50 protein-coding genes and 2 pseudogenes (1 of these 52 only partly in view) are annotated in these 57309 nt (G+C 64.5%); 27 read left to right on the forward strand and 25 right to left on the reverse strand.

The features are described from left to right. Nucleotides 1–222: 222 nt before the first annotated feature. The 3 genes from TX80_RS12055 to TX80_RS12065 all read left to right on the forward strand — a co-directional run bounded on the left by TX80_RS12055 (nucleotide 223) and on the right by TX80_RS12065 (nucleotide 4209). Nucleotides 223–1428, forward strand: a complete 1206-nt coding sequence (locus tag TX80_RS12055; protein WP_049923386.1) for a methionine adenosyltransferase — start codon at nucleotides 223–225, stop codon at nucleotides 1426–1428. A 265-nt stretch (nucleotides 1429–1693) separates the two neighbouring features. Beyond that, nucleotides 1694–2935 (forward strand): MFS transporter, encoded by a 1242-nt coding sequence (locus TX80_RS12060; protein ID WP_049923387.1) that lies wholly within the window; start codon nucleotides 1694–1696, stop codon nucleotides 2933–2935. A gap of 95 nt (nucleotides 2936–3030) precedes the next feature. Further along, a complete protein-coding gene (locus TX80_RS12065; RefSeq protein WP_049923388.1) occupies nucleotides 3031–4209 on the forward strand; it encodes a tRNA sulfurtransferase in 1179 nt (392 codons plus the stop codon). A 15-nt stretch (nucleotides 4210–4224) separates the two neighbouring features. On the opposite strand, the gene TX80_RS12070 is transcribed toward TX80_RS12065, so the two are convergent. Further along, complete coding sequence (locus tag TX80_RS12070) at nucleotides 4225–4725, reverse strand: hypothetical protein (protein WP_049923389.1); 501 nt, start codon at nucleotides 4723–4725, stop codon at nucleotides 4225–4227. A 131-nt stretch (nucleotides 4726–4856) separates the two neighbouring features. On the opposite strand from TX80_RS12070, the gene TX80_RS12075 reads away from it, so the two are divergent. Further along, entirely contained in the window at nucleotides 4857–5417 is a 561-nt protein-coding gene (locus TX80_RS12075) for a DUF5804 family protein (protein ID WP_049923390.1), read from the forward strand. A 36-nt stretch (nucleotides 5418–5453) separates the two neighbouring features. Here the strand turns inward: TX80_RS12075 and TX80_RS12080 are convergent, their stop codons facing one another. The 3 genes from TX80_RS12080 to TX80_RS12090 form a co-directional block, all read right to left on the reverse strand. After that, nucleotides 5454–6128, reverse strand: a complete 675-nt coding sequence (locus TX80_RS12080; RefSeq protein ID WP_049923391.1) for a hypothetical protein — start codon at nucleotides 6126–6128, stop codon at nucleotides 5454–5456. A gap of 124 nt (nucleotides 6129–6252) precedes the next feature. Then, complete coding sequence (locus TX80_RS12085) at nucleotides 6253–7233, reverse strand: PLP-dependent cysteine synthase family protein (RefSeq protein ID WP_049923392.1); 981 nt, start codon at nucleotides 7231–7233, stop codon at nucleotides 6253–6255. 94 nt (nucleotides 7234–7327) lie between these two features. Then, nucleotides 7328–8383: a Leu/Phe/Val dehydrogenase gene (locus tag TX80_RS12090; RefSeq protein ID WP_049923393.1), complete on the reverse strand. Its 1056-nt coding sequence runs from the start codon at nucleotides 8381–8383 to the stop codon at nucleotides 7328–7330. Between the two features lie 88 nt (nucleotides 8384–8471). Here TX80_RS12090 and TX80_RS20060 point away from each other — a divergent pair. Both TX80_RS20060 and TX80_RS12095 read left to right on the forward strand, forming a co-directional pair. Continuing rightward, nucleotides 8472–8801: pseudogene (locus TX80_RS20060) on the forward strand (VOC family protein); the annotation flags it as partial. A gap of 81 nt (nucleotides 8802–8882) precedes the next feature. After that, the gene (locus TX80_RS12095; protein ID WP_049924063.1) at nucleotides 8883–9257 is read left to right on the forward strand and encodes a TlpA family protein disulfide reductase; all 375 of its coding nucleotides are present in this window, start codon (nucleotides 8883–8885) and stop codon (nucleotides 9255–9257) included. A gap of 76 nt (nucleotides 9258–9333) precedes the next feature. Here the strand turns inward: TX80_RS12095 and TX80_RS12100 are convergent, their stop codons facing one another. The 3 genes from TX80_RS12100 to TX80_RS12110 form a co-directional block, all read right to left on the reverse strand. After that, the gene (locus TX80_RS12100) at nucleotides 9334–11529 is read right to left on the reverse strand and encodes a thioredoxin domain-containing protein (protein ID WP_049923394.1); all 2196 of its coding nucleotides are present in this window, start codon (nucleotides 11527–11529) and stop codon (nucleotides 9334–9336) included. A 103-nt stretch (nucleotides 11530–11632) separates the two neighbouring features. Beyond that, nucleotides 11633–14116, reverse strand: a complete 2484-nt coding sequence (locus TX80_RS12105; RefSeq protein ID WP_049923395.1) for an efflux RND transporter permease subunit — start codon at nucleotides 14114–14116, stop codon at nucleotides 11633–11635. Then, nucleotides 14117–15835: a COG1361 S-layer family protein gene (locus TX80_RS12110; RefSeq protein WP_049923396.1), complete on the reverse strand. Its 1719-nt coding sequence runs from the start codon at nucleotides 15833–15835 to the stop codon at nucleotides 14117–14119. A gap of 545 nt (nucleotides 15836–16380) precedes the next feature. Here TX80_RS12110 and TX80_RS12115 point away from each other — a divergent pair. After that, nucleotides 16381–16992: a TetR/AcrR family transcriptional regulator gene (locus tag TX80_RS12115; protein WP_049923397.1), complete on the forward strand. Its 612-nt coding sequence runs from the start codon at nucleotides 16381–16383 to the stop codon at nucleotides 16990–16992. Between the two features lie 103 nt (nucleotides 16993–17095). Here the strand turns inward: TX80_RS12115 and acnA are convergent, their stop codons facing one another. From acnA to TX80_RS12140, 5 genes and pseudogenes are all read right to left on the reverse strand, one after another. Continuing rightward, nucleotides 17096–19852, reverse strand: coding sequence for an aconitate hydratase AcnA (acnA, locus tag TX80_RS12120; protein WP_049923398.1), 2757 nt, complete (start codon nucleotides 19850–19852; stop codon nucleotides 17096–17098). Between the two features lie 174 nt (nucleotides 19853–20026). Then, nucleotides 20027–20875: a fructosamine kinase family protein gene (locus TX80_RS12125; protein WP_049923399.1), complete on the reverse strand. Its 849-nt coding sequence runs from the start codon at nucleotides 20873–20875 to the stop codon at nucleotides 20027–20029. A 6-nt stretch (nucleotides 20876–20881) separates the two neighbouring features. Beyond that, nucleotides 20882–21412 carry a dihydrofolate reductase gene (locus tag TX80_RS12130; protein WP_049923400.1) on the reverse strand — a complete coding sequence of 177 codons (531 nt, stop codon included), beginning with the start codon at nucleotides 21410–21412 and terminating at the stop codon, nucleotides 20882–20884. Next, nucleotides 21409–22425, reverse strand: coding sequence for a thymidylate synthase (thyA, locus tag TX80_RS12135; protein WP_049923401.1), 1017 nt, complete (start codon nucleotides 22423–22425; stop codon nucleotides 21409–21411). The genes TX80_RS12130 and thyA overlap by 4 nt, the downstream gene beginning before the upstream one ends. Before the next feature lie 84 nt (nucleotides 22426–22509). Beyond that, a pseudogene (locus TX80_RS12140) lies at nucleotides 22510–22680 on the reverse strand (type II toxin-antitoxin system VapC family toxin); the annotation flags it as partial. 52 nt (nucleotides 22681–22732) lie between these two features. Between TX80_RS12140 and TX80_RS12145 the strand changes: the two are divergent. Further along, complete coding sequence (locus TX80_RS12145; RefSeq protein ID WP_049923402.1) at nucleotides 22733–24319, forward strand: ribonuclease H-like domain-containing protein; 1587 nt, start codon at nucleotides 22733–22735, stop codon at nucleotides 24317–24319. Beyond that, nucleotides 24316–27045 (forward strand): DEAD/DEAH box helicase, encoded by a 2730-nt coding sequence (locus tag TX80_RS12150; protein ID WP_049923403.1) that lies wholly within the window; start codon nucleotides 24316–24318, stop codon nucleotides 27043–27045. Before TX80_RS12145 ends, TX80_RS12150 begins: the two co-directional genes overlap by 4 nt. Before the next feature lie 69 nt (nucleotides 27046–27114). Here TX80_RS12150 and TX80_RS12155 read toward each other — a convergent pair whose 3' ends face one another. After that, complete coding sequence (locus TX80_RS12155; RefSeq protein ID WP_049923404.1) at nucleotides 27115–29148, reverse strand: prolyl oligopeptidase family serine peptidase; 2034 nt, start codon at nucleotides 29146–29148, stop codon at nucleotides 27115–27117. A gap of 129 nt (nucleotides 29149–29277) precedes the next feature. Here TX80_RS12155 and purD point away from each other — a divergent pair, with 129 nt between their 5' ends. Then, entirely contained in the window at nucleotides 29278–30615 is a 1338-nt protein-coding gene (gene purD, locus TX80_RS12160; RefSeq protein WP_049923405.1) for a phosphoribosylamine--glycine ligase, read from the forward strand. Between the two features lie 60 nt (nucleotides 30616–30675). Here purD and TX80_RS12165 read toward each other — a convergent pair whose 3' ends face one another. From TX80_RS12165 to TX80_RS12175, 4 genes are all read right to left on the reverse strand, one after another. Then, nucleotides 30676–31968 carry an MgtC/SapB family protein gene (locus TX80_RS12165; protein WP_049923406.1) on the reverse strand — a complete coding sequence of 431 codons (1293 nt, stop codon included), beginning with the start codon at nucleotides 31966–31968 and terminating at the stop codon, nucleotides 30676–30678. 161 nt (nucleotides 31969–32129) lie between these two features. Next, nucleotides 32130–32405 (reverse strand): PadR family transcriptional regulator, encoded by a 276-nt coding sequence (locus tag TX80_RS12170; protein WP_049923407.1) that lies wholly within the window; start codon nucleotides 32403–32405, stop codon nucleotides 32130–32132. A 457-nt stretch (nucleotides 32406–32862) separates the two neighbouring features. Then, nucleotides 32863–33009 carry a hypothetical protein gene (locus TX80_RS19460; protein WP_195893073.1) on the reverse strand — a complete coding sequence of 49 codons (147 nt, stop codon included), beginning with the start codon at nucleotides 33007–33009 and terminating at the stop codon, nucleotides 32863–32865. A 284-nt stretch (nucleotides 33010–33293) separates the two neighbouring features. After that, on the reverse strand, nucleotides 33294–33938 hold the full coding sequence (locus TX80_RS12175) for a carboxypeptidase-like regulatory domain-containing protein (protein ID WP_049923408.1): 645 nt from the start codon (nucleotides 33936–33938) through the stop codon (nucleotides 33294–33296). Between the two features lie 232 nt (nucleotides 33939–34170). Here TX80_RS12175 and TX80_RS12180 point away from each other — a divergent pair, with 232 nt between their 5' ends. The 3 genes from TX80_RS12180 (at nucleotide 34171) to TX80_RS12190 (ending at nucleotide 37493) form a co-directional block, all read left to right on the forward strand. After that, nucleotides 34171–34887 (forward strand): DUF7117 family protein, encoded by a 717-nt coding sequence (locus TX80_RS12180; RefSeq protein ID WP_049923409.1) that lies wholly within the window; start codon nucleotides 34171–34173, stop codon nucleotides 34885–34887. A gap of 282 nt (nucleotides 34888–35169) precedes the next feature. Further along, nucleotides 35170–37146 (forward strand): OPT family oligopeptide transporter, encoded by a 1977-nt coding sequence (locus TX80_RS12185; RefSeq protein ID WP_049924064.1) that lies wholly within the window; start codon nucleotides 35170–35172, stop codon nucleotides 37144–37146. Further along, the gene (locus tag TX80_RS12190; RefSeq protein WP_049923410.1) at nucleotides 37143–37493 is read left to right on the forward strand and encodes a PqqD family protein; all 351 of its coding nucleotides are present in this window, start codon (nucleotides 37143–37145) and stop codon (nucleotides 37491–37493) included. The genes TX80_RS12185 and TX80_RS12190 overlap by 4 nt, the downstream gene beginning before the upstream one ends. Before the next feature lie 15 nt (nucleotides 37494–37508). On the opposite strand, the gene TX80_RS12195 is transcribed toward TX80_RS12190, so the two are convergent. The 4 genes from TX80_RS12195 to glyA form a co-directional block, all read right to left on the reverse strand. After that, complete coding sequence (locus tag TX80_RS12195; RefSeq protein ID WP_049923411.1) at nucleotides 37509–38402, reverse strand: bifunctional methylenetetrahydrofolate dehydrogenase/methenyltetrahydrofolate cyclohydrolase; 894 nt, start codon at nucleotides 38400–38402, stop codon at nucleotides 37509–37511. 146 nt (nucleotides 38403–38548) lie between these two features. Further along, nucleotides 38549–39508, reverse strand: a complete 960-nt coding sequence (locus tag TX80_RS12200; RefSeq protein ID WP_049923412.1) for a hypothetical protein — start codon at nucleotides 39506–39508, stop codon at nucleotides 38549–38551. 114 nt (nucleotides 39509–39622) lie between these two features. Then, complete coding sequence (locus TX80_RS19990; protein WP_268258145.1) at nucleotides 39623–39748, reverse strand: hypothetical protein; 126 nt, start codon at nucleotides 39746–39748, stop codon at nucleotides 39623–39625. 127 nt (nucleotides 39749–39875) lie between these two features. Further along, nucleotides 39876–41123 carry a serine hydroxymethyltransferase gene (gene glyA / locus TX80_RS12205; RefSeq protein ID WP_049923413.1) on the reverse strand — a complete coding sequence of 416 codons (1248 nt, stop codon included), beginning with the start codon at nucleotides 41121–41123 and terminating at the stop codon, nucleotides 39876–39878. A gap of 263 nt (nucleotides 41124–41386) precedes the next feature. Between glyA and TX80_RS12210 the strand changes: the two genes are divergently transcribed. Then, nucleotides 41387–43561, forward strand: a complete 2175-nt coding sequence (locus TX80_RS12210; protein ID WP_049923414.1) for a hypothetical protein — start codon at nucleotides 41387–41389, stop codon at nucleotides 43559–43561. Nucleotides 43562–43563: 2 nt separating this feature from the next. Here the strand turns inward: TX80_RS12210 and TX80_RS19020 are convergent, their stop codons facing one another. After that, entirely contained in the window at nucleotides 43564–43701 is a 138-nt protein-coding gene (locus TX80_RS19020) for a hypothetical protein (protein ID WP_154658639.1), read from the reverse strand. A 268-nt stretch (nucleotides 43702–43969) separates the two neighbouring features. Here TX80_RS19020 and tbsP point away from each other — a divergent pair, with 268 nt between their 5' ends. The 10 genes from tbsP (at nucleotide 43970) to TX80_RS12260 (ending at nucleotide 52504) form a co-directional block, all read left to right on the forward strand. Further along, complete coding sequence (gene tbsP, locus TX80_RS12215) at nucleotides 43970–44788, forward strand: transcriptional regulator TbsP (RefSeq protein ID WP_049923415.1); 819 nt, start codon at nucleotides 43970–43972, stop codon at nucleotides 44786–44788. Nucleotides 44789–45205: 417 nt separating this feature from the next. Then, the gene (locus tag TX80_RS12220) at nucleotides 45206–45490 is read left to right on the forward strand and encodes a cytidine deaminase (protein WP_049923416.1); all 285 of its coding nucleotides are present in this window, start codon (nucleotides 45206–45208) and stop codon (nucleotides 45488–45490) included. Nucleotides 45491–45557: 67 nt separating this feature from the next. Further along, nucleotides 45558–46262, forward strand: coding sequence for an RNase P subunit p30 family protein (locus TX80_RS12225; RefSeq protein WP_049923417.1), 705 nt, complete (start codon nucleotides 45558–45560; stop codon nucleotides 46260–46262). Next, on the forward strand, nucleotides 46246–46890 hold the full coding sequence (locus TX80_RS12230; protein WP_049923418.1) for a class I SAM-dependent methyltransferase: 645 nt from the start codon (nucleotides 46246–46248) through the stop codon (nucleotides 46888–46890). The genes TX80_RS12225 and TX80_RS12230 overlap by 17 nt, the downstream gene beginning before the upstream one ends. Further along, nucleotides 46887–47372 (forward strand): Rpp14/Pop5 family protein, encoded by a 486-nt coding sequence (locus tag TX80_RS12235; RefSeq protein WP_049923419.1) that lies wholly within the window; start codon nucleotides 46887–46889, stop codon nucleotides 47370–47372. Before TX80_RS12230 ends, TX80_RS12235 begins: the two co-directional genes overlap by 4 nt. A 4-nt stretch (nucleotides 47373–47376) precedes the next feature. Continuing rightward, entirely contained in the window at nucleotides 47377–48132 is a 756-nt protein-coding gene (gene psmA / locus TX80_RS12240; RefSeq protein WP_049923420.1) for an archaeal proteasome endopeptidase complex subunit alpha, read from the forward strand. Nucleotides 48133–48364: 232 nt separating this feature from the next. Further along, the gene (locus TX80_RS12245) at nucleotides 48365–49090 is read left to right on the forward strand and encodes a ribosome assembly factor SBDS (RefSeq protein WP_049923421.1); all 726 of its coding nucleotides are present in this window, start codon (nucleotides 48365–48367) and stop codon (nucleotides 49088–49090) included. Between the two features lie 524 nt (nucleotides 49091–49614). Continuing rightward, complete coding sequence (gene hflX / locus TX80_RS12250; protein WP_049923422.1) at nucleotides 49615–50916, forward strand: GTPase HflX; 1302 nt, start codon at nucleotides 49615–49617, stop codon at nucleotides 50914–50916. 77 nt (nucleotides 50917–50993) lie between these two features. Next, the gene (locus TX80_RS12255) at nucleotides 50994–52148 is read left to right on the forward strand and encodes a thiolase family protein (protein WP_049923423.1); all 1155 of its coding nucleotides are present in this window, start codon (nucleotides 50994–50996) and stop codon (nucleotides 52146–52148) included. Beyond that, on the forward strand, nucleotides 52145–52504 hold the full coding sequence (locus TX80_RS12260; protein ID WP_049923424.1) for a nucleic acid-binding protein: 360 nt from the start codon (nucleotides 52145–52147) through the stop codon (nucleotides 52502–52504). The genes TX80_RS12255 and TX80_RS12260 overlap by 4 nt, the downstream gene beginning before the upstream one ends. Here TX80_RS12260 and TX80_RS12265 read toward each other — a convergent pair. Further along, nucleotides 52483–53280: a DUF7547 family protein gene (locus tag TX80_RS12265; protein ID WP_049923425.1), complete on the reverse strand. Its 798-nt coding sequence runs from the start codon at nucleotides 53278–53280 to the stop codon at nucleotides 52483–52485. The two genes, TX80_RS12260 and TX80_RS12265, sit on opposite strands and share 22 nt — an antisense overlap. A gap of 133 nt (nucleotides 53281–53413) precedes the next feature. Between TX80_RS12265 and TX80_RS12270 the strand changes: the two genes are divergently transcribed. From TX80_RS12270 to TX80_RS12280, 3 genes are all read left to right on the forward strand, one after another. After that, nucleotides 53414–54085: a DUF7504 family protein gene (locus TX80_RS12270; protein WP_049923426.1), complete on the forward strand. Its 672-nt coding sequence runs from the start codon at nucleotides 53414–53416 to the stop codon at nucleotides 54083–54085. A gap of 69 nt (nucleotides 54086–54154) precedes the next feature. After that, nucleotides 54155–54907: a ribonuclease H-like domain-containing protein gene (locus TX80_RS12275; protein WP_049923427.1), complete on the forward strand. Its 753-nt coding sequence runs from the start codon at nucleotides 54155–54157 to the stop codon at nucleotides 54905–54907. Nucleotides 54908–55003: 96 nt separating this feature from the next. Next, nucleotides 55004–55405 carry an acyl-CoA thioesterase gene (locus TX80_RS12280; RefSeq protein WP_049923428.1) on the forward strand — a complete coding sequence of 134 codons (402 nt, stop codon included), beginning with the start codon at nucleotides 55004–55006 and terminating at the stop codon, nucleotides 55403–55405. A 26-nt stretch (nucleotides 55406–55431) separates the two neighbouring features. On the opposite strand, the gene TX80_RS12285 is transcribed toward TX80_RS12280, so the two are convergent. Both TX80_RS12285 and TX80_RS12290 read right to left on the reverse strand, forming a co-directional pair. Further along, nucleotides 55432–55725 carry a HalOD1 output domain-containing protein gene (locus TX80_RS12285; protein ID WP_049923429.1) on the reverse strand — a complete coding sequence of 98 codons (294 nt, stop codon included), beginning with the start codon at nucleotides 55723–55725 and terminating at the stop codon, nucleotides 55432–55434. Between the two features lie 529 nt (nucleotides 55726–56254). Next, nucleotides 56255–57309, reverse strand: partial view of a hypothetical protein gene (locus TX80_RS12290; protein ID WP_154658640.1) — the 3' portion only. It continues 7 nt past the right edge of the window; 1055 of the gene's 1062 nt are visible here — the last part of the coding sequence; its start codon lies off the right edge, out of view — the gene reads right to left on this strand; its stop codon occupies nucleotides 56255–56257.

Raw genomic sequence — 57309 nt, forward strand, 5'->3', positions numbered from 1 at the left:
AACCGTCTCCGTCTCCGAGACGAGCGACGGCGACGACGGCCTTCCCGGCTTCGGGCCTGCGGTCGCACTCGTCGCACTCGCGCTCGTCGCCACGGCAGTTGCGACGCGGCGGCGCTGAACCGCGCGCGGATCGCTCGATCCCGGTCCCGGATAACCCGGGAATATATTCTGGGTGGATTTGTTTCCGCAAGTTATAGAACCTCGCTCCGTCTAACGCCGGCAATGAGCGAGCGGAACATCCGGGTCGAGCCGATCGACCGTCAGGCAGTCGAAGATCAGGAAGTCGAAATCGTCGAGCGAAAGGGGATCGGCCACCCAGACTCCATCTGTGACGGGGTCGCAGAGAGCGTCGCCAGCGCGCTCGCGAGCGAGTACCTCGAGCGCGTCGGCGAAGTCCTGCACTTCAACACCGACGAGACGCAACTCGTCGCGGGCGAGGCCGCGCCCGCGTTCGGCGGCGGCGAGGTCGTCGATCCGATCTACCTGCTGATCGTCGGCCGGGCGACCAAACACTACGAGGGGCAGACGATCCCCACCGAAACGATCGCGCTGCGGGCCGCGCGCGACTATCTCGAGGAGACGATCCCGCAACTCGAGTACGGCGAGGATATCGTCGTCGACGTCAAACTCGGCGAGGGAAGCGGCGACCTGCAGGACGTCTTCGGGGAGGACGAAGTCAGCGTTCCAATGGCCAACGACACGAGTTTCGGCGTCGGCCACGCCCCGCTGACCGAGACCGAGCGGATCGTCCACGAGGCCGAACGGCGGCTCAACGGCGAGTACGCCGACGAGCATCCGGAACTGGGACCGGACGTGAAACTCATGGGGAAACGCGAGGGTGACACGATCGACGTCACCGTCGCGGCGGCGATGGTCGACGAGTACGTCGCCGATCTGGACGAGTACGTCGACGCCGTCGAGTCCGTCCGCGAGTTCGTCGAGAGCGTCGCGAGCGAACACACGGACCGCGAGGTGGCCGTCCACGTCAACACTGCCGACGACTACGAGGAGGGTTCGATCTACCTGACCGTCACCGGTACCTCCGCGGAACAGGGCGACGACGGCTCGGTCGGCCGCGGAAACCGTGCCAACGGGCTCATCACGCCGAACCGCTCGATGTCGATGGAGGCCACGAGCGGCAAGAACCCGGTCAACCACATCGGCAAGATCTACAACCTGCTGTCGACCGAAATCGCCGAGGCGGTCGTCAGCGAAGTCGACGGGATCCGCGACCTGCGCGTCCGACTGCTCTCCCAGATCGGTCGGCCGATCGACCAGCCACACGTCGCCGACGTCCACGTCGTCACCGCCGACGGCGTCTCGGTGGCGGACGTCGAGGGCGACGTCGAAGCGATCGTCGACCGCGAACTCGCGGACGTCACGGAGGTTACCCGCCGCGTGATCGACGGCGAACTCTCGACGTTCTAACTGGCGCTCTCTTTCCGTTTCAGTTCACTCTCCGATCCCCTCGAATTACGCTTCGATATTGCGGCGGGGAACGGCACCGTTCGATATATCGTTAGCCCCCGTATTCAGACGGCGTAGCCTCGGTTTCCCATCGCGCGCAGCCCTTCTCGAGTCGGTCACAGTAGCCGGTTCCGACAGGCCCTTTAGTCGCCTTGCTGTGGAAGTCGGATAGCGAGTTACGAATCGAAATCAGCTCGAGGAGCGATCGCCAGTGTCGGGTCCGTCCATGCGTTCGAATCGGATCGTGCTCGCCGTCGTCGCCAGTACCTTCTTCGTCGGGTTCGGTGGCGGCGTCGTCTTTCCGATCCTGCCGAATCTCGGCGACGTGCTCGGTATTTCGGCGTTCATGGTTGGAATCATTCTGAGCGCGAACCGGTTTACCAGACTGGTGAGCAACGCTCCGGCCGGGGCGCTCGTCGATCGGGTCGGCACCCGGACACCGTTTATCGCGGGGCTGGCGATCGAAGGCGTGGCGACGTTCGGCTACGTCGTCGCGATCGTCTCGAGTCGGCCGTCGGTGTGGTTTCTCCCGGACGCTCCGGCGGCGTGGTTTCTGCTCGCGAGAGTGTGCTGGGGCATCGGAAGCGCGCTGGTTTTTGCGACCGCCTACACGATCACCGCCGATGTCAGCGAGGCCGACTCGCGGGGGACGAGCATGGGGATCGTCCGCGCTGGCATCACGTTCGGGTTTCCGGCCGGCCTCGTCCTCGGTGGCGTCGTCAGCGACGTCTACGGCGAGACGACTGCGTTCGTCCTCGCAGCCGGATTCGCCGGCCTCGCGAGCGTCGTCGCGTTCCTGATCGTCCCCGAAACCCACGTCGAGGGGGACCGCGAGACAGTCGCTCCGTGGGATGTCGAGACGACCCTCCCGGCGCTGACGATCGGCGCGGTCAACTTCGGCCTGTATTTCGCGTACATCGGGGTGTTGTTCTCGACGCTCGTTCTCCTGCTTGGCGACCGCGGCGTCTCGATTTTCGGACTCGACGCACAGGGGTCCTCGGGGATGCTGATGGCCGTGACCGTCCTCTCGGGGTCGGTGTTTACGCTCGGCGGCGGGGTCCTGAGCGATTCGGTCGGCGCTCGCGTTCCCGTCATGCTCGCCTTTCTCGTGACGACCTGCCTCGGATTCGTCGTGTTGGCCTTCGGGCGGCGGTTCGAGGTGCTGGTCTGTGCCTGTCTGTTGATCGGTGCCGGACAGGGCGGGGTCGGCGGTCCGTTGACGGCGTTGCTCGCGGATCTCACACCCGAGGATCGAATGGGACGGGCGATGGGGACGAACAACGTCCTCGGCGACGTCGGCGGCGGCCTCGGCCCGCTGGTGTCGCTCCCGCTCGTCGATGTCGTCGGATTCGAATTCATCTACGCCGTCAGCGCCGTCGTTCCGATGCTCGCCGGGATCGTCCTCGTCGCCGGCGTGTACGCCCATACCGGACGCCTGAACCCGACCGTCGAAGAATCGGTCGCCTAGCTCGAGTCCGTCGCGGCCGCCCGAGCGTCCACGGAGGCTCACGCCTGCGCGTCGCCTCGTAATGCCCTTATAACTACGATCGTCTACTGTCGTCCATGCACCCGCCGGGAGCCGACACCGTCCTCGTCCGTCACGGGGACGTCAACACGAAGAGCAACACCGTCAAGCGGTACATGGAGGGGATTCTCGTCGAGAACATCGAGGCGCTCCTGGCCGACCGTTCGATCCCCGGCGAGGTCGAACGTCGCTGGAACCGCCCGCTGATCCACACGACCGAGGCGGCCGTCGAAGACGCGACCGCGGCCGCGACCGACGCCTTCGGCGTCGTCTCCGCGAGCCCTTCGCTGACCGTCAGTACCGAAAAGGCAGCCATCCTCGAGGCGCTCGCGGAAACCGCCCGCGAGTGCTACGACGGCGGAACGTTCGCCGTCGACGCACGCCGGGCCGACAAGAGCCTTCCGTACGGCAGCGAGGAGCTGGCCCGCGAGGGCGGCACGGCCATCTGGGAGGCCGTCGAGGACGAGTTCGAACCCGCGGTCGACCTCGACGACCCCGATCTCACGTTCGGCGTCGAGGTACGCGAGGACAGCGCGTTCGTCTATCTCGAGAACGCACCCGGGCCGGGCGGGCTTCCGCTCGGCGCACAGGAGCCGGTGATCGCGTTGATAAGCGGCGGAATCGACTCGCCGGTCGCCGCCTACGAGATCATGAAACGCGGGAGTCCGATCGTCCCCGTGTACGTCGATCTCGGGGCGTACGGCGGCATCGACCACGAGGCACGTGCCATGGAGACGGTCCGGACGCTCGCACAGTACGCGCCGAACTTCGATACGCGAGTCTATCGGATTCCGGGCGGCGAGATCGTCGACCTGCTGGTCGGGGAGATGGAACAGGGACGGATGCTCTCGTTGCGGCGCTTTTTCTACCGGGCCGCCGAAACCCTCGCCGAACGGGTCGACGCCCACGGGATCGTCACCGGCGAAGCAGTCGGCCAGAAATCCAGCCAGACCGTCCAGAACCTCGGCGTTACCAGCCGCGTCACCGACCTTCCGATCCACCGGCCCCTGCTCAGCCGGGACAAACACGACATCGTCGCGCAGGCCCGCGAGATCGGGACCTTCTCCCAGTCGACGATCGACGCCGGCTGTAACCGCGTGGCACCCGATCGCGTCGAAACCAACGCCCGCCTCGAGCCGTTGCTCGAGCACGAACCCGACGATCTGCTCGAGCGTGCGGAGGAGACGGCGAAGAAAGCGGAACTGATCGAGCCGTAGCTGCCGCCGGACGCGCTAGGAGCTCCGCTGCCGTTTGTGGATTATCGACCGGAGTCCGCGGCAGCCGGCGATCGCGAGGAAAAAGTATCCGAGGAGAAGCCGACAGAGCTGAACGGCCCATATTGCGAGTGACTCCGATGTGAACAGCGGTGTCGTATTGCGCGTCGTCAGTTCGTAGTGTGTCCCCTGATACGCCACGATGTATCGCCCGGAGCCGAGTTCCCCCCGTTCCGTCGTGAACGTAAACTCGGGGGCACGCATCGACTCGTTGGTAACGACGTACGTTCCGTCGTCCGCGGCGAGGGCTCGTTCGATGCCCGCCCGTGCTTCCGGTGAAAGGGTAGCGAACGCGTACACGTCAGTTTCGGTATAGTTGGACCGGTTCTCTTCGACTGGCTGGACGCTGTAGGTATACTGGGACCCGGGCTCATCTAGCGGCACGACCGACAGCACCCACGGCCCGGCAACGAGCAGCCCGATTCCGAGCAGCGCGTACAGGGCCACGCGCCAGTCCATACTGCACCGGATGACCGATCACTGAATAAGTGTTATTACTTCCCCAACAGATATGGGAGTTCGACCCGGGTACCGTGGTCGGCCGGCAGGACCCGAAACCGACATTACGGAACCACCCGCACCATCGAACAGTGACCCGCGTCTGTCTCATCGGGGCGGCTGATTGCACTCTCCAGTACGAACTCCTCTCCCGCGAGACGGCCCGCGAGGCCCTCGCCACGTACGACCTCGAGCGTCCGTTCGAGAACTCGATCGCCCTCCGGACGGTCAGCGTCGGGGCCGCCGTATCGCTGTTGAACGACCTGAACTGGTATCTCTCCCGGTTCGTCGACGAGGCGCTCGTTCAGGAACCGAGCGTCAGTGAGGACGAGTGGCTCTCCCGCCCCCTCGCCAGACAGCTCAGGAACGGCGATCTCGAGCCCGAATCGACGGCCGAGTTCTGCAAGATCTACGGGCTCGAACGGCCCGATCCCGGTCCTGATTTCGACGCCGATGTCGACGACTCGGCCGGGCGATCCGGATCGTCGGACGAGGACGCGGACGAACCCGACGGCTCGAGCGATGGCGGACCTCGACGACTCGTCGAACCGCTGTACGTGCGCCGAACGGACGGCGAGTTGCCCGAGTACGACCTGCGGGACGTCGAGGATACGCTCGTCGTTCGACTGACCGAATCGGAGTACGCGCCGTGACGTGGCGTTTCGCTCCGACTCGGTACCGTCCCCGGGCTACTCGTCCGCGTCGGACTCCGTCCCCGAATCCGACGCTGAATCCTCCGAATCGGTCGCGGACCCGGACGTAAAGCTCTCGCTCCGTTCGGTGCCGTCCTGATCGACGATCGTCGCGTTGAGATCCGTCACGGGTTCGTCGTCGAAGGTTGCGCGAACGAGTACGCCGACGGTCACGACCTGTTGTGCGCAGTACTCGCCCTCGCCGGCTTCGTCGCTGACCGCCGCTTCGAGTGAGAGCACCTCGTCCTCGAGGTCGGACGTCTCGAGCACCATCTCGTAACAGAGGTTCGGTGCCTCGGCCTCGAGCGCGACCAGAACCGATTCGTCGAAGGACGTCTCGTCGACGAAGGTCTCCGCCTCTTCGGAGAGGTCGCGGTCGGCGAGCCAGTCGTCGACGTCGGACGACGTCGTGAGCCGAGCAACGTCGACCTCGGAACGCGTATCGCGCTGGTACTGATGTGTTTCGATCGTGAACTCCTCGCCGTCGCCCGTTTCGCCGTCGTTGCCCGTTTCGCTGTCGTCCGAATCGGTTTCGTCGTTGTCGCCGTCGGGACTCTCGTCGGGGTCGGAGCCGGACGCCTGATCGTCCGTGAACTGGTCGATACAACCGGCGGTAGCCCCAAGCAGGGCAGCAGTACTACCGAGCACCGTTCGTCTCGAGGGTGAGGTCATTTCTATTGTACCGTAGACGGCCCCGAATAAAGACCATTGCCCTAGGTGAAAGAACGCTTTTCGCTAGGGGAGTCAGGAATCCGAACGGAAACGCCGGAGCGACCCACGGCGGAGTCGGCTCCGGTCAGTCGAACAGGCCAGTCGAGAGGTACCGCTCGCCGCTATCCCAGAAGACCGTGACGACCAGCGGACAGTCCTCGTTCGTCCGGCCGCCGTCCGGCTCGGGTGAGACCGGCTGATGGCGATCGAAACTGTCCGGAACCTCCGGGCACTCGAGGGTCGGATCGGCGATATCGTTCGCGACGCGCTGGGCGACGAGACTCGTCGCACCGCTTGACTGCCCGACGAGGATCCCCTCCTCGCGGGCGAGTCGACGGCATTCGTCCTCCGCGTGTTCGAGTTTCACCGTCTCGACGCGATCGATCAGGTCCCGGTCGAGGTTGTCGCTGACGAAGCCGGGACCCATCCCTTGGAAGCCGTCGTCGCCGGACTCGCCGGTCGAGAGGACGGCGTTCCGGGCCGGTTCGACGGCGATGATCTCCATCTCGGGAAACTCCTCGCGGAGCCGACGCCCGGTTCCCGAGAGCGTGCCGCCGGTTCCGACGCCGGCCACGAAGGCGTCGATCTCGCGATCCCCGATCTGCTCGAGGATCTCCTCGCCGGTCGTCCGGTAGTGTGCGGCGGGGTTTGCCGGGTTCTCGAACTGTCCGAGCTGGACGGCCCCCGCCTCCTCGAGTTCGGCGGCGCGAGCGCGAGCGGTTTCCATATCGCCGTCGACGAGTTCGAGTTCGGCTCCGTACGCCGCCATCACCTGTCGCCGCTCCGTGGATTTGTCGGACGGCATGACGATCGTCAGGTCGTAATCGCGGGCGGCACAGACCATCGCAAGTCCGATTCCCGTATTGCCGCTCGTCGGTTCGACGAGCCAGTCGCCGGGTTCGATCCGTCCCTCCCGTTCGGCCGCCCGGATCATCTCGCGAGCCGGGCGATCCTTGGCCGAGCCGCCGGGATTGAACGTTTCGATTTTGGCGGCGACGGTCGCCCCCTCGGGCGAGTCGACCTGGACCAGCGGCGAGCCGATCGCGTCCAGGATACTTCCCTTCATTGGCCGGTCCTAGGGGACCAAAACGTAAATCGGTGCTGGACGGCGGCAGGACGTGCCGGTGTGTCTATTTTCGGACCGCCGACCGATCGCGCGGTTACGTGGGTCGTGCCGGCGTCACGGTCTCGGCCGCGTCGATCCGTTCCCGGGCGTACGCGTCGGCCGCTTCGAGGACCGTCGTGTCCCGGTCGTCGGCACGCTCGATCATCTCGAGCAGTCGGTCGCCGATCGCGGCCGCTTCCTCGGAGGCTTCCTCGCGTGTTCCACCGAGATACTCCTTTGCGACCGTGATCAGGCCGCCGCCGTTGATGACGTAGTCCGGCGCGTACAGGACCCCCTGTTCCCGGAGGACGTCCGCGTGGCGTCGTTCCGCGAGGACGTTGTTCGCGCCGCCGGCGACGATGTCACAGTCGAGCCGTGGGATCGTATCGTCGTTGATCACGCCGCCGATCGCACACGGGGCGAAGACGTCACAGGATTGATCGTAGACCGCGTCCGGCGCGACGGTGTCGACACCGTGCTCCCGTGCGAACGCCTCGACGGCCGACTCGTCGACGTCGGAAACGGTCACCGACGCCCCGTGCTCGAGCAGTTTCTCGGCGAGCGACTGACCGACCTTGCCGAGTCCCTGAATCACGACCTCGCGGTCCGTGACGGACGCCGTTCCGTAGACCGATTCGACGCAGGCCCGAATCCCGTGAAACACGCCGTGTGCCGTGATCGGCGAGGGGTTCCCCAGTCCGTCGCTGGTCCCGACAACGTGGTCGGTTTCCCGGGCGACGACGTCCATGTCCTCGACGCCGGAGTTGACGTCGACGGAGGTGATGTATCGGCCCGCCAGACAGTCGACGGCCCGTCCGTAGGCCTCGAACAACGCGTCCCCCTTGAGGTCGTCCGGGTTACCCAGGATGACCGCTTTGCCGCCGCCTAACGGGAGGTCGGCCGCGGCAGCCTTGTACGTCATCGCCTTCGAGAGGCGCAACACGTCCTCGAGCGCGGCGTCTTCCGTTTCGTAATCGAGAATACGCGTTCCGCCGAGGCTCGGGCCGAGCGTCGTGTCGTGGATCGCCACGATCGCCTGCAGCCCCGTCTCTGGGTCGGAAAAGTACGATACCTGTTCGTGTCCCCCATCGCTGATCGGACCGAATACCATGATATATAACGCTTTTGCTTAGCGTAAAAATTCTACCGACTTGACGCACGCGGGCGGACGTTTTGCCGCTGCGTCACGACCGGCCGACATGGACGACGGCATCGTCTTCTTTCGGACGGAGCGCCACGACGACGTGATCGAGTTCTACCGCGACCTCGGGGCCGACGTCTGGCTCGAGCAACCCGATTGTACCGTTCTCGAGGCCGGCGGGTTCCGGTTCGGGTTCTGCGACCGCGACGGTGCGGAAACCGACGGGATCGTCACGTTCGTCTTCGACGACCGTGCGGGTGTCGACGAGGCGTACGAACGACTGCGCGACCGAGCGGACGACGAACCGCGGTTCAACGAGCGGTACGACATCTATCAGTTCTTCGCCTCGGACCCCGAGGATCGGACGGTCGAATTCCAGACGTTCGAGTACGGGCTCGAGCGCTCGGCGTCACAAGCAGGGAGTGTCGGAAGCGCGACGATTAAACCGTCCGCCGGCCAATCGGCGGGTATGAGTCTCGAGACCATGCGGCCGAACCCGACGTGGGACGCCGCGTCCTACGAGTCGGCCGTCGACACGCTCGAAGCGCACAACGACGAACTGGTGTACAAGGTCTGGGGCGGCGACTGGTGCAAGGACTGTCGCGCCCTGCTGCCGGACTTCGGCGCGGCGCTCGAGGCCGCCGACGTCCCCGCGGATCGCATCGAGGAGTTCGCCCTCGACCGGGACAAACAGGGGCCGGGCGTCGAGGAGTACGACATCGAGTACATCCCGACGATCGTCGTCGAAACCGACGAAGGCGAGGAGGTGACGCGGTTCGTCGAGGACGCGGACCGTCCGCCCGCGATCTGGTTGGCCGATCGGCTCGAGGCGGCGCTATCCTAAGCGGTCGAGACGGCCGATCCCGCGGACTGCGTTCGGTTCGTACCGGCGTCTGCTGGGAGACGGAACGCCGAACGAGCTAGAACGGAGTCCTCTCGGCGTTCGATCCGCCGCTCGAATCGCCGACGTCGACCTCCCCGCGCAGCCACTCCAGCGCGTCGGAGACGTCGTGGGTCGGCGGCGAACAGGTTCGGTTCCGGCAGACGTACAGCGTTGGGTCGCCGTTGCGGGCCTCGCGGCCGGCCCAGATCGGCGGCGCGTCCTCGAGTCCGAGTTCGCCGAGCCACGCCGCGAGTCCGTCCGCGGTCGGTGGTCGAGGGGCGAACAGTCGGTCGGGGAAGTACTGCGAGGCGAACGCCTCGCGCCACTCCTCGGGGACGTTCTCGGCGGCCACCGTGACCTCGAGCGCGCCGGACTCGAGGCGATCCGCGGCGAGACACAGCGACGCGTGTTCGAGGGCGTTGGCCTCGATGCGGTTGGCGTGGGTCTCGAGGACCGTTTCGGCGATGGTCGCGAACCCGTGACCGCCGGCTTCATCGGCAGTGAAGCCGTCGAGCGCGAGCAGCGTCTCGACCGCGACGCCCGTTGCCGAGGGCGTCGACTGGTCGTCGAGTTCCTGTGGCCGGGTCACGAGCGACTCGCCGCTTTCGGGAGTGAAATACAGCGTCCCCCGATCGGCGTCCGAGAACTCGGTCTCGATCGTCCGCGCGAGATCGAGCGCGAACGCGAGGTGGTCGATCTCGCCGGTGGCCTCGTAACACCCCAGCGCACCGCGGGCGAGGAAGGCGTAGTCCTCGAGATAGCCGTCGACGGCGACGTCGCCGTCTTTGTATCGCCGGGAGAGTCGCCGCTCGTCTTCGTTCCAGAGCCGATCGCGGACGAACGTGAGGGCGTCGACGGCCTGTCGTGCGTACGCGTCGTCGCCCAGCACGAGCGCGGCCTCTGCGCAGGTCGCGATCATCAGGCCGTTCCAGCCTGCGAGCACCTTCTCGTCGCGGTTGGGCCGCGGCCGCTCCTCGCGGGCCTCGAAAAGAGTCTCCCGGGCGGCCTCGAGCCGCTCCCGGATCTCGTCTTCCTCGAGGTCGTACTCGTCGGCGAGGTCGGGGATCGACGCGACGCGATTTGGCTGGTTCCGTCCCTCGAAGTTGCCCGACTCGGTGACGTCGTAGCGCTCGCAAAACAGCGCGGCGGTGGTTTCGTCCGCGAGTACCTCGTGAATCTCCTCGGGCGTCCAGACGTAGAAGGCCCCCTCCTCGCGCTCGCCGGTCTCGGGGGCCTCGCTCTGGGCGTCGAGGGTGCTAAAGAACCCTCCCTCCTCGTGAGTCAGTTCCCGGTCGACGAACGAAAGCGTCTCCGCGACGACCTCGGCGTAGCGCTCGTCGCCGGTCAACTGGTAGCCGGCCAAGAACGCGCGGGGAATCTCGGCGTTGTCGTACAGCATCTTCTCGAAGTGGGGCACCGTCCAGTCCCGGTCGACGCAGTACCGGTGGAACCCGCCGCCGACGTGGTCGTACAGCCCGCCCGCGGCCATCGCGTCGAGGGACTCCGCGAGTACCTCGCGGTACTCCTCTCGCCCAGTTCGGTCGTACGAACGCGCGAGGACGCGCAACCGCGAGGGCTGGGGGAACTTCGGGCCGCCGGAACCGAAACCGCCGTACTGGCGGTCGGCGCTCCGGAGCGCCGCGTCGGCCGCCGTCTCGAGGACCTCGCTCGAGGGCGGCTCCGCCCCGGCGACGGCGTCGGGCGTCTCCTCGAGTCGGTCCGTCGCGGCCGCGGTCCACTTCTCGGCGCGGTCTTCCATCTCCGAGCGGTCCTCTTCGCTCTCCCACGAGTCGCTGATCCGCTCGAGGAGGTCGAGAAAGCCCGGCTGGCCGCGCTGGCCCTCCTTCGGGAAGTAGGTCCCGATAAAGAAGGGTTTGCCCTCGGGCGTCAGCCACGCCGAGAGGGGCCAGCCGCCGCGGCCGGAGACGAGCTGGGCGACGGTCATGTAGATGCTGTCGATGTCCGGGCGCTCCTCGCGGTCGACCTTGATCGGGACGAAGTTCTCGTTGAGGACGTCGGCGACCGCTTCGTCGGCGAAGCTCTCCTCCTCCATGACGTGACACCAGTGACACGCCGAGTAGCCGATCGAGAGGAAGATCGGCACGTCGTGCTCTCGGGCGGCCTCGAGCGCCCGTTCGTCCCACGGCTGCCAGTTGACGGGGTTGTCCGCGTGCTGGCGCAGATAGGGACTTTCCTCCTCCTCGAGCCGGTTTCGCTCGGTCGGTTGAGTCATAGCATCGGATACGTGTGGCCGCTGTAAAAGCCCGGCGTACGGCCCGCTTTCTTTCGAGGGAGCGTGCCAGAATAGTTCGGGCCCGGTCCCGGCGACGGGCGTATCAGGCCCGGAGTTTCGACTTGACGCGCTCGAGACCGGTTCCCGATTCCGCAAACTGTGCCCAGAGGAACAGCGCGGGTGGCAACGCGACGATCGAAGCGACGAACGAGTAGAACACGCTGAGGGCCATCAACAGCCCGAAGTCGCCGAGGATCGGGGTGATCGCGAACGCGAGGGCACCCGTTCCAAGCGACGTCGTCAGCATACTCCCGGCGAGTGCGCCACCGGTCCCCGACAGCGTCGTCGTAAGCGCAGGGAGCGTGTCTTCGGTCCGGTCGAACTCGTCGATGAACCGTGCCGTCGTGTGCACGGAGTAAGCGATCCCCAGCCCGATCGAAATCGAGAGGATGGTCGCCGTCAGTGCGTTGAGTGACATCCCGAGGGCGCGCATCGTCCCGATGAGAAACGCGACGGCGATCGCGATCGGGAACACGTTGACGACGCCGAGTAGGGGCTTCCCTTCTAGGATCGCGTACACGATCACCAGGAAGACCGCCGTGAGCCCGATCGCGAGGATAAGGCCCTGAATCGCCGATTCGAAGATGATGGTACTGACGGCATCGAAGATGATCACTTCGCCGGTTGCGGTCGAGCGATACCGGAACTCGTCGGCAAACTCCCCGGCGTCAGCCGCGACTTTGCTCTGGGTGGCGTCGGAATCGACCGAATACTCGATCTTTGCACCCCGTCGGTCTTCGGTCAGGTACTGTTCGGCCTGTGACCCCGCGGGCGAGGCGAACAGCTCGTCGTAGATCCGGTCGAGGTTCCGGTCGGGGATACCGTTATCGTTCCGGTCGTTACGAGCGACGAGCGCGGCGAATTCGGGATCCTCGCTCGCGTACGACTGGATAACCGTATTGATGCTTCGCGCGTTTGCCCCGCCGTTTTCCCCAACGGCGAGACTCTCCGTCGGATTGTCGTTGGGTTCGGCGAGCGCTTCGAGCGCGTGATCGTCCTCGAGCGGCCCTTCGACGTAGATCATGACCGACTCGTCTTGGCTCGTCTCGAATCGATCCTCGAGCAGGTTGATCGTCCCGGTGATCGTGTACTCTCCCGGAGCGAACGGTTCCGGAACGTAGTCGACGTATCCCGGGTTCTCCTCCGGCGGCAGGAAGTCGTTGGTTTCGAACGTGGTGTCGACGCCCGCACCGTAGCCTGCCATTCCGACGCCGGCAACGAGAAGAACGACGACGAACACGGTCGGTGCGTGCTGGCTTGCGGTCGCGGGCAACGAGAGGACGCGCCCCAGCGATGACTCCTCCGAGGCGATCGGCGTGCTATTGAACTCGGGGACGTCGTACCGCTCCCGGAGTCGGTCGACCTGCAGTTTCGCCGCCGGCAGGAACAGCCCGAAGATGAGGAACGTAAACACGATGCCGACGCTGGATGCGATCCCCATGTTTCGAATCGGCGGGAGGTCGGAAACGATGTTCGCGCCGAAACCGAAGACGGTCGTCACGGTCACGATAACGAACGCGATCATCAGCTGGTTGTTCGCCGTTCGCATCGCGGCCACCGGTTTGATACCCTCGACGGTTTCTTCGCGGTATCGGTTGACGATGTGGATCCCGAAGTCGACCCCGACAGCGAGCAACAACACGGGAACGGCGATCATCAACTGTCCGAACGGTATGCCCGAGTAGCCGAGGAATCCGAACGTCCAGATGACCGTCATCACCAGCGCGATCAGTCCCAGTACGAGATCGATCGGGTCCTGGTAGGCCACCACGAGGAACGCCAACAGTAACAGAACGACGATGGGCATGACGATGGCTATCGAATCGCCGATGACGTTGTCTAACTCCTCGTCGGTGAGGCCCTGGCCGAACGCCCGCAGATCCGTCGGCTCGTCGTCGGCGATCGACTGGATGGCCAGCTGAGTTTCGGTCAGATCGTCGTCGGTAAACTCCTGTGGGACGTCGTGTTCGATCACGATGATCGAAGCCGATGCCGACGCTTCGTTCGGATTGAAGTCATCCGAGACGATCCGCGAAAATCCGGGTTCGTCGGCGGCTGCCCGTATCGCCCGACGAAGCTCCGAATCCGTAGCCCCTTCTATGGCTCGTCGCTGCTCGCCGATCGTCTCGGCATCCGGATCGATCGCCTGTGCGACGATCGTTGCCGGCCCCTTGGCCGATTCCATCCGGAGATCGTCCCGCTGTTCGACACGCTCGAGAACGGAGAGGACGTGGAGCAACTCCTGTCGGCTCAACACGTCGTTCCCGGTGTGAACGAGCTGTGTCGTCTGCTCGTCGGTCGTAAACGGTCCCTCGAACTCCGCGTTGATCGTATCGAGCGCCTCCTGTTCGGGCAGATCGTCGGTGAACGCATCGGTCATGTCCTCCTCGGACTCGACGGCCGGTATGCCGCCAGCCCAGACGGCAGTGAGGACGAGGAAGACGACGATGACCGTCTTCGGTCGGGAGACGATCGCCTCGTTGAGTCGAACTGTCGCCCGCTCGATTCGCTCTCCTGCGTCAGTCATTTATCTCCTCTGGAATACGTATGCGCCGGCTCCGAGGCCGGTCAACACGAGGACGCTGATCATCCCGATCGGGAGCCCTCCCTCGTCCGCTTCGACGTCGATCGCGACGCGGGTCGTATCGGAGAGCTGGCTGGTTCCCCGCTCGTCGTCGTACCGGAAGTCGAACGATACCGGGTACGTCTTCGCGGCTGCTGAATCGTCAGCGCTCAACTCGAACGTCATCGTCGTCGTCTCTCCGGGCTCGAGCGCCTCGACGAATCCCTCGTCGTCGTTGCTATCGAGCGGATCGTCGGCGAACAACCGCGCTTCGACATCGGTTACCGTCTGATCGAGGTTGTTCGTGACGGCCACGTCGATGTGGGTCCCGTCACCGGCGGTGATTTCTCGGTCGCGCACTTCCACGGTGAACTGGTCACGCTGTGGACGGATGTCCGCGACGGCCTCGATGTTCGTGTACTGGCGCTTCTCGAAATCGTCGTTTCGGTACTGGACGGCGAGATCCAGCGTTCGGTCTACCGCTTCGGCTTCCTCACTGATCTCGAGGGGAAGGCGGAACGATTCGGAGTCGCCGGCGGCCAGCGTTCCGACGGCAACGCTTCGTTCGATCGGAATGACGTTCGGTGACTTGTCCGCGTACCGGACAACGACGTTTTGCGCGTCGTTCGGTCCCTCGTTGGTGATGACGCCGTGGAGGTCGCCCTCTTCCCCGACGTAGAGCTCGGAATCGATGTCGGTGAGGGTAAACTGCTGTTCCGTCTTCGGGGTGACGCCGGCCGAGGGACTCGTATCGACGCGCTGTAACCCGGTCTCGGTCTTGAACTGCACCGTGCCATCGAGCGTATACTGGCGGACGGACGTATCCGGTGCGACGCGAACGTCGTAGGTCACAGTTGCCGTGTCCCCGGGCTCCAGTTCGTCGATCCACGCCGAATCCTGCGCACTTTCGCCGAACACGAAGCTCGCGCTCGCGGATTCCAGTGCGACGGAGATGTCGGTCGCTGTTTCGCTTCCAGTGTTCTCGATCACCGCTTCTACCGTCCCGGTGTCGCCGATCTGTGCGTCGGTTGTCGCCTCGACGATCGAAAACCGGGCCTTGTCGTCGACGGTCACGTCGACCGACGTCGACCACGTCCGCGTGTGGTCGTAGGTGACACCGCTTCCGAACTGCTGCGACGTGTACGCGTAGGTGACCTCGACGTCGATACTGTACGTTCCCGACTCGATGTCGTCCGGAACGCTTACGGCGATCGGTGCCTCCCTCGGCTTGTTCTCCGTGACTGTTCCGATCGCCGTCTCACCGCTTTCGACAGTAAGCGGCGTCCTGTCTGCCTCGGCTTCGATGCGGACGTCGCGGGCAGCCGTGACGACGTCACGGCCTTCCGCGGTTCCGACATCGAGCGACCCGTCGTTCGAGACTTGCAGCGTTACCTCGTTCGTCTTTCCGGGTTGTACTTTCGGCTCCGGAACGTGCAGCTCGAGGTCGGGTTTCCCCCGAAGATAGGGGCGCTCCCGCGACTGTAGCTGTGGTGTCTGTTGGGTTCGGACCGTTTTGTGAACGGTTTCGACGTCCGAATCGGTAGTGTCGTCGACCTCGAGTCCACCGTCGTCGTCCTGTTGGCTCGTGGCATCGGGGGACTGAGCCGCTGGCGTGACGGCGACGGTTCCGGCCGTCAGTAACAACACGGCAGCCACGACAGTGAACGCCGTTCGTCCCTTCATCGGGCCACCTCCGTCCACCGATCGGTTCGGATGCTATCCGGGATATCCGGCAGTACGACCCCTCTCCGAGGGTCGCTGGCAGTCGGTTGCGTAACGGCTGTGATTCGTCCCATACTGGATAGTAGAATAGAGAAATCAAAAATGCTTTGATTCATGAATTCCTATATTCGGGTAGCCGATCACGACCAGTAGCCAATGACCAGCCGCTTTCGAACCGGCAGTTGCCGGCGTAGTGCCGTGCTCGAACGTCTTCCAGCCGACAGTGAATCGTGGGGACCGTCCCCGCTTTCACCGGCACGTTTCCTCGAGCCAACCGATAGATCGATGCTTCTCGGGTGTCGTGGCGCGGCTCGACGCGAGGAGACGGTCCCGGTTTCGCGCCCGTTCGAAACTGTAATCGGGCGTCCGGTATTCAATCGGGACGATGACCAGCGGACCACGAACGGGATGGGCCGCCCGTGTTATCGCCGGGCTCCCTTCAGTGTCACCGTGACGGCGGAAGCGAAATACAAACACCATCGACCCACGACGATACCACCAACGAAATGAAAGGATTCAGTAACGACGACCGCGAGCGTATCAGAGAAGAGTTGATCGAAGAGGGCCAAGAACTGTTCGCACGGTTTGGCCTGGAACGAACACGGATCAAAGACATCACCGAAGCAGTCGAGATCGGAACCAGCACGTTTTACCAATTCTTTGACTCGAAAGAGGAGTTGTACGCTGCAGTGTTGCTTCGAGAACGTGATCGATTGGATGAAAAAATAATCGAAGCGATCGAACCCACCGACTCCCCTCGCGAACAGGCGCGAGTAACTCTCGAAACCACGTTCGAGGAGATCGAGTCGAATCCGCTTATCTATCGACTCATCGTGGAAGGCGAACTTCACTCCGTGCAACAACATCTATCGGCGGAAGAACAGCAAGCACTCGTGAAAAACATCGAAACCACAAAGGGCAGCTATGTCGAGGAGTGGACTGCCCATCCGGAGTTCAGGTACGACGATCCGGAAATCGTCCATGCACTGCTAAAAACGCTCGTGTTCGTCAGTCGGAGCAAAAACGTCCTCTGGACGAACGACGCACGACCACAGTACGAGGAGATCCGTGATTCTCTCATCGACATCGTCGTCGACGGACTCTTCGTCTCCGAGTGACTCCCGATCGATCTCCCCGAATCGAGGAGAGTCCGGAACCAGTGAAGGCAGCGATTATACGCGGAGCAGGCGCAATACAACGGCTTTCTGGCCGTGGAGGATGTCACTCCGTGAGCAGTCGTCGCAACACGAGATGTAAGACGCCGCCGTGTTCGACGTACTCGACGGCTGCGGGGGTATCGACCTGCGCAGTCACTGGGAACTCGACGGTCTCGCCGCCTTCCGTCTCGGCGGTAACGGTCAGTTCGGCGTTCGGTTCGAGGCCGTCCTCGAGCCCTTCGATGGTGAAGTACTCGGAGCCGTCGAGTCCCAGTTCCTCCCAGCCGTCGCCGTCGGCGAACTGCAGCGGGAGCACGCCCATCCCGATCAGGTTGTCGCGGTAGATCCGCTCGTAGCTCTCGGCGATGGTCGCGCGGATCCCGAGCAGGTCGGTCCCCTTGGCGGCCCAATCGCGGCTCGAGCCGGTGCCGAACTCCTCGCCGGCCATCACGACCAGCGGGGTGTCGTCCTCGCGGTAGCGCTCGCTGGCCTCGAAGACGGTCGTTTCCTCGTCGGTCGGATGATGGATGGTGTACCCACCTTCCTTGCCGTCCAGCATCCGGTTCTCGATGCGGACGTTGGCGAAGGTGCCCCGCATCATGACCTCGTGGTTGCCCCGTCTCGAGCCGTAGGTGTTGAACTCGTGGGGTTCGACGCCGCGTTCTTTGAGCCACTGACCCGCGGGCAGGTCCGCGCCGAACTGGCCGGCGGGGCTGATGTGGTCGGTCGTCACCGTATCGCCCAGTGTCATGAGACAGCGGGCGTCCTCGACGTTCTCGACGCCGGGTTTCTCGAGCGGGAAGTCCGTGAAAAAGGGCGGCTCGCGGATGTACGTCGACTCGTCGTCCCACTCGTAGACCTCACCCGTCGGCGCGTCCAGCGCCGCCCAGCGCTCGTCGCCCTCGTAGACGCTCGCGTACTTCTCCTCGAACAGGTCCGGCGAAACGCTGTCGTGGATCGCCGCGTGGATCTCGTCGGCGTCGGGCCAGAGGTCCTCGAGGAAGACCGCTTCGCCCTCGTCGTTCGTGCCGATCGGTTCGGTCTCGAGGTCGACGTCCATCCGCCCGGCGAGGCCGTAGGCGACGACCAGCGGCGGGCTGGAGAGGTAGTTGGCCGCGATCTTGGGGTGGATGCGGGCCTCGAAGTTGCGGTTGCCCGAGAGGACGCTGGTCGTCCAGAGGTCGTACTCGTCGATGGCGTCCTCGATCGGTCCCGGAAGCGGCCCGGAGTTGCCGATACAGGTCGTACAGCCGTAGCCGACGACGTGGTAACCGAGTTCTTCGAGATACGGCAGCAGGTCGGCCTCCTTCAGGTACTCCGTGACGACGCGGCTGCCGGGTGCGAGCGAGGTCTTGACGTATTCGGGCACTTCGAGCCCTTCCTCGACCGCGTTTTTCGCGAGCAATCCGGCCGCGAGCATCACCGACGGGTTCGAGGTGTTCGTACAGGAGGTGATCGCGCTGACGAGGACGTCGCCGTGACCGATCTCGATCTCCGTGCCGTCCTCGAGTTCGACGGGGACCGTCCCGTCGAGATCGAGCCCCCGATCGGCGACGACTGCGCCGTCGCCGGCATCGACCTCTCCCGTCGCGGACCCGTCGGCGTCGACGACGCCCTGTTCTTCGAGCAGCGTCGGGAAGTGGTCGTCCAGATCGCCCATCGGGATCCGGGAGTGGGGCTTCTTGTGGCCCGCGAGGCTGGGCTCGACGTCGCCGAGATCGAACTCCACGACCTCCGTATACTCCGGTTCCTGCTCGCCGAACAGCCCCTGCGCCTCGAGGTACTCGCGAACGAGGTCGACGTGGTCGGGATCGCGGCCCGTCAGCTCGAGGTAGTCGAGCGTCTTCTCGTCGACGGGGAACATGCTGATGGTCGACCCCTGTTCGGGGGCCATGTTCGAGATGGTCGCCCGGTCGGCCACCGAAAGCTGGGAGACGCCGGGACCGAAGAACTCGACGAACTTGTCGACGACGCCGACCTCGCGCAGCCGCTCGGTGATGTGGAGCACGAGATCCGTCGCGGTCGCCCCGTCCGGGAGTTCGCCCGTCAGGCGGACGCCGACGACCTCGGGGAGGCTCATGGTGATCGGTTGGCCGAGCAGGGCGGCCTCCGCTTCGATGCCGCCGACGCCCCAGCCGACGACGCCGATGCCGCCGATCATCGGGGTGTGGCTGTCGGTGCCGACGAGCGTGTCGGGGAGCAGCCACTGGTGGCCGTCGTCGCCGTCCGCTCGAGCGTGGACGACGCGTCCGAGGTGTTCCAGATTGACTTGGTGGACGATCCCCGTTCCCGGCGGCACGACGTTGAACTCGTCGAACGCCTGCTGGGCCCACTTGATCGCGCGGTATCGCTCCTCGTTTCGTTCGTACTCGATCTCGACGTTCTTCTCGTAGGCGTCCTCGCTGCCGAAGTGGTCGACCTGCACGCTGTGGTCGATCACGAGGTCACAGGGCACTTCGGGCTCGACGACGGTCGGATCGACGCCCTTGCGGTCGGCCGCCGAGCGCAAGGCCGCGAGGTCGACGACCGCGGGGACGCCGGTCAGGTCCTGCAACACGACGCGCGAGGGCTGGAACGGCATCTCGGCGTCCGGAACGTCGGGCTGCCACGACGCCGCCGCTCGAACGTGATCCGCCGTGATGGCGTCCCCCTCCTGTGTCGCGTTTCGGAGCACCGATTCGAGCAGAATCCGGACGCTCACTGGGAGGCTCTCGAGCTCACAGAGTCCCTGCTCCTCGAGTACCGTGAGATCGGCTATCCTGTACGTCTCGCCGTCGTGTTCGAACTCCTGGATCGCCTCCGAGAACTCCGTCGATGACATGGGGTGGCCTAGGCACCCGCCACATTTGAAACTGCCGAGAACGGCCCGTAGAGGTGCTGTAAACCCGTCATATGTCGGGTAGCGGTGCAGGTTATATAGGCGGTGTCGGTCGCCTGCCGTTCGACCCATACCGCACCGACCCCGTTTCGACCGCCCCGACCACGGCGGCGATCCTCAGTAACCGAGGCGATCGAGCGTCGCCTCGAGTTCCTCGACGTACCGTCCACCGAACAGGTAGACGTGGACGAGAAGCGGATAGAGCCGGTAGACGTACCGCCGCCGATCGAAGAACTCCGGATCGATTTCCCGATGGCTCCGATAGCGCTCGAAGAACGGGTCCCCGAAGGTGTCCGTCCAGTCGACGTACGCCAACTCGATTTCGGGATGGGCGTAGTACGTCGCCGGATCGAGAAACGCCGTCACCCTCCCCGCACGCGAGAGCACGTTCGTGGTCCAGACATCCCCGTGGATCAGCGCCGGGGCGTCGGGTTCGTCCAGCAGCGTCCCGAGGTCGGCCCGGAGTTCGGCGACGCGTTCCGCCAGCGTCTCCGGAAGCGACCCGGCCTCGACCGCCAGCTCCGTGACGTACTCGAGGCGGTGGTCGCGGTAGAACGCGATCCAGGAGTCGGTCCAGGGGTTCGGCTGACGAATCGGGCCGGTCAGCGTGTCGCGGTCGAATCCGAACGCGTCCGCAGTGGTTCCGTGCAGCGATGCGAGCCGATCCGCCGCGTCCCGAGCGACGGCGGGATCGTGGTCGGTCGTCCCGTCGGCGGCCTCGAGAATCAGGAGGTCGGACTCGGCGTGATACACGTCCGGGACGGGCAACTCGCTTCTCGCGGCGAGCGTCCGAAGCATGAACGCCTCGACCTCGAGGGGTGTCTCGCCGACCTTCGCGACGACCGTCCGGCCGTCGGCACACTCGATGCGGTATACCGATCCGATCTGCCCGCCCTCGAGTTCGGTGACCGCCGTCGGTTCGACGCCGAGTGCGCGTTCGACCTCGGTTGCGATCGTCCCAGTCATCGATCGCTACTCCGGGCGGACGTACTCGACGAACGCGAACCCGTCGCGGTCGTCGCGTTCGCGTTCCGCCCATTCCTCGCGATCCCACTCGAAGTACGTGTCCCCGTCGGGATCGTCGTGCACTTCGGTGACGAGCAGCCGATCGAGCGCGGGCAGGAACGCCTCGTAGACGGTCGCGCCGCCGGCGACGAAGATCCGGTCGGCGTCGTCGTGGCGTTCGCGCGCAGCCGTCGTTGCCGCCTCGAGCGCCTCCTCGAGACCCGCCGCCGTGACGGCGTTCTCGGGCGTCTCGAGATCCCGGCTCGTCAGCACGATCGTCGTCCGTCCGGGGAGCGGTTCCCCGAGCGATTCGAGAATCCCCTCGTAGGTGACCCGGCCCATGATAATCGGGTGGTCCATCGTCGCCTCCTTGAAGTGCTGGAGGTCCTCGGGGATGTGCCAGGGCATCTCGCCGTGTCTGCCGATGACCCCGTTCTCGGCGACGGCGACGATCCCGACGAGTTTCCGGTCGGGCTCCGAACGCGTCTCGGCAGTCATTCGGCCACCGCGAACTCGATCCCCTCGTGGGACTCGTAGCCCCGCAGTTCGACGTCCTCGTAACTGAGGTCGTCGATCGACGCGTCCGCGATCTCGAGCGTCGGTCGCTCGAGAGGCTCTCGCGCCAGTTGCTCGAGCAGGCCGGGCACGTGATCGAGCCGTTCGTCGCCCTCGGCTTCGGCGGGGGCCTCGGACTCGAGCCACTCGCGAACCGCGCGGTACTCCTCGCGATCGTCGACCGCGGCCACGCGGGACTGCAGTTCGGCGAGGTTGTCGGCGTACCACGCCCCGCGGTCGCCGCGGCCACAGTAGACGTGGGCGTCGACGACGGTGTGTGCGAACGTGCCGGGTTCGAAGCCGGTCTGGCGGGCAACGACTTTCGTCAGGAGCGCGTACGCGGCGATGTTGAAGGGGATACCGAGCGCGATGTCGCCCGAACGCTGGGTGAGATGGCAGTTCAGCCGATCGCCCTGCACGTTGAAGACGAACGAGTAGTGACAGGGCGGCAGCGTCGAGACGGCCGCGTTGGCCGGGTGCCACGCGTTGACGACGAGCCGGCGCGAGTTGGGACGCTCCGAGAGCGTGTCGATCACGTACTGGAGCTGGTCGAACGTCCGCCGGCCGTCGTCCTCGACGGTGACCCACCGGTGGGCGTCGTCGGGCCAGGACTCGCCCTCGAGTTGCGCCTCGTCCTCCGGAATCGGGTAGCGCCGCCAGAAGCGACCGTAGGCGGTGTCGAGGCGGCCCTCATCGTCGGCCCACGCGTCCCAGATCTTGGTCTCCTCGCGGAGGCTCCGGATGTGCTCCTCGCCCGAGAGATACCAGCAGACCTCGTGGAGCATCGAGTTCCACCGGTAGCCGTCCATCTTCTTGGTCGTGAGCAGCGGATATCCCTCCCGAAGGTCGACCTCGTAGTGCTCGCTGAACGACGAAATCGTGTCGACGCCGGTCCGGTTGGGCTTGTACGTCCCCTCCGACAGCGCCGCGTCGACTAGCTCGAGGTACTGTTGCATTGTCGCCCCGTTTCGCGTACTCTCCCTTTAGCGTTGAGTTCTGCGGCCAGCGGCGAGCGACGTATTCTCGACAACCGATTCGTCTCAGTACGATTCGACGTCGAGTCCGTCGATACGTCGGAAGTGTTCGACGTTCCTCGTGAGCACCGGTTCCTCGTGAACGAGCGCCGTCGCAGCGATGATCGTCTCGCCCGTCCCGATCGCTCGTCCCGCCGAAGCGAGTCGCCCGTCGATCCGTCCGGCTTTTTTCATTACTTCCACCGTGCCGTCCAAACCCTCTTTGTCCCCCCGCGTCTCACGACGAGCAATGACCGCTCGAGACGGTCCGTCCCTCCTTGCCCTCCCGCCGTCCGCGATCCGCGACCGGCCAGTCGCGACGCTCGAGGACGTCGACGAAACGCTCGAGCCGGATGCGGTCTGGGTGCTCGGTCCCTCGCGCGAGCCCCGGGCCTTCGCGAGGGCGCGCAACGCGTTCGACGCGCCGGCGTTTCACCCGCCGGTCGAGACCGGCTCCAGCGACGGTCCGCTCCGGCGACGAGCGATCGGCGACTACGAGGTTGCGATCTCGAGCGCGCGGACAATCCGGGCAGCACCGGGTGTGGTCTCGAGCGCGCTCGGCGGTTCCGCCGCCGACGTCGTCGCGTTCGTCTGCGACGACGTCGCGACGACCACGCGGCCGACGGCCCTCGAGACGACTCTCGAGGGAGCCGACGCACTCGCCGCGGCGCTGCCGACCGGTCGCGTCACGACCGTCCTGACAGGCGGCGAGCCGGCCGGCTACGACGAACTGTGGCACCTCGAGACCGATACCGGCGCGGTTCGACGCGTCGATCACGAGCCGGCGATCTCCTGCGAGCCGGCCGGCGACGACTGCGTCTCGGTCCGCGTGCAGGGAACCGGTCCCGTCGAGGGCTACGGGAGCGAGCAGTCGATCGCACTCCTCGTGATCGACGACGACGGGATCGGCGCGGAGACGTACGACGTGACCGACTTCGGTCTCGAAGCGGTTTCGGGTATCGGCCCGAAGACGACACGGCGACTCGCCGAACGCGGCGTGACGACCCGCGAGGAACTGCTCGAGACGCCGGTCGGGACGCTCGCCGACCTGCCGAACGTGGGCCGCGCTCGCGCCCGCGAGATGCACCGGCACGCGAGGGTGCTCGAGACCGGCGACCCGCGGCGACTCACCGACGAGTCGCTGCCCGGCGGGGACTGGTCGACGCCCCCGCTGTGTCTCGACGTCGAGACCGACGGACTCTCGCCGACGATCATCTGGCAGATCGGCGTCTACGATCCCGCGACCGACGAGTACCGCGCGTTCGTCGAGCGCGACGATCCCGACGACCCGGCGTCGGTGCTCGAAGCGTTCTGTGACTGGTTGCTCGGCATCCACCCGGACAGGGCCTTGCTGACGTGGAACGGCTGGCGGTTCGACTACCGGCATCTGGGAGCGTTCATCGCCAAGCACGTCCCCTACTACGTCGGCGAGTGGGAGTCGATCCCCAAGTTCGACCTCTACCTGTGGGCCGTCCGGGACGGGAACGCCGTTCTGCCCGGACGGACGAACGAACTCGACTCGGTCGCCGAGGCGCTCGGCTACGAGGACGCAGCAACGGGGCTGGACGGGGCGCGGACCGCGGCGGCCTACCAGCGGTTCATGCGGACGGGCGAGCAACTCGAGTGGGGCCGCCACGAGGCCTATTGCGAGGACGACTGCCGGGCGCTGTGGCACGTTTACGAGCGGTTGCGGGACGCACCGCGGGCCGAGGGCGGGGACGAACCGACGGGCGACTCGAGTCACACAGCCGCGACCGCGTCGGGTTCGAACGGCCGGGACGCGAGCGATGCGAGCACGACCGACGGCGAACAGACCGGACTGGGTGATTTCCGATGAGCGAGGAAAACGCGGACGACAGCGCAGCGATTCCGATTACCGGCGACGAACTGACCGAGACGGTTCCCGGTTACCGCGCGGCCGACGACGTCTCCGTCCTCGAGTTGCCGGGCCGCGACGCCTCGACGGTTCCCAACGAGGAGGTTCTCCGGCCGAAACTCGCGAAACCGCTCGAGAACGACCTGTACTCCCATCAAGCCGACGCCCTCGAGGCGCTCGCTCGAGACGAAAACGTCTGCGTCGCGACGAGCACGTCGTCGGGGAAGACGCGGATCTACGCGCTCCAGATCGCACGGAACTACCTCGAGGCACAGGCTCGCGGCGAGGACGCCACCGCGTACGTCCTCTACCCGACGAAAGCACTCTCGCGCGATCAGGAACGGGAGCTGAACGATCTGTTCGACAGACTGGGCCTCGAGATCACGGTCCGGGTCTACGACGGCGATACCGAACGCGGAACGAACCGCAGACGGATCCGCGAGGAGGCCGACGTCATCATCTCGAACTTCGCGGGCGTGAACACCTACCTGCACGACCACGACCGCTGGGCGCGCTTTCTCTCGGCCTGTGAACTGGTCGTGATCGACGAGTCCCACACCTACACTGGCGTTCACGGAATGCACGTCGCCTGGATCGTCCGGCGGCTGAAACGGGTCCTCGAGTACTACGACGCCGCTCCGGGGTTCGTCCTGACGAGCGCGACGATCGGCAACCCCGGCGAACACTCGCAGGCGCTGATCGAGGAACCCGTGACCGTCGTCGACGATGACGGGTCGCCGGCGGGACCGCGGGATCTGGTGCTGTGGAACCCGCCGCCGCGGGCTCGAGAGGAGACGGCGAACGAACGCGATGACGGGAGCGAGACGGCCAGCGAGAGTGAGCGCGACGGAGGGGACGCGAACGTCGCGGGCGACGACGCCGCGAACGAAACCGGCGACTCCATCGCCGAACGCGTCCCCGCCACCGTCGAGGCTCCACGGGTACTTTCGCACCTGACCTACCACGACGCCCAGACCCTGCTGTTTACGCCCTCGCGAAAGCTCGCCGAACTCTCTGTCAAGCGGGCGTCGAAACACCGCCACGACAACCGGCGCTACTACACGAATCCGGATCGCGGCAGCGCGATCGAGCCCTACCACGCGGGTCACTCCCGCAAGCAGCGTCACGGCACCGAACACCGGCTCAAGACGGGAGGTTTGGACGGGGTCGCCTCGACTAACGCCCTCGAGTTGGGGATCAACGTCGGCGAGATGGACGCGACGGTCCAACTGGGCTATCCCGGTCAACGCCAGTCGTTCTGGCAACAGCTCGGCCGCGCGGGTCGAGGCACGAAACGCGCGCTCTCGGTTCTCGTCGCCGAACACCGGACGCTGGACCAGTACGTCGTGAACAACCCCGGCTACCTCCTCGAGAACGACGTCGAGGACGCGGTCGTCGACGTGGACAACGACGCGGTCTTCGCCCAGCACCTGCGCTGTGCGGCCGACGAACTGGCGATCGACGGGACCGACGTGGGGACGCTCGCCGACCGCGAGCGCCTCGAGCGGGCCGTCGAGATGTGGCGTCGCGCGGGGCAGTTGCGAGGCTCGCTCGAGACGGGAGTCTCCTACGCGGGTCCACCGCGGCCCCAGCGGACGATTTCGCTGTACGCGACGACTGGCGAGGAGTACGAGATCGAACTCGCCCCCGGCGTCGACGAACGGTACGACCCCGAAATGGAACCGGTCGCGAAAGAGCGCGTCCTGCGGGACTTCCACGAGGGCGCGGTCCGGTTGCATCAGGGCCAGCAGTACAAGGTCGTCGGCGTCGATCACGGTTCACCGCGACCTTCGGTCACGCTTCGGCCGACCGACGTCGACTACTACACGCGGACCCGGACGGACGTGACGGTGCTGGACGCCGTTTCCGAGGAGTCCCGCGGGATCGGCGACTTTACCTTGCACTTCGGTCGCGGCCGCGTGCTGGTCTACCACGGCACCTACGACAAGGTCGCCGTCCACGGCGGCAAGAAGAAGGAGCAGGCCATCCCGACCGACAACCCGCCGCTGTCGATGGAGACGCAACTCTGCTGGCTCGAGGTGCCCCAGGACGTCGAGGACGCGCTCGTCGAGAAGTATCGGAACTTCACCGTGCCCGAGATGGACGGCGAACTGGCCCAGACGGCCCACCTCGGGTACGCCGGCGGCCTCCACGCCGCCGAGCACGCCACCATCGGCGTCGCGCCGCTCGAGTTGATGGTCGACAAGCGCGATCTGGGCGGGATCGCGACGCTTTCGATCGACTCGCATCTCGATCAGTCGTCGGACACAGCCACACGGCGCGGTCCCGCAGCGAGCGACGAAACCGCGCCGCAGAACATCGCCGCCGCCGAGGCCGCCGTCAGGGAGATCGCGAACGGTCTCGAGCACGAGCCCGCGAGCGGCTGGTTCATCTACGACGGCATCGACGGCGGGCTGGGATTCGCGCGGGCGATCTACGAGAACTTCGAGGCCGTCGCGCGACGGGCGCGGGAGTTGATCGCGGACTGCGACTGCGGGAACGTCGACGGCTGTCCCGCCTGCGTGATGGACGACCAGTGTGGCAACGACAACCAGCCGCTCCACCGGGACGCGGCCGTGGACGTGCTGAATCAACTGCTCGGGGACGCCGGGGACGGGGCGCTCGAGGCGTCCCACCCCGACGAGGAGTACGGCGGGGATCGACGGCCGCCGCTGTTTTACGCCTGATCGAGTCACCTTCCGGTTTCCCGACGGGATCGCCGGCCGATCTCGGCCTAGCGTCGTGACGGTCCGTAACTACGGTTCGACGTACTCGAGGTCGAGCTGGTCGAAGAGGAACGACCAGACGTCGAGTTGCTCCTCGACGATCATCCACGTGGGTTTACCCGTGCCGTGGCCGGTGTCGCGGTTCGTCTTGCAGTAGAACGGACCGCCCTCGGCGACCGACTGCATGCGAGCGGCCATCTTCCAGGCGTGGACCGGATGGACGCGGGTATCGCCCTCGGCGGTTTTGAAGAGGACGGGCGGATACTCGCGGTCTTCTACGTTGTGATACGGCGAGTATTCCTTGAGCCACTCGTAGGCCTCCGGATCGTCGGGGTCGCCGTACTCGGTCGTCCAGGATTCCCCGAGCAGGAAGGTGTGGAACTGGAGCATATCGAGCAGCGGGACGTGACAACAGACCGCCCCAAGCAGGTCCGGACGCTGGGTCAGTACCGCACCGACGGTCAACCCGCCGTTCGATCCACCCTGAATCGCCAGCCGGTCGCTCGAGGTGTACCCCTCGTCGATCAGGTACTCCGCGGCGGCGATCATGTCGTCGAACGTACGCTGTTTGTTCCCGTGGCGGGCCGCCTCGTGCCATTCCTTGCCGAACTCGCCGCCGCCACGGAGGTTCGCCTGAGCGTAGACGCCGCCGGAACGGAGGAACTCGCCGCCAAACTTCTGGAAGATCGGCGTCAGACTGTTCTCGAAACCGCCGTAGCCGTGCAGCAGCGTCGGGTTGTCGCCGTCGAGATCGATATCGGCCCGACGGACGACGAACATAGGAACCTCGGTCCCGTCGGCCGACTCGTACCGGACCTGTTCGACGCTTATGTCGAACTCCAGCTCGACGGCCGGTCGATCCAGGGGCTCGGTCTCGTCCGTTTCGAGGTCATAGCGGACCACCGCGGGCGGATGGTCGAACGACTGATAGCTGAAAAACGCCTCGGCAGCGTCGCGGTTGCCGCGCAGTCCGGTGACGGTGCCCATGCCCGGCAGGTCGACCGACTGGCAGTGGTCGCCATCGAGATCGAAGACCTCGAGTTCGGAGACGGCTTCGCGCTCGTACTGGACCAGCAGTCGGTCGTCGGCGATCGTTGCCCCCGTGACGATCCCGTCGCGTTCGGGGACCACCTCGGGCAGTTCGTCGGGGTCGATCTCGCCGACGTCACCGGACAGGTCGAGCTCGAGGAACCGGTAGTAGGGGGCGTCCCTGTTCGTCCGAATGAACGCCGTATCGCCGTGAATCAGTGGACTGTACAGGTGTTCGGCGTCGGTGATGACCGGCGTCAGATCCGTCTCGCCGACCGCGGCGTACAGGAGGTCGCTTCGCTCCCAGCCGACCACGAGCGAGACGAGCAGGTGGGTTCCGTCCCGGTCCGTCGAGAGCACCGGCCACATCGACGGCTCCTCGATCTCGTAGACCAGTTCGTCCGCCGACGGACCGTCGCCGTGTTCGTGGTAGTGGATCGTTTTCTCGAGTTGCGCCGTGCCGTCCTCGCCGGTTCGGCCGTAGTAGAACCCGTCCGGCGTCCACGCGAACATGCCCGGCGTGATCCGGCCGAGATCGGTCAGCTCTTCGAGTTCCTCACCGGAGGGGACCTCCATGACCGTCACGTCGTACAGTTCGGTCCCGCCGTCGTCGACGCCGTAGGCGAGGCGGTCGCCGTCCGGCGAGACGGTCCACCATCCCATCGACGCCGTCGCGTCCTCGCTGAACTCGTTGGGATCGACAAGCGCGTCGCGGTCGTCCTCGAGCGTCTCCCGGAAGTAGAGGACGGGCTGGTCGTCGTCGGCGGTTTCGACCTCCTGAAAGTAACCCGTCGGTGCGGCCGTGATCGTGCCGTAATCCGTCGTCCGTGCGAGCGACTCGAACCGGGGGCGCAACTGTTCGCGGACGCCGACCGACTCGAGGTAGTCGTCCGCGTACGCGTTCTGGCGGTCGACCCACTCGTCGACCGCTTCGCCGCCGTTTTCGAGCCAGCGGTACGAATCGTCGATCAGGTCGCCGTGTCGTTCGTAGCTCGTGTTCTCGCGTTTCGTCGCCGGAGGGCCGTTCGTCCCCATATGGCATTCGTTCGAATATGATGGCCTTGAAACGATCGGTCGCGGAACCGATCGAATATCCACGACCGTGGGTATGAACCGGGGACGAAAAGAGCAACGCTTACAGGTTCGTGCGTTCCGCTAGCGACCATGACGGAGAACGTGCTCCTGATCGGCGGCGGCGGCCGCGAACACGCCATCGCCCGTGCGCTCGAGGACGGCGAAGCGCGACACGCCTCGAGCAGTGGGACGGGGTCCGACGACAGCGGCGTCGACCTCTACGCCTGCGCGGGCAACCGCAACCCTGGAATCGCCCGAATCGCGACCGAATTCGAGACGCTCGAGACGACGAACCCGGAAGCGGTCGTCGACTACGCCGAGTCGGTCGACGCGACGATCGCCGTCATCGGTCCCGAGGCACCGCTCGAGGCCGGTCTCGCGGACGAACTCGAGGATGCGGGGATCTACGCCTTCGGCCCGAAAGCATCCGACGCCCGTATCGAGACGGACAAGGCGTTCCAGCGGCGGTTCATGCGGGAGAACGACATCCCCGGCTGCCCGGAGTTCGAGACCTTCGACGACATGGACGCGGCCTGTGAGTTCATCGACGAGTACGACGGTGATCTGGCGATCAAGCCCGCCGGCCTCACCGGCGGCAAGGGCGTGAAGGTCATCGGGGATCAGGTCACCGTCGAGGAGGGCAAAGCATACGTTCGGGAGTCCGAGTACGACCGGCTCGTCCTCGAGGAACGACTCGTCGGCGAGGAGTTTACGATCCAGGCGTTCGTCGCCAACGGCGAGTTTCGGACCGCACCCGCGGTCCAAGACCACAAACGCGCCTACGAGGGCGACGAAGGACCGAACACCGGCGGTATGGGCAGTTACTCCGACGCAACGGCCCATCTGCCGTTTATGACCGAGGATGACTACGCGGAGGCCGTTTCGATCATCGAGGCGACCGTCGACGCCCTCGAGGACTATCGCGGGGTCCTCTACGGACAGTTCATGCTCACCGCCGAAGGACCCAAGGTCGTCGAGTTCAACGCCCGCTTTGGCGATCCCGAGGCGATGAACACGCTGCCGGTCCTCGAGACGGACTTCCTCGACGTCCTGACGGCCGCTCGGGACGGCGACCCGATACCGGAACTCGACTTCGCCGAACAGGCGACCGTCTGCAAGTACGCCGTCCCGGAGGGCTACCCGACCGATCCAGAGGCCGGGGCGAAGGTCCAGGTCGACGAGGAAAGCGCCGGTGACGCCCGGCTCTATTACGCCAGCGTCGACGAACGCGACGACGGGATCTATACGACGACCTCGCGTTCGTTCGCGGTCGTCGGGATCGCCGATTCCATCGCCGAAGCCGAGAGCATCGCCGAGGACGCCCTCGAAGTCGCGGGCGAGGAGGGGCTGCACGTGCGCCACGACATCGGTACATCCGATCTCGTCCAACAGCGGATCGATCACGTTCGCGACCTTCGCAGCGACTGAGCGGTCGCCGCCGGCTTGAGACTGCAGCAACGCGGCGGTACCGACGTCTCGAAACCGACTTCAGATGACGATCAGCACGGACGCCGCCGCACCGCCGAGCAGCAACACCGCACTATAGGCGGCGACCTGATTGCGGAACTCGTGATCCGTCGCTGTCGCCGCCAGCATCGCCTTGACCACGATACTCGAGACGGTCGCGAGCAGAATGGCGATCGTCGCCTCGGCCGGCCCGAGCTGGCCGCCGCGATAGAGGACGACCGCGGAGGTCGTCGCACCGGCGCTCGAGACGAAGCCGCTGGCGACGGCGGTCGCGTAAAAGCCGAGCGTTCCGAACCACGTCTCGGCGAGGGACCCGAACACGAGGACGACCAGAAAGACCGCGCCGAACGCGAGCGCGTTCTTCAGCGAGAACGGGCTCTCGAGTTCCATCGGTCCCGATTCGCGCCAGTCTGCGGTGAAGCCGGCGACGACGAACGCGATCAGGATGACCGCGCCGAGCGGAACGATGGCCTCGACGAGGATCGCCGTTCCGCCGCCGATCGTGAAGCCGAGCGCGATCGCGAGGTTGCGCGCTGCCATCGCCGCGTTCGCGAGCAAGATCGCCGCGACCGCGTAGGAAGCCGCCTCCGGGCGCTGGCGGACGTGATCGAGCATCGTCCCGACGACGGCCGTCGACGATGCGAGTCCCCCGAAAAACCCCGTGACGGCGATCCCACGCCCGCCGTACGTCGATACGATCGCGTAGTTGACGATCCCGATCCCCGCGACGGCGACGACCATCAGCCAGATCACCTGTGGCTCGAGCGGAATGGTGATGCCGGCGATCTCTGGTTCGTATTTCGACGGCAACAGCGGGTAGATGACGAACGCGAGGATGGCAAACTCCGTCGTCGAGCGCATCTCTTCGCGGGAAAGTCCCCACGCGAACTCGTGGAGCTCTCGTTTCAACACGAGAAGCAGCGACGACAGCACGGCGACGGTCACGCCTTCGATGATGAAACCGGCCGCCACGAGCGCGCCGACGCCGTAGGTGACGAGCATCGACACCGATGTCGTCAGGGAAAGACCGGCGTCCTCGTCGCTGAGTAACCCCTGAACGGCGAGGAGAACCCCCTGAACGATCACGAGCAGTCCGCCGAGTAACAACAGGCTCTCGCCCACGTCGGATTCGATGACGAGAATCGTAAATACGGCAGCGAGCAGACTGATCAGCGAAAAGGTCCGAATGCCGGCCGACTTCTGGGACCACTCCCGTTCGAGCCCCAGAAACATCCCGAGCGCACCCGCAAGAGCGATCCGCACGACTGTGTCATCGAGCGGCGCGTCGGCGAACTGCAGCGGAACCTCGTTCACTCTGTGTGCTTCTCCGTGGCGACACATAAACAACGTGCTGGCCGTACTGTACGGGCAACGATACGGCAAGCCGTTCCCAGAACGGTAAAGCGGGGTTCGGACCCGATTCCATCTCGTTGCCGGCTCGGGCGGCTCACGAGAGGTCGATCCCGAAGTAGGGACTATAGATCGACGTACTGCGATTCCCAGTCCCGGCGGGCCTCGAGTTCCCGACGGCCGCGCCGGGTAAGGGTATAGAAGTTCGTCCGTCGGTCGCGGCGCCCTTTCTCGATGAGTCCTTTGTCGACGAGGGTATCGAGGTTCGGATAGAGGCGGCCGTGATGGATCTCCTTTTCGTAGTACGCTTCCAGTTCCTCCTTGATCGCCAGTCCGTGGGGCTCCTCCTCACCAGCGATAACATACAGCAGGTCACGCTGGAATCCTGTCAGGTCGTACATTGGGAAAGTACCACTCGTACTTACTGTCGAATTTTAATAAGGCTATCGGGTCGTTTCGATCTAAACTGGGTTATTACCGGCGAACGGGAGTTGTTTAGACCTGTTTCGAATGATAACTCCGATGACTGATTCGAGAGTGGAATACACATAATGGCCGACTCATGTTTACAGTCAGTTAAATTACTGTAGGGACGATTATACCAGTGGCGAGCGTCGCCGCTGACGATCTGGCATCGAACTCGAAGCTATCGCTCAGAAGTGTTGAAACAGGAAAGCAAATCGCGTGACGAGAAAAACGTCACGCGATCGCTTGCCGCCCTGAATTGGTCCCCGCTGACGCTTCGGCCCTCCAAGCGAAGCGTCACCTGAAAGATTCCGCTGGGTGCACTTAAAGGTAACGACACAGGCCGGATTCGTGATACGTTCGCTGCAGGGAGTCGGTCCTCGTCGAAGCCGGTCAGATGTGCTCCTCTTCGAGTACCCAGCCGATCGCCCGCTTGTAGTAGGTGAACATCTCTTCGACGCCGTCGTGGCGCATTTCGTCGCTCTCGAGTTGCTCTTTGAGGAACTCGTACTGCTCGCGGATTTCTTCTTCCTCGCGCATAGGCGTGACTACCGAGACGAGGGACAAAAAAGATCGTCGAGTTGCTAACGGGACGTTGGGACGGATACTCGAGGCTTCCGCCGGTCGGCTCATGCCGTTTCGATCGTAAGTCGATCTTTTCGGGCCAGTAATACCGTTCTCGAGCCACAGTCCGCCGTCCCGGACGCTCAGCGATCGCGAGACCTCATCCGACCCGATACGAGCGTGTGGGCGAAACGCGGCTGTCGCGCCCGGTACCGGCGACCGTTCCCCCAAAGGGAGTCGAGGGGCAAGCTGTCGAGCGATTAGTTGTCGGTCTCGTTGTCGGTCTCGTTGTCAGTCTCGTTGTCAGTCTCGTTGTCGGTCTCGTTGCCTTCCCCATCGCCCATTCCGTTTCCGCCGAGCGTCAGGGTGACTTCCTCGTCGGAGCCGGCGATCTCGACGTTATCTTCGGCCTCTTGGCCTTCGTGTTCGGCGGTCACGGTGTACTCGCCGTCCTCGAGATCCTCGAACTCGACCTCGCCGTTTTCGTCGGTTTCGTCCTCCTGTGTCGTCCCGCCGTCTTCGGCCATCCCCTCGTCTTCGGTCTCGTTGTCTTCGGTCTCGTTGTCTTCCGTCTCGTTGTCTTCCGTCTCGTTGCCCATCCCCTCGTCTTCCATGCCGGTCCCGTCCGCTTCCTCGAGCGTGACCGTCGCTCCCTCGACGGGTTCACCCGCATCGTCTTCGACGGTGACGGTCAGTGTGTACGTCTCGCCGTCGGCACCGGCCTCTTCGTCGGTCTCGTTGTCTTCGGTTTCGTTGTCTTCGGTTTCGTTGTCTTCGGTTGTGGGTTCTTCTTCTTCCTCCTCACCGTCGCCGGGACCACCGTCGGCACAGCCGGCCAGAACGAGTGCACTCGCTGTTCCCGCCGCAGCAACGAACGTTCGTCGGTTGAGTCGTGGGTGGGACATATCTCCAGAAAGGACGTTTCGGCTGGTTGCAGTGTGGCCTGCAACTGCCGTACGTTAATGACCCATTGAACGTCGCTCAGCGCCTCGAGACGGTCATCTCCGATGAACTATCGGAGTCCGGCTCCGAACGCGACCGTCGATTCCGGTAGCCGGCCCAGCGAACAGTCGGTATTCCGGCCCGGTTCGGGGCGTCTCCGTGCAAACTTTTTGTCTCCCGCGCGTACGACCGCGCATGAAGATCCGGGGCGAGCGCGAATGCACGGCGTGTGGGACCCGTTGGTCGTACTACGAAACCGGGAGCGTCGGCTGTCCGGCCTGCGGGAGTCTCCGCAGCGTCGGCATCGACGACCGAACGGAACACACCGATCTACAGGTCGCGTTCGATCTGACATCGGTGCGGAACGACATCGACGATGTCTCGACTGCCGACCTCGCCGACCGGGCACGGGACCGCTGCCGGGAGTACGTCCGCCGACGGGGGTTCGTCAACGCCGGCGAACTCCGCGACCTCGACGATACCTATCTCGCCGCCAGCGAACTCCTCCACGTCGCCGACATCGTTTCCCGCGACATCGCCCTCGAGGAGCGCGAAGAGCTGTACTTCCTCTCGCTGCTCGGCGACGCCGACACGGGTGAGCGCCCGCCGGTCGACGACGTTCCCGAAACGCTGCGGGCCGCCCGCGGACTCGCGTACGCAAACGCCGTGCGCGAGTACCGCCGCGACGTCCGGACCTGGACCGACGACCGCGACCTGACCGCGAACGAACGAAGCGCGATCGAGACGCTCGGCGAGCACGTCACACGGATCCGGATGCTCGATGGCGATGTCGACCCGCGGATCGCCGAGCGACTCGTCGAGACAACCCGGGATCTGGCGAACGGCTTGCGCGGCGACGAGCGTGCCTTCTCGAAGGCTCGGGAGCGACTGGGGCGAGACTGGGACGCGTAGTTTCGGAGTCGACCGGACCAGTGGGTTGTTTCCCCATAACATGATTTCCCGAAAGATACTTTTTCCCGCCACTTCCGTGTTAAATGATATCATATAGTGAACGCTCGTTCCAAACATTATCATCTTTATAGTATCGGGGGGCTATCGTCGGAGCAGACACGGCGGACTCCCTCGGGCGGACTCGACGTCGAACGGACCGACGAGACCGATGCCGACGATGCCCGGGACTGTGCGGACCGGTCGACGGAAGCGAACTCCGAAGGGCGTCCGCTGTACTCGACTATGTCACACGGACCATCGGAAGAACAGACGGAGCCGATCGACAGCGGCACAGCACGTGAACAGGTACCGGACGACGGACCGAGTCCGTACGTTCCCGCGGGGAAAAGCGTCGCGGAGCTCACGATCAAAGCGGTCGTGATCGGACTCGCGCTCAACGTCGTGATGCTGACCGCGAACATGTACCTCGGGATGCGCTCCGGGATGACGATCAGCGCGTCCATCCCGGCCGCGGTCATCAGTATGGGCGTCTTCTACGGCCTTCGGCAGGTCGGCGTCGGCGGAACGATCCTCGAGAACAACATCGTCCAGACGATGACCTCCGCCGGCGAAGCGCTTGCGGCCGGCGTGATCTTTACGATCGCCGGCATCACGTACCTCGATCAGCCGATCGATATCGCCGGAACCGCATCGGTCGGGATTCTGGGCGGACTGCTCGGAGTCCTGTTTATGATTCCGATGCGGCGTTACCTCATCGTCGACAAACACGAGGAGCTTCCCTATCCGGAGGGGACCGCGTGTGCCGACGTTCTCGAGGCCGGAAACCGCGGCGAGGAAGGGGTGAAACTCATTTCGGTCGGATTCCTCGTGAGCTTCCTCTATATGTGGTTGGCAAACGGGATGGCCGCCTTCAAGACGACCATCCAGACGGCGTTTTCGGCCGGCGAGACGGAAGGGTTCGCCATCGGCGGTGACTTCACCCCCGCGCTCGTCGGCGTCGGCTACATCATCGGCCCCCGGATCGCCGGCTACGTGTTCGGCGGCGGGCTGATCGCCTGGATGATGCTGATCCCGCTGCTGGTCACGGGGGGCTTCGTCCCGGAATCGGCCGCCGACGCGTCCCTTATGACACAGGCCGATGATGTCTGGGACAATTACATCCGGTATGTCGGTGCCGGTTCGATGATCGTCGGCGGGTTCTACGCGATCGTTTCGATGCGCGGAACGATACTCGACGCGCTCCGGACCGCCGCCGCGGAACTCGGCGGGTCCGACGCGTCCGGATCCGGAACGGAGAAACGTACCCAGCGTGACCTCCCGATGAAGGTCGTCGTGATCGGCGCGGTCCTGATCGCGCTCGCGCTGGTCGCCGTTCCGCAGGTGCAGGTCGGCCTTCTCGGCGGCTTCATCGCCGTCATCGCCGCGTTCCTCTTCGTCGCCGTATCCGCGTACCTCGTCGGGGTCGTCGGCAGTTCCTCGAACCCCGTCTCGGGGATGGCCGTGGCGACGGTCCTGATCGCCGCGCTGTTGATGAAATCGACCGGGGTCACCGACCCCGTCGTCGTGCTTGTGACAGCCTCGGTCGTCGCGATCGCCGCTGCAGTGGCCGGCGACACCTCCCAGGACCTCAAGACCGGCTATCTCCTCGGTGCGACCCCTCGAAACCAACAGATCGCACAGGTGATCGGTATCTCCCTTTCGGCCCTGTTCGCCGGCTGGGTGCTGTACTTCTTCCACGAGGCGTACGGCATCGGCGGCGAAACCATCCCGGCACCCCAGGCAGGGATGATGGCGCTCCTCTCCGAGGGCGTGCTCACGGGGACCGCCCAGTGGGGGATGATCCTCATCGGCGCGGTCTTCGCGTTCGTCCTGATCCTCATGAACGTTCCCGTCCTGCCGTTCGCCGTCGGGATCTACCTGCCGATCACGCTCGCGACGCCGATCTTCCTCGGCGGCCTGCTTCGTGGTGCGATCGACAAGTACGTCGCCCGGAAGGACGACGAGGACGGCACCCTCGAGGAACACACGACATACCGCGGCCGGATCATCGCGGCGGGGCTGATCACCGGCGAGGCGATCATGGGTATCGTCATCGGCGCGCTGTATATCACCGGGACCGGTGCCTCTGACGGCGCGCCGTTCCCGATCGGACTCGACGGCGGCACGCAGACGGTACTCGGCATCGTCGCTGTCGTCGCGTTGGTTGGCATCTTCACGGTGAGCGTCCTCCGGAACATGCCCGACACGAACGCCACATGACCGCTCACGCGCCGTCGTCGATCCCGAGACGGACCGCCGACGACTGGGAGGAGACGACCGTCGACGGCGAGTCCCGCGTCACCGTCCACTGGACGAAAACGCCCCGAAACCGGATCGACCGGTTCCTGTTCGATCTCTTCGGGACGAGCCGGGAGCGCGAACTCACGCTCGACCCCGTCGGGACCACGGTCTGGCGTCACTGCGACGGCGACCATACCGTCTCGGAGATCGCGTCGGCCGTCGCCGACGCCCACGACGCCGAGCGCGTCGAACCCGTCGACGAGACGCTGGCGCACTTCCTCATGCAACTCGAGGAACGGAACCTGATCCGGTTCGACGACGGGTGAGAAACCCCGACGGCGTCAGGGTAACTCGACGTCGATCCCTTCCTGCAGGCTCGCGGCCTTGACCGTATTATACAATAGCATCGCGCGCGTCATCGGCCCGACGCCGCCGGGGACGGGCGTGATCGCGCTTGCTTTCTCCTTTGCGCTCTCGAACTCGACGTCGCCGACGAGTTCGTACCCCTTCTCGGTGTCCGCATCGACCCGATTGACGCCGACGTCGATCACGACCGTTCCCGCCTCGAGCATCGAGCCATCGACGAGTTCGGGGACGCCGGCGGCGGCAACCACGACGTCGGCCCCGCGGGTCTTCGCGGCGAGGTCGTCCGTTCGCGAGTGACAGACCGTCACCGTCGCGTTCCCGTCGTCGGCCTTCTGGAGCAGGAGGTTCGCGAGGGGCTTGCCGACGATGTCCGAGCGGCCGACGATGGTCACGTCCGCGCCTTCGGTGTCGACGCCGGCCGACTCGAGCAGTTTCTGGACGCCGTGGGGGGTACAGGGGCGAAAGCGGGCGTCGCCGGCGACGAGTCGACCGACGTTCTCGGGGTGAAAGCCGTCGACGTCTTTGATCGGGTCGACCCGGCGGATGACCTCGCGGTAGTCGACGTGGTCCGGGACCGGGGCCTGGACGATGTAGCCGTGCACGTCGGGGTCGTCGTTGAGGTCGGCGATGGCGTCGTACAGTTCTTCCGGCGGCGCGTCGCCGTCGACGTCGACGTGGTGGCTCTCGATGCCGACCTCCTCGCAATCGCGCTGTTTCATGTTCACGTACGTCTGGCTCGCGGGGTCGTCGCCCATGAGAACGGTCGCCAGTCCCGGCCGCGAACCGGCGTCGGCAAGCGTCTCGATCGCGTCGGTCAGTTCGTCCCGGATCTCGCTCGCGACGGCGTTGCCGTCGATGATCTCGGTCATTACTCGAGTAAGCGGCCGCGAGGCTAATCAACCCTCGGATTCGTGCGCAAAATCCTCCTGAAGTGGGGCATAAATAACCACATACGTGCACATTCGGGATCCGCGTTTCGTCGCCGTGTCCGCCCACACGGAGCCGTCGCCGGCACTCACGTCCCGTCCCGATCGACCGTTCCCGGTTCTGAGACGTTCCACTCGGCGGTATCGCGTTCGTCGCTTACCGCCACGTCGTAGTCGTACTCGGATCTGACGGTTCGATACTCGTCCGCGTCCGCCTCGTCGATCAACTGCGCGGCCTGTCGCTCGTGGACCTCGCGAGCCGCCTCGAGCGCGTCGGCGTTGACGTCGATACCCGCGGCCTCGAGCTCCGGCGCGAGTTGCTCCGGCCAGGCGTCCGCCGGGAGGAGCACGACCGCGCGGTCGTCGACGGACAACGGCGGTCGGCCGGCGGCGTGTGCGTCTTCGCCGACGAGCTCGTGGCGCTCGATCGCCTCGAGGATACCGATCACGTCGGAGGCGGGGACGTCGTTCCCGACGTCGGCCATCACGTCGTCGAAGACGACGGGATCGATCGGCGCGTCCATCGTCTCCGGACGCGGCGTCGGATCGCCGCGGGCCTCCCGTTCGATCGTCCCTTCGGCGACGGGATCGCTTTCGTCCGCGACGCCCGGGAGCGGTTCGGGGCGGTACGGCTGGCCGTCGTCGTACCGGACCGGGACGAGGCCGATCGTCTCCGCGGTCGTGATGGCGTCGAACAGCAACGGTCGATCGTCGTCGTACGTCTCGAGATCGAGCCCGAGTCCCTCGGGAGGGGCAGCGCGAACCAGTAGGTCGGGGACGGGTGCAACGATCGCCCCCTCCTCGTCCCGGAGCTGTCGCGGATACGGTGCGTCGGCGGTGGCCGTCTCTGCGATCCCGCTGATCACGAGCATCGTCTGATCTTCGTACCGGTCGAGGCCCCAGTCGATGTGGTCGCCGCTCGATGCCCCCATGTGCTCCGCCACCGGCGTCACGTCGATTGCGAGTTCCGAGGCTGCCGTCTCGTCGGTTTCCCGGAGCTCGAGCAACCGTTCGTCGTCTAGTAGCGTTCCGGTCGGGCGTTTCGACATCGACGACGGTACGGCAAGCCGGAAGATAAGCCGCGTGCCGGCGAGTGACAGGCGACGGCCTCCAGCGAGCGTCACGGGGTGTGGCGATCGAACCGGCGGTTCGGTACTCGACCGTCAGCGGTCGTCGCCCTCGTCGTCGTCCGATTCCTCTTCGACGTCGATCGGTTCGACGCCGGGGCCCGGCTCGTCGTCCCTGCGATCCTGTTTCGCGTCGGGTTCCGGTCGCGATTCGTCGGCCATAGTTCGTGGTGGTCGCGTGACCGGCTTGGCCGTTCTACATGGCTGTTCCGGCGTCGGAACGTAGCCGCGAGAATCGCGACTCGAGACCGCAATCGGCCGAAAACACGTCCGAAAAACCGTTTCGTTTCTACTCGTACAGCGAGTTCTCGTCACACAGCCGCCGGACTTCGTCCCGGACCTCGGCGATGACCGATTCGTCTTCGGGGGCGTCGACGACGCGGGCGATCAGATCGCCGACCGTCCGGCAGTCGTCCTCGTCGAAGCCGCGGGTGGTCAGTGCCGGCGTGCCGGCGCGGATCCCGCTCGGATCGAACGGGGAGCGGGTCTCCCCGGGCACCGTGTTCGCGTTGAGGACGATGCCGGCTTCCTCGAGCGCGTCTTCGGCGTCGCCGCCCGACGTATCGGGGTGGCTCTCGCGGAGGTCGGCGAGCACGAGGTGGTTGTCGGTCCCGCCCGACACCAGCGAGAAGCCGTGATCGGAAAGCGATTCGCCGAGCGCTTCGGCGTTTGCGACGGTCTGTGCGGCGTACTCCTCGAACTCCGGCTCGAGAGCTTCCTTGAAGCCGACGGCCTTGCCGGCGACGTTGTGCATGAGCGGGCCGCCCTGTCCGCCGGGGAAGACCGCCGAATCGATGTCGTCGGCGAACTCCTCGCTCGTCATCACGATCCCGCCCCGGCCCGAGCGGATGGTCTTGTGGGTCGAGCCGGTGACGAAGTCGGCGACGCCGACCGGCGAGGGGTGAACGCCGGCCGCCACGAGCCCGGTAATGTGTGCGATGTCCGCGAGATGAAGCGCGTCGACGTCGTCGGCGACGGTCTGGATGCGCTCCCACTCGATCTCGCGCGGGTACGCGGAGTACCCCGAGACGATGATGTCCGGCTCGAACTCAGCGGCGTGTTCGGCGAGGCCGTCGTAGTCGATGTACCCCGTTTCCGGATCGACCTCGTACTGCTCGACCTCGTAAAGCTGGCCCGTGAAGTTCGCCGGGTGGCCGTGGCTGAGGTGGCCGCCGTGATTGAGGTCCAGCGAGAGGATCTTGTCGCCGGGCTCTAACATCGCGAAGTAGACGGCCTGGTTGGCCTGGGTGCCCGCGTGGGGCTGGACGTTGACGTGCTCGGCACCGAACAGTTCTTTCGCGCGGTCGATCGCGAGTTCTTCGACCTCGTCGGCGTACTCACAGCCGCCGTAGTAGCGCGATCCGGGGTAGCCCTCGGCGTACTTGTTCGTCAGGGCGCTCCCCTGTGCGTCGATAACCGCGCGGCTGGCGTGGTTCTCGCTCGCGATCATCTGCAGCGTCGACCGCTGGCGATCGACCTCGCTCTCGAGCGCATCGGCGACTTTCGGATCGACCTCCCGAACGTGGTCGTGGTCCATGTCCGATGTGGTGTCCGACTGCTGTATAAGTGTACCCCTCCTCGGCAAGTCGAGCCTCGATCGGCCGTCGTGACGATCGGCGAAACGGCTCCGCTCGGCTCCCGTCGCCGACTCGAGTACCCGAGTCGTCCGCACATTCCGCGGGATCGAACCGGCGGACGCGGCCGATCGTGAGACGCGGCTGACTTGGAACGTTAGCGTTTGACACGGTTGAGTTACCACCCGATACAACTAACTTTTCTGAGTGACATTCAGTAGACCGAATGATTGAGTGGGCGGTGAGAGAGAATACCCTCCGCGTGACGGACGCAGATAACGCCGAGTTGGCAGTCCGTGGGGACGATCTCGTCGTCGACGGAACCGACGCCGACATCTCGCGTCCGGTCGACGAAACGCTCGTCGTGACTGCGGACGAACTCCGATTCCCGCACGCGGTCGTTTACGCCTTCCCGCTCGAGTCGACGGAGCCGTACGAACTCGATCCAAGCGGTGAGCCACTCTCGCTCCCGCCCGACGAGTACGTCGTCGACGTCGACACCGAAATCAAGACGTACCTCCGGTTTTCCGGGCGTGCAACGATCGAGAAAACCGACGATTTCGAATCGATCGTCGTCTCGTTCCCCGAACGAACGCGCGTCGTCGTCGGCTTCCGGAGTCACCACGAGCTTCCCGCGGGAACGATTACGGTGCCCGACTCACCCGACGCCGTTGCCACCGCACTGACACACCTCTCCTCGTCGCACAAGACGACGAGTCCGGACCGAACCTACCCGACGCTTCGCGGCCATCCTCCGTTGCTCGAGCCCGGGGACGCTCTCGAAATCCCCGACAGCATCCGAAACGACAGTCCGGACTCCGGCATCGAACTACAGGTCCCATCCGACTACGAGACGCTGTACGTCGTCGCCCCGCTGGCCTACTATCTGCAAGCGACTGTCCGGACCGTCCCGGCGGGACAGTTCGGTCCCAGCCGACCGCGTCTGCGGCTTACCGGTATGGCGATCGAGGAACGACTCGCCGCGATGCCCGATCTCGAACGCGACGTCGAACGGCTCCTCCGGAAAGCGTTCTTCCTGGACTGTCTCGTTCGTAACGCCGGCCCGTACGGCACCGACCTCGCGGAACTGAGCCTGCTCGAGGCGCTCGGTCTCGACAGCGACGCCCTCTACGAGGCGTCCCCGCAGGAACGACTCGCCGCGTATCTCGAGGTCCCCTACGCGGCTATCGAACACCGACTCCCCGACTGGCATCTCTCGACGTACGTCGCCCCGGAGTACGATCGCCTCGAAACGCTGCCGTTCCTGCTCGATCGGATGAGTCTGATCTACCGGCCCCGAACGTCGGAACTCGAGGGCCGAGAACTGGTCGAGCGCTCGCTCGAGGACTTCTATCGCGGCGGGCGCGACCGCGCTACCGGGTCTCACCTGTCGGCTCGCGGCGACGGCGACTGTCCCTCCGAGAACCTCGACAGGGCAAGCGCCGGACAGGTCGCGTCGGTCGATATCGTCAAACCGGAGCTCCGACACGGTCGCGTCCACGGCTGGCTTGCCGACGGCGTTCCGATCGACGTCTTCAACTCCGCGACCGAGGCGTACTACAACCGCCTCGAGTACCTCGAGCGGACCAGTGATTCGACGTCGATCTGTGTCGTGTTGAACGACCCGGAGATGGCGGGCGAACACGACGACGTCGCTGAAATCTACCGCCGACGATCGGAGGAGCTACCGATCGAGGTAACCGTCGAGGAGTCACTCGGCACGGCCGAACTCGCGCGGGTCTTCGAGGACGAACACGACTTCGTCCACTACATCGGACACTGTGAAACCGACGGCTTCCGGTGTCCGGACGGTTATCTGTCGGCCTCGAGTCTCGATCGGTGCAACGTACAGACGTTTTTCCTGAACGCCTGTGGTTCGTTTTACGAGGGAACGACGCTCGTCGAGAAAGGCAGCGTCGCTGGCGCAGTAACGTTCACCAAGGTATTGAACGATCACGCCATCAAGGTCGGATCGACGTTTGCAAAGCTTCTCGTCCACGGGTTCAGCATCGAACGCGCGATGAGGCTCGCGCGCAGTCGAATCATGATGGGGAAAGATTACACGGTCGTCGGCGACGGGACCCACTCGCTGACACAGGGTGAGCATCGACAGCCAACGACGATCACGATCGAGCACCTCGACAACGGGGCCGAACACCGGAGACAGTCAGCCACCGAGAAATACCTCGTGACCTTCGATTGCTATTCGACTCGCGTCACTGGCTCCTATTATTTCCCGCACACGGAGACCAACGAGTACGCTTACCTCTGTGGATCCGAATCCAGCTTTACGCTCTCTAAACCGGAAGTCGCGACGCTACTCAAAGAAACTGAGGCATCGGTGATCTACAACGGAGACATCTACTGGTCGGGAGAACTCTGGCCGCAGTTCGACCGCTGAGGTTACGGCCCGCCGTACGTACTGATTCGTTTCGCGCGCATCACCCGTCCGCCCACCGGTTCACGCCGATCCGTCCGCAGTCCGTACTGTTCGAGGAGGGCATGCACGGTCCACCACAGTCGATCGCGTGTCGAATCCATACGATACTGTAATAACATGTCACTGGTATATATTTATTGTCATTATTTCTACCATTGTCGTGGAGAGACGAAGGGGAAGCTGAATTACCACCCGGCCGAGGGGCCGTGACCATCGAATCGAGAAGCCGTTCGGTCGAAGCCGCACATATGTCGACGGGATGATCCGAACTGGAACAAAAATTACCGGTTCGTCAGTCAGACGAGAAGTTCTGCTGTGCAAACGGCCACCAAAATTAAGTAATTCGGTTTCGTTTACTTCTGTATAGGCATGACCTCGAATTTACTTAATCACCAAATTGACGATATCCTCGGGTCGGTGCTCGAGGATGCAAGCGGAGACGTCTACATGGTCAACCCCTCGTGGGATGCCATCGAAGAGTTCGTTTCGGTCGCCACCGAGTTCGACGGATCGCTTCCGACGGTCCACATGCTTGCCGACGAACGGACGCTGAAAGACGTCATGGACGACTTCATCGTCGCCTCCAACGCGGCCGACCTCATCGCCGAGGACGCGCTCGCGCTGCGAACGCTCGAGGAGGCACCCGAAAACTCGCTGTTGATCACGAGCGACCGCGTCGTCGCCGTCGTCCACGCCGGGGACCGCGTCGGCGGGCTCGTCACCGACGACGAGAGCTTCGTCGAGGACACCTACGACACGTACGCGGCCCGCTGGGAGGACGCCACGCAGTACAACCTCCGGACGCCGCCGATCACGGCCGTTCGCGAGACCCTCTCCGAGGAGATCAGCCCCGACGCCGAGGACGACTTCACGTCGATTCTCAACTCGCTCGAGACCGCCCGCGGCGACGGCGACGGCCTCGACGAGGTGACCATCTCGCTGCTGGTCGCGGCGAAAAACGAAGCGCTGCTGTACGACATCAGCAAGTGGGGCGAGGACGTCGGCATCGCCTCCAAGGCGACTTTCTCGCGTACCAAGACCAAGCTCGAGGACATGGGGCTTATCGACACCGAGAAGGTTCCGATCGACGTCGGACGGCCGCGGCTGCGCCTGAAGATCGGCGACGATCGCCTGCGTGAAGCCGACAACGGCCAGCTCGCGACGGTCGCACAGTCGATTCTCAACTGAACCGAAATTTTACTCTGCGGTCTTTCGCGCCGGCGGCAGCGTAGCTGCCCCACGGCGCGTTGTCCCTCGGTAAAATTTCGATCAAAAGCCTCCTCCTTCCGTTCCGTGACCCAAAGCGTCACTCCACATCAGTCGTCGGCCCGCTCACGGCGTTGCCGTTCGCGGTCGTTATTGGGTAATCGCCTGCCCTTCCCCGGATCGCGTGCCCTCACGTTCGTTCGGACACGCTCTCGGCCATCTGTATTAATACGACTGGCGAGTGATGGTTGAGAACCATGAACACATCGCCGCTGACCTCCGAAGACGAAGCGCTCCTCGAGCGAGTCATCGAGACGAACGGTCGACGAGCGCTTTTTCGACGGTGCACACATCGTCGCTGCGGGAATCCGGACGGACGACGGCAGCGTCTACGAGGGTGTGAGTCTCCCGGCGAGTATCGGCCGCGCTTCGTTCTGTGCGGAACCGGTCGCGGTCGGGTCCGCCATCGCTGACGGCACCCGTCATGACGCCATCCGGACGTGCGTCGCCGTCGCGTACCCGATGGCGGATCACGAAGCGACCGAGATTCGGGTAGTCCCGCCGTGTGGTTCCTGCCGGGAGTTGCTGGCGGATTACAACGAAGACATGCGCGTCATCGTCCCCGTCGACGGGGAGAACCGAGTCGTTGCCGCTATCGATCTCCGTCCGGCTCGGACGTGGTGAGTTCGCGACGACGGCGTGTTCGCTACAGGACGCAAACCCCAAGTCACCGCCGCGAGAGTCCTCGAGTATGTACGAGGCCGTCCACGCCCACCCCGACGGACAGAGCACGGTCGCCAGAGTCGCAAAGACGGCGGCCGAGTACGGGTTCGAGGGCGTGGTCGTGCGCAATCGATCGGGCGCTCGAGCCGACTACGACCCCGACCGGATCGCCGAGGCGTACGGTATCGACGTCGTCGACGGCATCGAAGTACAGGCCGACGATCCACAGCAAGCAAGCGGTGCCGTCGGCAACTACCGGACCTCCCACACCATCGTTGCGATCGACGGCGGGACGAACGTGCTGAACCGGTTCGCCGTCGAGAACGACAAAGTCGACGTGCTCGCCCATCCCATGAGCGACTCCGGTGACGTAAACCACGTCCTCGCGAAAGCCGCCGTCGAGAACGGCGTCCGCCTCGAATTCGATCTCTCCGGCGTGCTCCGGGAAAGCGGCGGCCGGCGGGTACGAACCATCCAGTCGCTTCGTAAACTCCGGGAGATCGTCGACTACTACGACGCACCCTACGTCGTGAGCGCGGCCCCCCGCTCACACCTCGAACTGCGAGCACCCCGCGAGCTGAAAGCGCTCGGGGAACAGGTGGGGTTCTCGAGCGACTTTATCGAGGCAGGGCTGGCAGAATGGGGCCGGCTCGCGGAGCGCAATCGCCACGTCAAGTCCGAGTCGTTCATTGAGCCGGGGGTCGAACGGGGCAGGTATGAAAAAGAGCCTTGAGGACCACGCCGCCCGGTTCGACGAAATCGCCAGCGAGTACGACGAGTCGAGCTCCGACGAGTACCGTGCCTGCGCCAACCTCGTGATCGAACACGCCGCGCCGAACCCGGACGACGTCGTGCTCGATCTCGGGACCGGGACCGGTGCGATCGCGCTCGCGCTCGCCCCCGACGCCGAACGCGTCGTCGGCCGCGACATCAGCGAGGGGATGATGGAGGAAGCCCAGCGGAAAGCCGACGCGGAGGGACTCGAGAACCTCGAGTTCGGATACGGGACCTTCCGTGATCCCAGCTACGACGGCGACGTCGACGTCGTCACCTCCAACTTCGCGATGCATCACCTTTCGGACGCGGAGAAACGCGAGGCGATCGCGGTGATCGCCGACCTCGAGCCACGGGCGTTCGTCCTCGGCGACGTGATGTTCTTCGGCGAACCCGATCCCGAGGAACCCTTTTACTCGCCCGAGGTCGACGATCCGGCGACCGTCGGCGTGCTGGCCGACGCCTTTACCGACGCCGGCTTCTCGCTGACGGCCGTCGAGCGCGTGCACGATCAGGTCGGCGTGCTGGTCGCCGAGCGCGGACCGGCCGGCTCGGCCAGCCTGACGGCGGCCGACCGCGACGAATGAAACACCTCCCGAAACACCTCCGGCCGCGGTGGCGGTATCTCGCGGTCGGAATCGAAGCGTGGCCGGACGCCGAGATCGACAGGCGCACGTTCCAGCGCGAGGTGTGGTACGCGGGCCAGAACCTCCTCGGCGATCCGGGGAGTGCGGACGCCGATCTCTCGGTCGTCAGGTTCGAGTTCGCCGCCGGGACCGGCGATGCACTGGTGAAAGTCCGCCGCGGACACACCGAGTCGGCTCGCGCAGCCCTCGCCTGCATCGACGAGATAGACGGCTCTCCCGTCGGAATCGCCGTCCGCGGTATCAGTGGTACGATCCGTGCCGCTGAAGAAAAGTATTTAGGACGCGGCGGGCAAGATTCCGAGGAGAGAAACGTCGTGTTCGGGAACGAGGAGCGAGTCGCCGTCGTGCGCGATGGATCTGCAGACGTGCGACTCGATGAGGCGTTCACGGGGACGACAGACCTCGATTACGATTTAGCGTGATACTATGCAGGGACAAGCCCAACAGCAGGCGTACGACCGCGGCATCACGATCTTCTCGCCGGACGGCCGACTTTACCAGGTCGAGTACGCCCGCGAGGCGGTCAAACGCGGCACGGCAAGTATCGGTGTTCGAACGAGCGATGGCGTCGTGCTGGCCGTCGACAAACGAGTTCCCTCCCCGCTGCTCGAGGACTCGAGCGTCGAGAAGATCCACAAGGCAGACGACCACATCGGGATCGCAAGCGCGGGCCACGTCGCCGACGCCCGCCAGTTGATCGACTTCGCGCGCCGCCAGTCGCAGGTCAACCAGCTGCGCTACGGCGAGCCGATCGGCGTCGAGACGCTGACCAAGGAAGTCACCGACCACATCCAGCAGTACACGCAGGTCGGCGGCGCGCGCCCGTTCGGGGTCGCGCTGATCGTCGGCGGTATCGACAACGGCGAACCGCGGCTGTTCGAAACCGACCCGTCGGGGACGCCCTACGAGTGGAAGGCGCTGGCCGTCGGTGCCGACCGCGGCGAACTCCAGAACTACCTCGAGGAGAACTACGACGAGGACGCCGACCTCGATGGCGGCATCTCGCTTGCCCTCGACGCACTCGCATCGGTCAACGATGGCTCCTTGCTCGCAAACGAGGTCGGTCTCGCGACGGTCGACGTCGAAACCGAATCCTTCGAGCAGTTCGAACAGGATCGTATCGCCGGCTACCTCGAGGAGAACGGTCTCCTCGACGAAGGCGACGAGCCCGACGACGAGTAAGCGGATCGAAACCGACTTTTTCGACCGTTCGTGGATCGGTAGCCGTCAGCAACCGGTTTTCGTCACCGATCGATCCTGGTCGACGGCTCGCCGGGACCGATTGAGTCCCCACCGTTCGAACCATCGAGTTATCACCGATCGTCGATCTCGGTTGGGTTCGATGGGTGCCGGATCGGGCGACCGCGTTCCGGATCGGGAAACACTCTTTTAATTGGCGAGGAAAGATCCAGTCATGATTTCGCTCGACGAGGCGGTCACGGCGCGACTCGAGTCCCACGGGGCGCGCTTCGAGGTACTCGTAGATCCGGACGCGGCGCTTGCGATCAAACGCGACGAGTTCGAGGGCGATCTCGAGGACGTCATCGCGGCCGAAGACGTCTTCGAGGACGCCTCCCGCGGGGACCGACCCGCCGAGAACGACCTCGAGACGGTATTCGACACGACCGAACCGCTCGAGATCATCCCCGAAGTCATCAAACGGGGGGAGATACAGATCACGGCCGAACAGCGCCGGGAGATGCAAGAACAAAAGCGCAAGCAGTTGATCGACACCATCGCACGGAACGCGGTCAACCCCCAGATGGACAACGCGCCGCATCCCCCCGAACGGATCGAGAACGCGCTCGAGGAAGCGGGATTCACGGTCGATCCGATGGAACCGGTCGAGGGGCAGGTCGACGACGCCCTCGACGCGTTGCGCCCGGTGATCCCGATCCGGTTCGAAGAGGTCACCGTCGCGGTACAGGTGCCGGCCGAGTACGCCGGCAGCGCACAGGCCCAGATCCGCCAGTTCGGCGAGCTAGAACGCGAGGAGTGGCAACCCGACGGATCGTGGATCGGCGTCCTCACGTTCCCGGCGGGGATGCAAAACGACTTCTACGACGTGGTCAACGAGTACACGAGCGGCGAGGCCGAAACGGAGATCGTCAAGGACAAGGACGATATCAAGACCCGGTAAGCCGATTCGTCGGCCGCATTCTCGTGGTTCGGCTGACTTCCGTGCCCGGGTGGCTCGACTCCAGTCGTCACGATCCGGGAGACCGCCTCGAGTGCCAACCGGACGGCATCCGCCGTCGGTTCTTTGCAAGCGCTCGGAACAGACCGTCGTCGAACCGCTAAACCTTGGTGCAGTTGTGCCGACGGGAGCCGCTCCAAACCGGCGACTGATGCGGGATACCGGACCGGCCGACGGCGGCGTGCACTGGATTCAAGACGGTTCGACGCGTACGGTCGGCTATGATCGTCGTCCGTTCAACGGAGGTGTTCGACCGGCATCGACCGCAATAGCGTGTTCGGGCGCACGTCACTCCGTTCGTTCCCACCCGTTTCGCCGCACGTATGCCCGGGGCATCGCCAAATCGGCTGCCGGAGCGGCGACGGACGGGGCCACGCGTTCGAGACACGATCCGTCCCGGACGACCCTCGTGAGACCGGCACAGACGAGCAACTGCGCCCGACGGCCACACACGCCCAGCCACTCGCATGAGAGCAATCATCGCCAAGCGCGTCGATTCCGGAACGCCGGAGACGAGTGAAATCCGCGATCTCGCCGCGGCGGCGGGATACACCGTCATCGGCGAGGTCACCCAGTCCAGACGAGCCGATCCGGCCCTCCAGATCGGCGAGGGAAAAGCCCAGGAACTCGCCGATCTGGTCGCCGAAACCGATGCGACGACGGTTATCTTCGACAACCGACTCGGCCCGTACCAGACGTACAACCTCGGGCAACTCCTGCCCGACGGCGTCGAGGTCATCGATCGGTTCACGCTGATCCTCGAAATCTTCGGCCAGCGCGCCCAGACACGAAAAGCACAGCTCCAGGTCGAACTGGCCGAACTCCGGTACGAACTGCCCCGAGCCGAAGCGAAAACGAGCCTCGCCAAACGCGACGAACATCCCGGTTTCATGGGGCTGGGCGAGTACGACGAGAGCCGCGAGCAGGACATCAAAGCCCAGATCAGCCGGATCAAGGACGAACTCGAGCGGATCGAGCGGACCGAAGAGCATCGCCGGGAGCGCCGGCGCGACTCCGGCTTCGATCTGGTCGCACTCGCCGGGTACACGAACGCCGGCAAGTCCACGCTTCTCAGACAGCTTTCGTCGGATCTCGAGGTCGACGAAAACGAGGACTTGCATCCGGACCTCGACTCGACGGCCGAGTCCAAGGACAAACTGTTTACGACGCTTGGGACGACGACCCGCCGGGCCGCTATCGAACCGCGGGACGTGCTGGTCACCGACACCGTCGGGTTCATCAGCGATCTCCCCCACTGGCTCGTCGAATCGTTCAAATCGACGCTTGATTCGGTCTACCGGGCCGATCTCGTCTTGCTCGTCGTCGACGTCAGCGAACCAGTCGACGAGATCCACGAGAAACTCGTTACCTGTCACGACACCCTCTACGAGCGCAACGAGGCTCCGATCGTGACGGTACTGAACAAGATCGATCAGGTCAGCGACGAGGAACTGGCCGAAAAGCGCGACGCGCTCTCGGCGCTCGCGCCGAACCCGGTTACCGTCAGCGCGAAGGACGGAACGAACGTCGACGCCTTGCTCGAGCGGATCGATGCCGAACTCCCTGACTGGGAACGGGAGCGTCTCGTCTTGCCGATGACCGACGAGACGATGAGCCTCGTCTCGTGGATTCACGACAACGCAAACGTCGAGGACGTAACCTACGGTGACGAAGACGTGCTGGTCTCCTTCGAGGCCCGTCCCGCAGTGATTTCACAGGCGCGCTCGCGTGCGAGCGAACTCCGGACTGCGACGGCGGAATCCACGTGACCGCCACGGCTTCGCGCGTGTGACCGCCGTCCCGCGTATCCCTCACTTATAAATTACTGCTTCAAGTTCGGTACGGTATGGAACGTGTTGCAATCATCGGCGCGTCCATGACCCAGTTCGGACAACGCGAGGGCTGGATCATGGATCTCCTCGCCGAGGCCGGGATCGAGTGTCTCGAGGATGCAGGCGTCGATTCCGACGCCGTCGAGCACCTGTACGTCTCGAACATGGCCAGCGGCGAGTTCGAAGGACAGACCGGGGTGATGAACGCGCTTGCGCACGATCTGGGCGTGATGCCGGCGTACGCCCAGCGGATCGATCAGACGAGTTCCAGCGGCGGTGCAGGGATCTACGCCGCCTGGCAATCGGTCGCAAGCGGGGCCAGCGAGATGACGCTGCTGGTCGGCGGCGAGAAGATGACTCACTGTACCACCGGCGAGGCAACCGACATTATCGCCTCGATCGCCCATCCGGCCGAGTACAAACAGGGCGTCACGCTGCCGTCGTTTGCCGGACTCACGGCACGACACTACCTCGAGCGGTTCGACGCGCCCCGGGAGAGCCTCGCGAAGGTCGCGGTCAAGAACCACGAGAACGGGGTCGACAACCCGAACGCCCAGTTCCAAAAGGAGATCGACGTCGAGACGGCCCTCGAGTCGCCGATCGTCGCGGATCCGCTTCGGCTGTACGACTTCTGTCCGATCACGGACGGCTCGGCCGCGCTCATGTTCTGTCCAGAGTCGGTCGCCGCGGAGTATACCGACGAGTACGTCGTGGTTTCGGGTATCGACGGCGCGACCGACACCCACGTCGTCCACGAACGCGAGGATCCGACCGTGATGGGCGGCGTCGTCGAAAGCGGGCGCGGTGCCTACGAGATGAGCGGCCGCGAACCCGAGGACATCGACGTCGCCGAACTCCACGACATGTTCACCATCCTCGAGTTCCTCCAGATGGAGGGACTCGGGTTTGCCGAACACGGTTCGGCCTGGCAACTCGTCGAGGAGGGATACACGACACGAGACGGCGAGTTACCGATCAACACCTCCGGCGGACTCAAGTCCAAGGGTCACCCGCTCGGCGCAAGCGGCGTCGCTCAGGGCGTCGAGATCTACGAACAGCTCATCGGCGAAGCAGGGCCGCGACAGGTCGACGCGGACGTGGGACTGTGCTGCAACGTCGGCGGCTTCGGCAACTGCGTGATTACCACCATCATGGAGGCTGCACAATGACCATGGAGGCCACCCGTTACGAGGACGGTTCGATCAGCTACCCCGGTCACCCGCGCGGCCCCGGCGGCGCGGAGCCGGTGGAAACGATCGACCTCAGCGAGCACACCGCGGAGGTCATCACCTGGACGACCAGTACCGCGACACCGCCGGGCGTTCGCGAACCGAACCACCTCGCGATCGTCGAGTTTACCGTCGACGGCGAGTCGGTTCGGGCCCTCGGTCAGGTGACGACCGACGACATCGAGACCGGGGACGAAGTCCGGCCGGTCTACGTCGAGGAACTTCGCGAGCCCGGCGCTGGAATTCGGGAACCCGAAAGCCAAGACTGGGACGGTTACCGGTTCGAGCCGGTCTGAGTTCCGTTGTCGCCGTCGGAATCCTCCCCCTCGTCGGATTCGTCGCTTCGGTCGGTTTCGTTATCCGTCTCCGAGCCGCTGTCCGCTTCGGGCCGGTCGGAACGGTTCGAATCCGCTTTTGTCGGGTCATCGTCGTCCGGCGCGTACTGATCTCTCAGCGTCTCGAGTTCGGCGTCGACGTCGACGCCGGGATCGGGCCCGTCGGCACCGTCGGTTCGACCGTCGTCGGTTCCGTCAGTTTGGGGCCGATGATCGTCGATGTCGATTTCGACCGCGGTCGACGAGTCCGTCCGCTCTGACTCGGCGCTCGAAGTCGCGTTTCGAAGTCGCTCGTCGACCTCGTCACGGAGTTCGCGCGCTTCCGTCAGAAGGTCGCGTGCGTCCTCGTCGGCCGAGAGCGTCCCCGACGAAACCGCCCGCTGGAGTTCGGCTAAAACGCTATCGAGTTGGGAGAGGGTCGTCCGCCGGAGGTCACCGGCACGGTCGCTCGTGGTAGCCGTCATCTCCGACGCGCGATCCCTGACCTCCCGTTCGGTTCGAACGATCTCGAGGCCCCGCTGGAAGGCCTCGAGTGTCCGAACGCTCGACTCGAGAACGGCGAGGGTCGCCGGAATCGCGACGTCGTCGGTAAACGCGAGTAACTCCCGCGGTGTCGGTGGACGAAGCGGCGGTCGACGGCGCGGCGAAGTCGTATCGAGTTCCTCTCGGAGTTCGTCGATCGTTCGTGTGAGTTCACGAACGGCGTCGACGAGTTCGTCGTCGTCGCGGTCGGCCATATGCCCCGTACGGGTCCGGGTATCAAAAGATCAGGTGGTCGATCAGGGGGCTAATTCCCACCGGAAATCGGCCGCTTTTTAGCGTTTGTGCAGCCCCAATATTTATTGTATACCGGTTTGTTTGTTACGCAAGATGGTACGCGAGCATGGGAGTGTGGGGGCAGAAAGCGCTGCGTTTGCGCAGACGCTCGGAACGCTCAAGCGGCAGGGGAGTAATATTTTGCTCGTTGGGACGAGCACCAGCGGCGCTCACGAGGCCGTCTGTCACCGACTTCGGGGTGAAGTCGAATCGGGGGCCGAACCCGGGACCGACACCCGGTATCGGCTGTTCGTAACCGATACGGTCGATGGATGCTCGATACGCGAGAACGAGACCGAAACGTCTCGGACGATCGAATACGCCGATATGGATCTGGCACCGGAATCGAACGCACCGAGGGCCGACAACCGAACGCCGCTTAGCACGCTCGGCATCGAGATCATCGAAACCATCGATGCGTTCGACGAGGACGCGGACGGACTCGAAGCCGCCGAACTTCGCGTCTGTATCGATTCGCTCGTCCGACTCCTCCACGAATACGACACGGAACGGGTGTTTCGACTCCTCCATATGACGACCTCGCGGGTCGAACACGCCCGTGGGATGGGACACTATCACCTGCCACTCGAGCGCGATCACGACGCCGTCAACCTCCTCGAACCGATGTTCGACGCGATCGTCGAACTACGCGCACGTGGCGAGGAGTACGAACAGCAGTGGTACCTCTGTGATCGGGATACGACGACCGAGTGGATCCCGATCTGACCGCTCTCCGGGAGTCGTCGGTGCCGACCGATCCAAGCGTTTTTATCCACGCCGTTCCCCCGAACGGGTGTGCGAATCGAGAACAGTTTCATTCCCGTCCGCGGGGTCGGTGAGGTCACCGAACGTCGTCTCTGGGAGAACGGAATTACCCACTGGGACGAGTTCGACGGGAGCGTCGTCGGCGACACCCTCGCCGATCGGATCGACGCGTTCATCGACGAGGGACGGACCCATCTGGAACGCGGTGACGTCTCCGTCTTCGTGGAGGCGCTGCCTGCCGCCAGCCGGTGGCGGCTCTACGAGAACGTCCGGTCCGAGACCTGCTTTCTCGACATCGAAACCACCGGTCTCGACGCGACCTGTAACGATGTCACGACCGTCAGTCTTCACCGGAACGGCGAGACGAAAACCTTCGTCAAAGGCCGGGATCTCACGAGCGAGCGCCTCGAATCGGAACTCGAATCGTCGTCGCTTCTCGTGACGTTCAACGGCCAGCGGTTCGACGTCCCGTTTCTCGAGACCTGTTACGACGTGGACGTCTCGGTTCCCCACGTCGATCTCATGTACCCCTGCAAGCAACTCGGACTCGACGGCGGGTTGAAAGCGATCGAACGCGAACTCGATATCGATCGCGAGATGCCGGATATCAGCGGTCGCGACGCCGTGCGGCTCTGGCACGAGTACGAGGGCGGCGACGATCGCGCGCTCGAGACGCTCGTCGAGTACAACCGTGCGGATACGGAGAACATGAAGCCGCTGATGGAGATCGTCACGGATCGGCTTCACGAGCGCGTTTTCGAGACAGTACGCCGATCGGAGTAACCCGTTTCGACTGCGGGGGATCGGTTTCGGTGTTCGGTCCGACCGCCTTCCGAGACGGAACGGCACGCATACGGTGATCGGCTCCGTCGTTCAGGTATGGGCGGCAGCTACGATTACGAGGTCGACATCGACGTTCGGCTTCGGGACATCGATTTTATGGGACACGTCAACAATGCAACGTATGCCACGTACCTCGAGCAAGCCCGCGAGGCGTACTTCAGGAACGTTCTCGGCGTTTCACTCGCCGACGTGGATACCGTCCTCGCGAGCCTCGAGATCGATTACCTCAGGCCGATCGAGGCCGACTCGGCGGTCATCGTCGGACTGACGGTTCGTGAACTCGGAGACTCGAGTCTCCCGATCGCCTACGAAATCCTGGCCGACGGAGAACGAGCGGCGACGGCTCGCACAGTACAGGTCGTCGTCGACCGTGAAACGGGATCGTCCCGATCGATCCCCGACGAGTGGCGGGCCCGGATCGGCGAAACCGAAAGCTAAGGCCGGCACGTTCGGTGTCCGGCAGCTTATGTCTCGCGTTGACGCTCCTCGGATACTTCGACGTCACCGTCCTCCGTAACGACGACGTGATAGCCACAGAAGGGAAACTCGACGCGTCCCGCCGTTCGGGGAGTATCGTCTTCCCGGGGAGCAAACAGCGAATCCAGAGCTTCGGGATTGATGACTTCGTAGAGCGCTTCGTACTCGGGAGGTTCGATATCCGTCGGATCGACGCCCTCTCGTTCGGCGACTGCTTCGACGACTTCGAAACTGACCGACTCCATATCGTTTGCTTCCGAACGATCGACTGAGAGTAGCATTGGCCGGACTCTTTCTCTGGCCATATATAAAACCTCTGGCCTCAATCCTTGCTTGTAGGATTATTATATCCACTGATGTGTGTTTGTGTCCATTGGTGTATTACTTTCGAATCTATAGTAGAATAATATTATTACTGTAACTATTCTCAAAACACTTCAAGCGGAAATATTCGCCTGACAAGGGACGATTGTACCTCTGTGGCCGTTCCCGTTCCGGGATCATCCCGGAGCGGGAGCCGTATCGATTCACTTCGAGACGGGACGTTCATTCCGTGAACTGTCCTCGAGCAGGAGACTGTCCGGGTCGATTGGAAACGGGGGTTACCGATGGATGTGAGTTGTCTCCAATCGTACCTGGATAGGGAGTTATCCCGGACGATTGGTGGTTTCTGCCCATCCGTTATGAACGTTCACCTTGACTCAGCACTCGAACCGTCTCGGGGCCCCCGTTGCTGATTTCGGGTACGTCGAACGGACGGCGGACCGCCCGTTCGGCAACTGATCGGTTTCCGTCGATCGCAACGGCCCCTTAGAGAACGGGGTAGGAAGTCAAGTTCATCGAGAGGCTGTCGTACATGCACCGTCCGGAGTAGTAGTCGAACACTCCCCACTCGAGTGACCACTTGACTTGCGTAATCGGAGTCGGATCGTTGACTTTGACCAGGCTGGCGTTACTCGCTCGCATCCGGTCGGGCGTGTTAACGAGGTTTCGGCCGGGCATCTCGATGCGTGCCCGCGCGGTTTCCTCTTCGAACGGGCTGTCGTCGGTTACCGTTACGTCTCCGTCGTGGTCGTACGTGTACGAATACTCGATGCCGGACCGTGAGAGGGTGACCGTCGAACTTCCCTGTTGGTTGTCCTCGTTGTTCGGGTTCGGCGTCCAGTCGTCGAGTTCCGTCGAATCCTCGTTGTGGTCGTGAGTCAGCGTCTGGTCTCCCGTCCCGATGTGTGTAGTACAGGCACCCTGGACGTCCTCGACGCGCTGATCGGCCCGACTCCGGACTACCTTTACGTCACTGTTCCCCTCATACTCGTCGACGTAGGTTCTGAGTTGCGCGTATCCTTCCGCATTGGAGACCCCCTCCAGATCACCATCCTCTCGGTAATCCGATACGTTCTCGAAGTCGCTCGAGTGGACCGACGCGCGCTGCCGTCTGTCCGAGAGGTGTTCGTCGGCGGTCTCGTGGAGTCGCTCGACACTGGAGGAGGAAGTATCGGACTCGGTAGTCCCGTCATCGACACCGGTGAGCGCTCGTCCGGTGTACACCGAGAGGGTCCCGTCACTCGCGATCAGGTTGAACGCGACGACGTCGTCTTTGTTCCGGAGTTGAGCGTCGACGTACTCACCCATCGTTAGCGTTCGGACCTTCGAGTCGCTCAGTTCGGACCGTAGCGCGTCTTTCTCCTGTCGGAGAGCGTCTTTCACCTCGTCCGGGGAAATCGGATCCTGCGGGCTGCTCCGGAGGCTCACCGCCGGATTCGACCGCCGAGAACTCGCGGTTGCACTTCCGAGCAGCGTCGTTCCGGCAACCAGCGCACCTGCTCCGGTTTTCAGTACGTCTCGCCGGCCAAATGGGATATTAT

This window comes from Halopiger djelfimassiliensis, assembly GCF_000455365.1.
In the GTDB taxonomy this organism is placed as follows: domain Archaea; phylum Halobacteriota; class Halobacteria; order Halobacteriales; family Natrialbaceae; genus Halopiger_B; species Halopiger_B djelfimassiliensis.

Bases quoted from the DNA above. Each gene is read 5' to 3' on its own strand.
- TX80_RS12225 (WP_049923417.1), top strand. From the start codon at position 45,558: ATGTACGAGGCCGTCCACGCCCACCCCGACGGACAGAGCACGGTCGCC.
- TX80_RS12080 (WP_049923391.1), bottom strand. From the start codon at position 6,128: ATGACCTCACCCTCGAGACGAACGGTGCTCGGTAGTACTGCTGCCCTG.
- TX80_RS12125 (WP_049923399.1), bottom strand. From the start codon at position 20,875: ATGACTGGGACGATCGCAACCGAGGTCGAACGCGCACTCGGCGTCGAA.
- TX80_RS12170 (WP_049923407.1), bottom strand. From the start codon at position 32,405: ATGTACGACCTGACAGGATTCCAGCGTGACCTGCTGTATGTTATCGCT.
- TX80_RS12105 (WP_049923395.1), bottom strand. From the start codon at position 14,116: ATGACTGACGCAGGAGAGCGAATCGAGCGGGCGACAGTTCGACTCAAC.
- TX80_RS12200 (WP_049923412.1), bottom strand. From the start codon at position 39,508: ATGTCGAAACGCCCGACCGGAACGCTACTAGACGACGAACGGTTGCTC.
- TX80_RS12255 (WP_049923423.1), top strand. From the start codon at position 50,994: ATGGAACGTGTTGCAATCATCGGCGCGTCCATGACCCAGTTCGGACAA.
- TX80_RS12060 (WP_049923387.1), top strand. From the start codon at position 1,694: ATGCGTTCGAATCGGATCGTGCTCGCCGTCGTCGCCAGTACCTTCTTC.
- TX80_RS12175 (WP_049923408.1), bottom strand. From the start codon at position 33,938: ATGTCCCACCCACGACTCAACCGACGAACGTTCGTTGCTGCGGCGGGA.
- TX80_RS12285 (WP_049923429.1), bottom strand. From the start codon at position 55,725: ATGCTACTCTCAGTCGATCGTTCGGAAGCAAACGATATGGAGTCGGTC.
- TX80_RS12085 (WP_049923392.1), bottom strand. From the start codon at position 7,233: ATGAAGGGAAGTATCCTGGACGCGATCGGCTCGCCGCTGGTCCAGGTC.
- TX80_RS12235 (WP_049923419.1), top strand. From the start codon at position 46,887: ATGAAACACCTCCCGAAACACCTCCGGCCGCGGTGGCGGTATCTCGCG.
- TX80_RS12190 (WP_049923410.1), top strand. From the start codon at position 37,143: ATGACCGCTCACGCGCCGTCGTCGATCCCGAGACGGACCGCCGACGAC.
- acnA (WP_049923398.1), bottom strand. From the start codon at position 19,852: ATGTCATCGACGGAGTTCTCGGAGGCGATCCAGGAGTTCGAACACGAC.
- psmA (WP_049923420.1), top strand. From the start codon at position 47,377: ATGCAGGGACAAGCCCAACAGCAGGCGTACGACCGCGGCATCACGATC.
- purD (WP_049923405.1), top strand. From the start codon at position 29,278: ATGACGGAGAACGTGCTCCTGATCGGCGGCGGCGGCCGCGAACACGCC.
- TX80_RS19460 (WP_195893073.1), bottom strand. From the start codon at position 33,009: ATGCGCGAGGAAGAAGAAATCCGCGAGCAGTACGAGTTCCTCAAAGAG.
- tbsP (WP_049923415.1), top strand. From the start codon at position 43,970: ATGACCTCGAATTTACTTAATCACCAAATTGACGATATCCTCGGGTCG.
- TX80_RS12130 (WP_049923400.1), bottom strand. From the start codon at position 21,412: ATGACTGCCGAGACGCGTTCGGAGCCCGACCGGAAACTCGTCGGGATC.
- TX80_RS12180 (WP_049923409.1), top strand. From the start codon at position 34,171: ATGAAGATCCGGGGCGAGCGCGAATGCACGGCGTGTGGGACCCGTTGG.
- hflX (WP_049923422.1), top strand. From the start codon at position 49,615: ATGAGAGCAATCATCGCCAAGCGCGTCGATTCCGGAACGCCGGAGACG.
- TX80_RS12230 (WP_049923418.1), top strand. From the start codon at position 46,246: ATGAAAAAGAGCCTTGAGGACCACGCCGCCCGGTTCGACGAAATCGCC.
- TX80_RS12185 (WP_049924064.1), top strand. From the start codon at position 35,170: ATGTCACACGGACCATCGGAAGAACAGACGGAGCCGATCGACAGCGGC.
- TX80_RS12090 (WP_049923393.1), bottom strand. From the start codon at position 8,383: ATGGTATTCGGTCCGATCAGCGATGGGGGACACGAACAGGTATCGTAC.
- TX80_RS19020 (WP_154658639.1), bottom strand. From the start codon at position 43,701: ATGGATTCGACACGCGATCGACTGTGGTGGACCGTGCATGCCCTCCTC.
- TX80_RS19990 (WP_268258145.1), bottom strand. From the start codon at position 39,748: ATGGCCGACGAATCGCGACCGGAACCCGACGCGAAACAGGATCGCAGG.
- TX80_RS12245 (WP_049923421.1), top strand. From the start codon at position 48,365: ATGATTTCGCTCGACGAGGCGGTCACGGCGCGACTCGAGTCCCACGGG.
- TX80_RS12110 (WP_049923396.1), bottom strand. From the start codon at position 15,835: ATGAAGGGACGAACGGCGTTCACTGTCGTGGCTGCCGTGTTGTTACTG.
- thyA (WP_049923401.1), bottom strand. From the start codon at position 22,425: ATGCAACAGTACCTCGAGCTAGTCGACGCGGCGCTGTCGGAGGGGACG.
- TX80_RS12095 (WP_049924063.1), top strand. From the start codon at position 8,883: ATGAGTCTCGAGACCATGCGGCCGAACCCGACGTGGGACGCCGCGTCC.
- TX80_RS12115 (WP_049923397.1), top strand. From the start codon at position 16,381: ATGAAAGGATTCAGTAACGACGACCGCGAGCGTATCAGAGAAGAGTTG.
- TX80_RS12065 (WP_049923388.1), top strand. From the start codon at position 3,031: ATGCACCCGCCGGGAGCCGACACCGTCCTCGTCCGTCACGGGGACGTC.
- glyA (WP_049923413.1), bottom strand. From the start codon at position 41,123: ATGGACCACGACCACGTTCGGGAGGTCGATCCGAAAGTCGCCGATGCG.
- TX80_RS12280 (WP_049923428.1), top strand. From the start codon at position 55,004: ATGGGCGGCAGCTACGATTACGAGGTCGACATCGACGTTCGGCTTCGG.
- TX80_RS12155 (WP_049923404.1), bottom strand. From the start codon at position 29,148: ATGGGGACGAACGGCCCTCCGGCGACGAAACGCGAGAACACGAGCTAC.
- TX80_RS12265 (WP_049923425.1), bottom strand. From the start codon at position 53,280: ATGGCCGACCGCGACGACGACGAACTCGTCGACGCCGTTCGTGAACTC.
- TX80_RS12145 (WP_049923402.1), top strand. From the start codon at position 22,733: ATGACCGCTCGAGACGGTCCGTCCCTCCTTGCCCTCCCGCCGTCCGCG.
- TX80_RS12055 (WP_049923386.1), top strand. From the start codon at position 223: ATGAGCGAGCGGAACATCCGGGTCGAGCCGATCGACCGTCAGGCAGTC.
- TX80_RS12070 (WP_049923389.1), bottom strand. From the start codon at position 4,725: ATGGACTGGCGCGTGGCCCTGTACGCGCTGCTCGGAATCGGGCTGCTC.
- TX80_RS12210 (WP_049923414.1), top strand. From the start codon at position 41,387: ATGATTGAGTGGGCGGTGAGAGAGAATACCCTCCGCGTGACGGACGCA.
- TX80_RS12260 (WP_049923424.1), top strand. From the start codon at position 52,145: ATGACCATGGAGGCCACCCGTTACGAGGACGGTTCGATCAGCTACCCC.
- TX80_RS12270 (WP_049923426.1), top strand. From the start codon at position 53,414: ATGGTACGCGAGCATGGGAGTGTGGGGGCAGAAAGCGCTGCGTTTGCG.
- TX80_RS12100 (WP_049923394.1), bottom strand. From the start codon at position 11,529: ATGACTCAACCGACCGAGCGAAACCGGCTCGAGGAGGAGGAAAGTCCC.
- TX80_RS12195 (WP_049923411.1), bottom strand. From the start codon at position 38,402: ATGACCGAGATCATCGACGGCAACGCCGTCGCGAGCGAGATCCGGGAC.
- TX80_RS12150 (WP_049923403.1), top strand. From the start codon at position 24,316: ATGAGCGAGGAAAACGCGGACGACAGCGCAGCGATTCCGATTACCGGC.